Raw genomic sequence first — 57,105 nt, 5'->3', positions numbered from 1 at the left:
TCGCGCCGCGAGTGATGCAGGTCAAGATTAGCTGAGCGACCAGTCGACGGGGGCAGCACCCTGCTCCACCAGCAGCTCATTGGCCCGGCTGAACGGGCGGGACCCGAAGAACCCGCGCCGCGCAGACAGCGGGCTGGGATGCGCGGATTCGATGATCGGCGTATCGCCGAGAAGTGGCCGCAACGCCTGGGCGTCCTTACCCCACAGGATCGCCACCAGCGGCGCATCGCGTGCCACCAGTGAGCGGATGGCGTGGTCGGTGATGGCCTCCCAGCCGCGACGTCGGTGCGAGCCTGCGCTCCCGCTCTCCACGGTCAGCACTCGGTTCAGCAGCATCACGCCGTGGCCGGTCCATGGCGTCAGGTCGCCGTTGGCAGGCGTTGGGATCCCGAGGTCGTCACGGAGTTCGGTGTAGATGTTGCCGAGGCTCCGTGGCAGGGGCCGCACAGCGGGGTCGGCTGCAAACGACAACCCAATCGGATGCCCCGGTGTCGGGTATGGGTCCTGCCCGACGATGAGAACGCGCACCTGCTCCAGCGGCGCGCGAAATGCCCGCAGCACGGCATCCGGTGCTGGGAGCCACGGCCGGCCGGCGGTGGTCTCTTCCTGCAGGAACTCGGTGACGGATGCCAGTTGGCCGGCAACGGGCGCGAGGGCAGCGGCCCAGCCAGGGTCGATGCTGCTGAGATTCAGGTCGACGATAGTGCGGTCAACGCGTGCCGGGTCAACGGCTGCCGGGTCAACGGCTGCCGGACCAACCGATGCTGCCCCAACGAGAGCCGGGTCACCGGTGATTCCAGCGGGTGGTGCTGCGGACACTAGGCGCCAAACGTGCTGACGAGAACGCCGGCGTCTGCCTGGGTGACGCGCCACACGCTTCCTGCCCCGGTCACGCGCAGTGCGTTGTTGCCCACGATGAGGGTTGTGCTCTCGTCGATGGCCAGGCCACCGTCGATCACGCCGGCTTCGGTCACCGCGATGAGTCTCGACAACGTGCCCCACTGCGCCGCGTGCACGTCGATGCTCACGTCGATGAGTCCGATGCCCGGTTCGATGGTGACCTCATCAAGGTCTTCGGAGGCATCTTCAGGGCAAACCTCGACCCCGCCGATGCGCCAGCCGCCGAGAAGGGCGCGTTCCGCCGCGATGGCTGCCCCAGCAGAGAAGCCCAGATAGGGCGTCCCGTCTGTGACCAGCTGTCGGATCTCAGCCGCGATCGGCCTGACGGCGTTGAGGTATGCCGGGGTGAGACCTCCACCGATCAGGATGCCGTCGACACCGCTGATCGCCCCTGCAGTTGCACTGTCGGTGAGCGCCAGGCTGGTCACAATCGGTTCGAAGACACCGCCGACGCCGCCGGCACCGCCTGCGCCCAGCGCCGCGGCAAGCTTGGCTGCGTGCTCGTCGCCATCGCCATCCCGCACCACGATGATCGCGATACGCGGGCCGAAGTTGCGGCCTGCCGCCACCGCGTGCTCCGTCGCTTCCGCCAGGAAGGGTCCGAAGACGCTCTCGTCATGTTCGGGGGTCCAGCCCCCGCCAACCAAATGCACGCTCATACATCGAGCCTAAGCGGAATAGTCAGGCTCTGGTTGGTGGGTCTCCTGCACCCCGGCATCCGCTGTCATCTCGAACCACCGCTCGATGCGCAGCCGGCCGAGGAACTCAAAGTCGTGGCTCACGATCATGAGCGCCCCGTGCCAGGCGCTGAGGGCTTCGACCAGCTGGTCGATGCTGGTGAGGTCGAGATTGTTCGTCGGCTCGTCGAGCAGCAACAACTGGGGTGGGTCGTCAGCCAGCAGCAGGCTCGCAAGCGCCACCCGGAATCGTTCACCGCCAGAGAGTTGGGAGACGGGCTGGTCGACGGCGTCAGCACGAATCAGGAAGCGCGCCAGTTGGCTCCTGATCTCATTCGGGCTGCGCAGGGGTGCCGCACGCCGAATGTTCTCGATGACGCTCGCGTCGTCGATCAGGATGTCCAGCCGCTGGGGCAGGTAGCGCACAGCATCAATGCGAAAGGCCACACGCGAGGGCGAAGCGGATGCCTGATACCCGGCGATCTCCTCGAGGAGCGTGGTCTTGCCAGATCCGTTCGGGCCGATGAGCGCGATGCGTTCTGGCCCGCGGATCACGAGCGGCCGAGGCTCCGAGTCAAGCTCGAGAACGGTGCGCCCCTCTGGAACGGCGCTCCCCGGCACGTCGATTCGGATGTGCCTGGACTTCCGCAGCCGCGCTTCGGCGTCCTGCAGCGAACTACCAGCGGCGTCGACGCGCTGCGACGCCATCTCCCGATACTTGCCCGCCGACACCTGGGCGTTGGATTTTCGCTGGTTCATGATGATCTTCGGCATCCGCTTGTTCTCGTAGTCGGTCTGGGCGTACCGCGCACGTTTGGCCAGCTTCGACTCGGCTTCGATGCGCTGTCGCTTCTCGACCTGTAGCTCATGCGTCGCGGCGGCGACGAGCCGTTCAGCGTTCTCCTGCTCAGCGGTGATCTGCTCGCGGTACGCCGAATAGCCGCCCCCGAAGAGGCGAAGCTCGCCGTCGTGGAGTTCCGCCGTCTCGTCCATCAGGTCGAGCAGTTCGCGGTCGTGGCTCACCACGATCAAGGTTCCACTCCAGTTACGCACCGCTGTGTAGAGCAGCGAGCGCGCGCGCCGGTCGAGGTTGTTGGTCGGTTCGTCAAGCAAGGTGATCGGGGTGCCGGCCAGTCGCAGCCGTGCCAGTCCGGCGAGCACGACCTCGCCTCCTGAGAGCGTGTCGACCCGCCGGTCGAGCACGTTGTCCCCGACGGCAAAGCCCATCTCCGAGAGCACCGCGAGCGTGCGCTCTTCGATATCCCAGTTGTCGCCGAGGGTCTCGAAGTTCTCCGCGGAGGCGTCGCCACCGAGGATGGCGTGCAGCGCCGACCTCACCTCGCCGATGCCGAGCACTCCGGCGATGGAGTCGCCGACACCCAGCGTGATGTCTTGTGGAAGCACGCCGACATCGGCGTTCAGCTGCACGCCCCCGGTGGTCGGGCTGAGGTCGCCGGCGATCAGCTTGAGCAGGGTGGACTTGCCGGAACCGTTGGTTCCGATCAGGCCCGTGCGACCACGGCCGAAGCTGGCGGTGATGCCGTGAAGCGCGTAAGTGCCGTCAGGCCACGTGAGGCCCAGATCGGTCAGGACAACAGCAGGGTTGGATGAAAAAGCCACAAGGGTCTCCGAAAACGTCAGTGGTGCACTGACGCGAGACCCCGAACGGGGCGTCGGTCAGCGCAGGAACAGGGGCGCGGAACCGATGTAGATCTTCACTGTCTCAACTTTTCACTAGGGAACAGGACGTGTAATTGTCTCAGGCGATCGAGAACCCCGCAAGCATGCAGATTCCAGAAATTCTGCGACCTGACTCTTGACGCGTTATCCTGACCGATATATCGTTGACGTATCGCAGAAGTTCTGCGGTGTATCAATATTTCAACAAACACGAAAGGAGTGATGCGATCATGAAGCGCATTTCTCACTCACAACACATGGGGTTCGACCCCGAATTCAGCCGCTCTCGTCGTGACTCCTTCGAGCACGAATCAGAAGGACGTGGCCACGGACATGGCCGCGGACGGGGATTCGGTCCTGGCGGACCCGGTTTTGGCCCCGGCTTCGGCTCAGGCTTTGGCCCAGGCTTTGGCCCAGGCGGTGGCCCACGGGGCTCCAGGCGCGCCAGCAGGGGCGACGTTCGTTCAGCCATCCTCTCCCTCCTCGCCGACGGCCCTTCCAACGGATACGGGCTCATCCGCGCGATCGAAGAGAAGACCGGCGGCGCTTGGCGACCCAGTCCTGGATCGGTATACCCGACCCTTCAGCAGCTCGTCGATGAGGAACTCATCGCGGCAACGGGTGACGGTCGGCGCACCGACTACCAGTTGACGGATGCTGGCACCGCGTACCTGGCCGAGCATGAAGACGACCTGAAGAAGGCGTGGGAGGCGACGCCAGGACAGTCAGACGCTGATGTCGCCTTCCACGAGAGCCTCGGCAAGCTGGTGGGCGTGGTTCATCAGTTCCGCAAGTCGGCCACCGATACCCAACGCATCGCTGCAGCCGAGAAGCTCGATGAAGCCAGGCGCGCCCTGTACCTCATCCTCGCCGACTAATCACCGTCCAACTCAGGCTCGGTCGTGCAGCGTGATCTGGTACCCGTCGGGGTCGGCGAAGGTGAACGTCGCCCCAAAGGGGCCATCGCTGAGAGCCGCCGTGATCTCGACGCCATCGGCAGCGAGCGCGTCGTGAATCCCTGATGCGTTCTCGGCATGCAGCCACACACCAATTCCCATGCCGAGCTGATGAACCGACTCAAGGTCAACCCCCGGAAGCGCCGCGCGTACCGCGAACGCCGCCGGCGCGGTGGCGAACACCACGGCCTGCGGCGGTCCGGCCTGTCGAGTGAACCCCAGGTAGTGCTCATAGAACGCTGCGGAACGCGCGATATCGCGCACCTGCAGGGAGATGAAGCCGGGTCCGGAAACTGTCATGATGATCCTCCTCGTTAGTGTCAGTAAGTTGACATGAAACGAGTATGTCAGAATATTGACATGGTTCGTACCGGAGAGGGAAGCATGGACGACGATGTGTTGAGCAACGACAGCGCTGCACGCAACAGTGCTGCACGCAACAGTGCTGCCGGCAAGGATGCTGCCGGCATCCACTTGGAGACTTCGCTTGGCTACCTGCTCAAGGAGGCGGCCAGTGCGTTGCGCTCGTCAATGGAAGCCGTGCTCCGACCGCTGGGGATGAACATCACCCACTACTCCTGCCTCGAGCTGCTCGCGCAACGGCCAGGGCTGTCCAACTCCGAACTCGCGCGCGGTGCGTTTGTGTCGCGGCAGTCGATGAACGTGCTGCTGCAATCCCTCGAGCGAGACGGGTTCGTGTCGCGCGCTGAGAGCGCGGCAGAGGGGCGGGCCATCCCCACCCAGCTGACCGAGCTGGGCCGGAGTCGGCTGAAGGTCGCCAGTGCCGCGGTGAAGGGCGTCGAGCAGCAGATGCTCACGGGCCTTGAATCAACCGACGTCAAACATCTGCGGCTGCTCCTCGGCCGGTGCATCACATCGCTGACCGGGCCGGCTACCGACGACTGAACTCCGACTGAGCGGAAGACCTTCTACTGAGCAAAAGTACCCGCGCCGGTGAGCACCCGTGAGACCGGGGCGTTAGAGCGCTGCCGCCACCGAAACGGGCAGTTCCACCGACACCGGCGGCTTTGCCGACCACGGGAAGACAATCCACCCTGCGGTCTCGCGCCAGGTGAAGTCGGGCACCAGCACGGTGCGGGGCTTCGTATACAGCGTGGCGGAGCGCACCTCATCCGCTGTCTCTTCCAGCAGCCCGACGACCATCGCGAGGGTGTGGCCGGAGTCTGAGACGTCGTCGACGACCAGGACCTTCTTGCCAGCGAGGGCCGGGGCGTCGAGCATTGGGGCAGACAGCACCGGCTTCGGCAGGCGCTGGTCGATGCCGGTGTAGAACTCCACGTTGATGCTGCCGCAGTTCTTGGTGCCGAGGGCGTACGAGATGGCGCCGGCCAGCAGCAGTCCCCCGCGGGCAATGGCGATGACGACATCGGGGTCGAAGCCGCTCTCACGAACGCGCGTAGCGAGGAGCCGGGAGGCATCCTCGAAGTCAGACCACTGAAGGATCTCTCGCTCGATATCGGGGGTTCCAAGTGCTGCGTCGTCTGCGTCAAAGGCCATTCACCAATGTTAGTTCGGTGAATTCACCACGCCGTGCACAGCGGCGCCCCGAATATCCCCGTTTTCACGCAGCCTGCGCACTAGCATCCCTGCATGATGTCATTCCCCCAGGCGCCCAACGCGCTCAGAGGCTCAGCCGTTGGTGTGACCGCCAGCCTGGTCGGCTTCCTCTTTCTCGTAGAGATCACCAGCGGAATCCTGCAGGGCTTCTACGTGCCGCTGATCCCCGATCTCGTGCGCCACCTCGGCATCCATGACGCTGACTTCAACTGGTTCGAGGCAGCACAGTTGCTGTTGTCGGCCCTGGTAGTCCCGTTCCTCGCCAAGCTCGGCGATATGCACGGGCACAAGCGCATCCTGCTCATTTCCACCGTGCTGACGGCAGGAGCAACCTGGTGGCTGGCTTTCGCCGGCGACTTCTGGAGCTTCCTCGCGGCCTGGGCGCTGCAGGGCTTTTACGTCGTGTGGCTGCCGCTCGAGGTTGCCCTCATCTTCGATCGTGGCCGCCGCACGAACACGGGAGCGTCGCAGACCAGGCGTGCGGCCGGGCTGCTCGTCGTCGCCCTAGAGGCCGGTGCCATCATCGGCGCGCTGAGTGCCGGACGCCTGTTCGTTGCGCTCGGCGAGAACGTCACCGCCGCGATGATGGTGCCGGCCATCGCTGTCACGCTGGTCTTCTTCGCCATCCTCTTCGGGGTACCGGAGTCCGAGCCGGTCGCCGGCCGGTCACTCGACGGCCGCGGCTTCATGCTGCTGGCCCTCGGCTTGCTGCTCATCACCTCCGGGCTCACCTTCCTGCGCCTGAACGGGCCAGGAACCTGGTGGGTGTGGGCGCTCATCCTCGTCGGCGTTGCCTCGTTCGTGCCGTTCGGTCGATTCGAGCTGAAGCAGAAGGACCCGGCGATCGACCTGCGGGTGCTTCGCCAGCCCACCATGTGGCCGGTGATGCTGACGGCCGGCCTCGTGGGAATCAGCCTGCTCGGCGCGCAGGCGCCGCTGGCGACATTCGCGGGTACAGACCCGGTGAACGGATACGGACTCGGTCTCGACGCCACCGACATCTCGACGCTCATCGGCGCGTACCTGATCTCGATGATCGTCGGCGCGCTGCTGTTCCCGCTGGTGTCGAAGTGGACGAGTCCGCGCATCGCGCTCATCATCGCCACCTTCGTGGTCGCGGTCGGCTACCTCTCGTTCCTGCCCTTTCACCAGGAAACCTGGCAGGTCTTCACGAACATGGCCATTGCGGGCATCGGCTCTGGTGCACTCGTTGGCGCGCTGCCTGCTGCCGCAGCCGCTGCAGCGCCCCGCGGCCAGACCGGCATCGCCGCGGCACTGACCAACACAACGAAGACCATCGGCGGGTCATTCGCCTCTGCCGTCTTCGGCGTGGTGTTGCTGGCCGGTGCAGCGTCGACGGTCACCGCGACAGCGGCGAGCCTGTTCGGCTACATGCTGGTGTGGACCATCTGCGGCGCCGGCGCGCTCGTTGCGGGCGTGCTGCTGTTCTTCGTTCCGAAACTCGCCTTTGCAGATGTCGCGGCAGAGCCCGAAGCCATCGGCGACGTGGAGCTGGCACCCGCCGAGTAGCCGAACAGCTAACGCCGAGAATCGCCGTTACGACCGAGTGTCGCCTTTGCAACGGCGACACTCGGCACAAACGGCGACACTCGAGGACACAAGGCCGAGCCCAGTACCGCGGGGCGACAGGGCTCGCTAGCTGCGCGGCTTCAGCTCTCCGCGTGCCACGCGGGTCGGGGCGGCCTGGGCGACCGGCTTGATGGTCACCAGGTCGAGGTTGACGTGCGCCGGAAGCTCAACGCTCGACACGATCGCGGTGGCAATGTCCTCAGCCGACAGCGGATGCGGGACGCCCGTGTAGGCAGCGGCGGCCTTCTCCGCGTCGCCGTCGAAGCGCACCAGGCCGAATTCCTCGGTCTTGACCATTCCCGGAGCGATCTCGATCACGCGGATCGGCTCACCGTTCAGCTCCAGGCGCAGCACCTCGGTCATGGCGTGGGCGGCGAATTTGGCGGCGTTGTACCCACCGCCACCGAGGTAGGTGACGTGGCCGGCGATCGACGTGATGTTCACGATGTCGGCCGACACGGCATCCGCTGAACCATCACCAGACGATTCAAGGCCTGCCCGAAGCAGCGGCAGCACGGCGCTGATGACCCGCTTCACCGCGAGCACGTTGATCTCGAACATCCAGGCCCAGTCGTCGACATCTGCGTCTTCGACGAAGTCCATGCCGCCCTTTGCCCCGCCCGCGTTGTTGACAAGGGCATGCACGGCGCCCGTCGACGCCAGGTAGTCGCGAAGCGCGTCGACGTCGGCCTGCACCGTGAGGTCAGCCGTGAACACGTCTGCGCCAGTCTCTTCGGCGAGCGCTGCAAGTCGGTCGGCACGTCGAGCGACACCCACAACATCCCAGCCTCGAAGCCGGAACAAGCGCACTGTGGCCGCCCCAATTCCCGAGCTAGCACCGGTCACCACAACTCTTTTTGCACTCATGTCACCATTCTGGCGGGAGAATGGAGGTAATGATTGCTCCTCCTACCCGCATGTCCACCCCCCAGAAGCAACGTGTTCCTTACTGGGACAATGCACGCTGGATTGCGATCGTGCTCGTCGTCATCGGCCACGCAATCCTCAAACTCATCGGTGAATCCGACCCGGCGTATGAGCTCTACCTCTTCATCTACGCATTCCACGTTCCGCTCTTCGTCGCGGTCAGCGGATACTTCGCCAAGGCATCCCCGCCAGGCACACGGCAGATGAAACGGCTGCTCACCGACGTCGTGTTCCCGTACCTCATCTTCGAGACCGTGTGGACGACGATTCGCTGGCTGTTGGGAGGCACGTTCAAGCTCGACTACGCCACGGCCTCGTGGACCTTGTGGTTCCTGATCGCCCTGGCAATCTGGCGCATCACACTCCCCTACCTGGCGCTGCTGCGCTATCCATTGCTCATCAGCATCGCGATCTCGGTTTTCGTCGGCTACCTCAGCAGCATCGACAGCACCTTCGCCATGTCACGCACCCTCGCCCTGTTGCCCTTCTTCGTCTTCGGATGGAAGGTGCGCCAGTCGCGCGTCACCGCCAGGTGGCTGGCCCTCCCGCCGTCATCGATGTGGCGCTGGCGCGCGGGGTCCCTGGCGCTGTTCACCGCCCTTGCGGTGTTCATCGTGCTGAACATCGAGTGGCTGCGCGAGATCAAGATCCGGCGGTTCCTGCTCTACGACGAGTCGTACGCGTCGTTCGGGTACGACGAAATCTGGGCTGGCGGCATCCGTCTCGCGCTGATTTTGTTCACCGTGCTGCTCGTTGTGGCATTCCTGATGCTGGTGCCGCGCGGCCGCACCTGGTTCACCGATTTCGGCGCCGCCACCATGTACATCTATTTGCTGCACACCTTCCTGCTGTATCCGTTCAGGGAGTCCGGCATTCTCGACGGCCCGCAGCCGTGGTGGGTGCTGCCGGCGATGGTGTTGCTCAGCTTCGGGATCGCCGTGCTGCTGTCGCTCGCATTCGTGCAGCGATGGTTCCGACCGGTCGTGCAACCGAAGGGCACGTTGGCGCTCCGAAAATGACGCCGTGTTGCACGGACCATTGATCGAGGTTGGCCCCCTGCTTAGGCTCGCTGCAGAGCGCTGGATGGTCCACGCTCGTCGAGGCAAAGGAAGACATCCTCATGAGCGCAAACGCTGAAAACTGGAAGTTCGAAACCAAGCAGGTCCACACCGGCGCCCAGCCGGACCCGACCACCAATGCTCGGGCGACGCCGATCTACCAGACCACCTCGTACGTCTTCAATAGCGCCGACCACGCGCAGAACCTGTTCGCGCTGGCCGAGTTCGGCAACATCTACACGCGCATCCAGAACCCGACGCAGGCCGTCGTCGAAGAACGTGTCGCAGCCCTCGAAGGCGGAACCGCCGCGCTGCTCGTCGCCTCCGGCCAGTCGGCATCGACGTTCGCCGTGCTGAACATCGCCCAGGCCGGCGACCACATCGTGTCATCGAGCTCGATCTACGGCGGCACGTACAACCTGTTCAAGTACACGCTCGCCAAGCTCGGCATCGAGACCACCTTCGTGGAGAACCAGGACGACCCCGCAGAGTGGAAGCGCGCCGTGCGCCCGAACACCAAGCTGTTCTTCGCTGAGACCATCGGCAACCCGAAGATCAACGTGCTCGACATCAGGGCCGTAGCGGATGTCGCCCACGAGTCCGGTATTCCGCTCATCGTTGACAACACCATCGCCACCCCGTACCTGATTCGTCCGTTCGAGCATGGCGCGGACATCATCGTGCACTCCGCCACCAAGTTCCTCGGCGGACACGGCACCGTCATCGGCGGCATCATCGTCGACGGCGGCACGTTCGAGTGGTCGAAGAATGTCGAGAAATTCCCCGGCCTCACCGAGCCAGACCCGTCGTACCACGGCGCCAGCTACACGACAGCTGTCGGCGATGGCATCGCGTACATCATCAAGGCCCGCGTGCAGCTGCTGCGCGACCTGGGTTCCGCCATCGCGCCGGCCAGCGCCTGGCAGCTCATCCAGGGCATCGAAACCCTGAGCCTGCGCATCGAGCGCCACGTGCAGAATGCCCAGGAGATCGCGGAGTGGCTGGAGAACCACCCCGACATCGCCACGGTGAACTACTCCGGCCTGCCGTCAAGCCCCTGGTACGCCGCCGCAAACACGTACGCCCCGAAGGGTGTCGGTGCGGTGCTCTCCTTCGAGCTCAAGGGCGGAGTGGAAGCCGGGCGTGCCCTGGTCGACAGCGTCGAGCTGTTCAGCCACCTGGCCAACATCGGTGACGTTCGCTCGCTCATCATCCACCCGGCTTCGACCACTCACGCCCAGCTCACCCCTGAGCAGCAGTTGACCGCCGGCGTCACGCCAGGCCTGGTGCGCCTCTCCGTCGGCATCGAGAACATCGCCGACCTGAAGGCAGACCTGGAGAAAGGCCTCGCCGCGGCGCGAGCCATCGTGGAGGCCTCACGCGCCAACGCCTAGCCCTCGTTCTCACCATCCCCGCAGGCCCGTCCTGCCGGGCGAATCCCCCGCCGTAACAATCGGCGGGGGTTTCTCGTTCACGGGCAGAATAGAGCTGATATGGAATGGCAGACTTCGGCAGACACGGTCCCGTCCAGCTTCATCACTGAAGCTCAGGCGCGGTCGGTCATCGGTAAGCCTCCGGCGACCGGCGCCTGGCGAGAGGGCGATCCCGTCGGTGACCGTCGATTCGTCGACGTCGGGCCGCTGTCATTCGAGGCCGGTGGGTTCCTCCCCCACGTTCGGATCGCCTACGAGAGCTGGGGAGAGCTGTCGCCGAGCCGCGACAACGCGATCCTCGTGCTGCACGCCCTGACGGGTGACAGTCACGTCATCGGCGACCCAGGCAACGGTCACGCCACCGGCGGCTGGTGGGACGGCATGATCGGGCCAGGCCTCACCATCGACACCGATCGCTGGTTCGTGATCGCCCCGAACATGTTGGGCGGATGCCAGGGCAGCACCGGTCCCTCTTCTGTCGCTCCCAATGGGGTCGAGTGGGGCACCCGTTTTCCCTACCTCACCATTCGCGACCAGGTGTCGGCGCAGATCGCGGTGGCCGACCACATCGGCATCGACAGCTTCGCGATGGTCATCGGCGGATCGATGGGCGGAATGCATGCCCTGGAGTGGGCGATCGAGGTGCCGGAGAGAGTGGAACGGCTGGTCATACTGGCTGCGCCCCCCGTCACCACGGCAGACCAGGTCGCCGTCAACTCGATCCAGATTGAAGCGATCCGCACAGATCCACTCTTCCAGGCAGGCGACTACTACGACGCGATAGACGGGGAGGGCCCATCAAACGGGCTCGCGCTGGCGCGGCGCATGGCGCTCCTCAACTACCGCAGCCCAGCCGAACTCAATGCTCGCTTTGAACGCACCTGGCAAAGCACACTCAGTCCGCTGGGTTCAGGGGGGCGCTTCGCGGTGGAGTCATACCTCGATTTCCACGGCAACAAGTTCACCAGGCGCTTCGATGCCAACAGTTACATCACCCTGGTCGAGGCGATGAATTCACACGATGTCGGCCGGGGCAGGGGCGGCGTTGAAGCCGCGCTCGGACGGATCACGGCAGAAACCCTGATCGTTGGATTCGACAGTGACCGGCTCTTTCCCGTCGACGGTCAGCGGGAGATCGCCCGGTACCTCCCGCGCAACATCGATGGTCGATCCGCGGTCGTCCTCGAATCCGCGTTCGGCCACGATGGGTTCCTCATCGAGATCGATTCAGTCGGTGCCCAATTGCAACGGCTACTGCCCCGGTGAACCAGTTGCCGATAAGGTTCTGAATACATCCGTCGGCAGAAATCAGGTCGACTGGCCTGAACCCGTCTGACAGGAACGACGCTAGCCCCATGCAACGCATCTTCAAAGAGCGCGATCGCCTCCTCCGCAAGGCGGCGAGAGCCGATGGACTCGCCTGGACGGTGGCGGCCCTTCTCTGCATGCTCGTCCCCAACGGCATCGGCTCTGAGGCGCTGTTCTGGTCCGTTCCCCTGATCTTCCTGCTGGCCGTGTCGCAGTACATGCTGGGTCGCACCGGCGGCATCCGCTGGGTACTGCTCATCGCGTTCAGCGGCATCGGCATCGTCGTGCTTGTCGGCCTCTTCAGCCACGTCGGCCTGCAGCTGAACATCGTCGAGCAAAGTGTCATTGCTCTCATTGCCGCAGGGGCGATGAGTTGTGTCGCTCCCGTACTCGTGGTGACCATGCCCCGACTGATCATCCTGGCCGGCATGCTCGGCGTCACAGCCGCACTGGTGCTGGGAATCACGCTCACCTATGGCGACTCATTCATGCCGTTCACTTTCACCCTCAGCGTGTGGCTGATCACCGCAATCGGCGGCTGGTGGCTGAGCCTGAGCATCCCACGCGCCATGCAGCGCATCGCGGCGATTGGCCGCGCCCACCGGGCAGAGCGCCACGCCAGTGAGCTCGAGGCCAAGCGGCGCCAGGACGCCAGGCTGCTGCACGACACCGTGCTCGCAACACTTACGCTGCTGGCCCACTCCGGCGTCGGTGTCTCCCCAGCCGCTCTCCAGCACCAGGCCGGTGACGACGCCAGGCTGCTGCGCCAGCTGCGACTGGGTGGCCTCCCCATGCCCCGCTCCTCCGGCGTTTACACCCTGGAGCCGGCGACGGAATTCACCCTCGGCAACACACTGGAGTCAGTGAAACAGCGTTTCGGTCGGATCGGGCTCGATGTCGATTGGCACGGCAGCGGACAGGTGCTGTTGCCGAGCGATGTACTCGACTCCTTCCTGCTCGCGCTGGGCGAATGCCTCGAGAACGTGCGCCGGCACTCCGGCGTGACGCGTGCCGACGTCACCATCACCGATGACGACAAAACAGTGCGCGCCATGGTGACGGATGCCGGCATCGGCTTTGACCTCGGCGAGGTTCCCGCAGAGCGCTTGGGATTCGCGGAGTCTGTCGTCGCTCGCCTGCATGACGTCGGGGGCAATGCCCGGTTATTCTCCTCGCCAGGTTCTGGCACGACTGTAGTTCTCGAGGTGCCCAAGTGAGTAAATCGACGATCGAGGAGAACACTCTCGGAATCGCCGTGGGGCGCGAGGGAATACAGGGTCGCGCGAGGCGGCGTGCCGATGCCGCAGACAGCCAGCCATTCCGCCGGGCTGAGCGAACCATCCGCACGACCAGGGCCAACCAGAGCGGTCTCGGCGGCCGTCATCTGAACACCGGCATCCTCCTCGCGGCTGGATTCAGCGTCATCTTCCTGATCATGGTCTCCATCGTCCAGTGGCCAGGCTATGAGAACCACCTTCCGCTCGTGCTTGCCTGGCTGGCACTCACGATCTCCGGGTCACTCGCGCTGGCGATCAGCAGCCGGCACCCCTCGCGGATGCCGGTCTGGGTCTTCCCCGTGATGGCCGCGGTCTCCGTCGTGATCGTTGCCCTCGACATGGTCGCCAGCTGGGGAGGCAACACCAGCGGGGTCTACCTGACCGCAGCCCCTGCCGTTGGCGCACTGTTGCTTGGGCTCGTCACCGTGTATGAGACGCGGCCCATCCTGGTGGGTGCAGTGGCGCTGGGCGTTGCCGTCGCCACCTACGGCGTCGTCAGGCACAGGGACGACCCGCTCACGTTGACCATCGACATCGCCACCGTGGCCCTTGCGGTCATCCCACCGTGCCTCGGCGTCTATGTGGTTCGGACATTCCGCCGCATGGTGCAGCTCGAACTCGACCTGGTGCTGGTTCAGAGCACAGTGTCGCAGCCTCGTTTGTCAGTGGGCATGCTCGCCTCTGAAGAACTCGCGCGCCTCGACCTCGGCGCGGAACAGTTGCTCGACGATGTGGCAGAGGGCAGGGCCACATTGCCGTTGCCTCCAGACCTCGCCGGCACCGCATCGTCCATCGCCACGCAGTTGCGCTTTCACCTCATCGAGGGGCGCAAGGAGACCTGGCTGCATCACGCCATCACGGAGTCTGAGTTCCTCGGCCCGTCGGTGACACTGCATGATCCGAACGGGCTGGCCGGGTTGATGGCGCCGAGGCAGCGCGATGCCCTGTTGCTCACGATTTGGATGCTGATCAGCGATGCTGCACGGCCGACGGCGAGCGTTTCGCTGACATTGGGTCCGATTTTGCCCTCACATGGCACCGCGCACCGACAAAAGATTCATTTTCCTATCGAATTGAGCACGTCCGGTGTGCCACGTCGGAGGGTAGACCCCGAGACGTGGCAAGCTATCCGTGTGGTGGGCCCGCATGTCGACTCCATTCGAGACGGCAGTTTGCAGGTTGACATCGAATGCAGTGTCGATAATCCCGCGGACGCACAAGCGCAACGGAACGTTCCGTAGCGTGAATGCACAGGAGGCAGTAGTGACAAATCCGAATAGCAGCATCCGATTGGCTCTGGTCGACGACCACCGGATGCTACTAGGCGCGCTCACAGAGTGGATCCGCAGCGCCGCGGAGGACATCAACATGGTTGCCGCGGTAACCACGTGGCCAGAGCTGTTGACGCACCCCGAGTTTCCCGTTGATGTCGTATTGCTCGACCTCGACCTCAAAGACAACATCCCGATCTCGCTGAAGATTTCGACGTTGAAGACCACCGGAGTGAAGACCGTGCTCATGAGCACGTACTCAGAGCCGGCGGTTGTCAGGGAGGCACTCGCGGCCGGAGCCCTCGGTTATCTCGTCAAGAGCGAGGAAGCCAGCATGATCGTCGAGGCGATCCGTGCCGCTGCACAGGGCCAGTCCTATATTTCTGCAGAGCTCGACGTAGCCCTCAACGCGGGTGCCGATGGTGGCTCTCCTCGCCTGAGCGCCCAGGAACGTCGCGTCATGGCACTTTATGGCGCCGGCGAACCGGTCAAGGCCGTCGCGTACCAGTTGGGCATCTCAGAGGAGACGGCCAAGTCGTACCTGAAGCGGATTCGCGAGAAGTACCGCCTGGCCGGGTATGACGTCGGAACCAAGGTGGCGCTGCGAAAGCGCGCCATCCACGACGGCATCCTGCTGCAGACCGACTAGCGCCCGCTCACCGTCCGGATCCCCTGCGTGCCATACGGCACGTGAACGCCGTTCTGGCGACGCGACCGGTCGAGCATGAACGATGCGGTCGCCAGGATGATGCCGAGGATGCTGAGGCCCAGTCCCACCCAGATTGGTGCGACATAGCCGAAGCCCGCCGAGATGACGACGCCGCCGAGGAACGCACCGACGGCATTGCCAATATTGAGTGCTGAGTGGTTGAGCGCTGCAGCGATCGACTGGCTGTCGTGGGCGACATCCATCAGCCTGGTCTGGATCGTGGGCGACAGGGCGGATGCCGCCCCGCCGATCAGGAACACGCTCACCACGAGCCCGACCACGGTCTGGGCGGTGAAGCCGAGCAGCACGAGGGCCAGGATCAGTACCGCGAAGAAGCTGTACATGCTGCGGCGAACGCTGCGATCCGCTGTCCATCCCCCGACGAAGTTACCGACGGTCATGCCGAGTCCGATGACGATCAGTACGAGCGGCACTGCGCTGGCCGTCAGCCCGGTGACCTCGGTCACCATGGGCGAGATGTAGGCGTAGACGGCGAAGAGGCCACCGAAGCCGATCGCTCCGATCGACAGCGCGAACCAGACCTGGGCGCGGCCGAACGCGCGCAGTTCATTGCGCATGGATGCCGCAGGGTTGCCAGCCTGGAACGGAACGGCCAGCGCGACGGCGAGGAACGTGAGCGCGAAGATCAGCGCAACCGCCAGGTAGGCGATGCGCCATCCGGCGACCTGGCCGAGCCAGGTGATCGCCGGCACGCCGATGACGTTGGAGATCGTCAGCCCCGACAACACGAAGGCGACGCCGCGTGCACGCTTGCCTGGCCCCATGAGGTCGGCTGCGACGAGCGAGGCGATCCCGAAGTACGCGCCGTGCGGCAGCGCGCTGACGAATCGTGCAGCCATGATGAGCCCGAAGCTTGGCAGGAGAGCTGAAGCTATTGTTCCGATGGTGAATGCGGTGAGGAGCACCAGCAACAGTTGCTTGCGCGGCCAGCGCGCGGCAGCTGCTGCGATCGTCGGTGCGCCGACAACGACGCCGAGCGCGTACGCCGAAATGAGCCAGCCGGCCTGGGCGGTGGCCTCCTCAGGGTTCGACTGGTAGAAGCCTGGCAGCAGGTCGCCGGCGAGGTTCGGCAGCAGTCCCATCGCCACGAACTCGGTCGCACCGATGGCAAAGCCACCGAGAGCGAGTGCGAGCAGGGCAAGACGAATGCGGGCCGGCGACAACCGCGTCGGCCCGGTGGTGGTGGAGGGCATCGTCCCAGCCTAAGCGCTTTGCGAATTTCGCCCACGTTTCGGCCACAGGGGCGTTGGATGGGAATGACGACCAGCAGCGTCGTGCGAACCCGGCATGGCATCCGTGTGAAAAGATCGTGAGATGGTCACGACACGCGCGCTGCTCCCGCGAACCTGGCGTTCGTGGCAGAGCTGGCCAGCCTGGGCCACGGTTCTGGGCTTGTATGCCCTGTCCCGCCTCTTCACGACCACGCTGCTGGCGACCATGTACGGCGTCGCCACCAGCAGGGGATGGATGTTCGCCAGCCACCGCGACGAATCGTCGTTCTTCACGTTCTCCGGTTCCTGGGATACCTGGTTCTACCGGCAGATCGGCCTGCACGGCTACCCCACAGAATTACCGACGGATGCCGACGGGAACGTCGTTCCCAACGCCTGGGCATTCCTGCCCGTCTTCCCCGCCGTCACCCGCGGACTGATGAACGTGACCGGCCTCAACTTCTACGTTGCCGGCGTGATCGTCGCGACGGTCCTCGGCGCTGCGGCCGCCTACGTTCTCTACCGGCTTGTCGAGTCACGCGTTGGGGCGAAGCCTGCGTTGTGGGCGGTTGCGCTGTTCAGCTTCGGGCCGCTCGCCTTCGTTCTCCAGGTGGCATACGCCGAGAGCATGTTCCTGTTCCTGTTGTTCTGCAGCCTCTGGGCGATGGTGAAGCAGCGATACCTCCTGATGATCCCATTCGCCGTCGTTGCGGCGTTCACGCGCCCTGGCGGGCTCGCCGTCGCACTGGCGCTCGGCATTGTGTTCGTGGTGCGCTGGGTCAATTGGCGCCGCACGCAGGAGCCGTTCCCGTGGGCGACGCGCATTCGGATGATCGTGGCTGCGGCCGTGATCTCGGTGGCCGGTCTTGCGTGGCCGGTGATCGCATCCGCTGTGACGGGGTACGACGGCGCCTATGTCGAGACGGAACTGTCGTGGTGGACAGGCTTCGTCGGTCGCCAGGAGTTCATTCCGCTCACCCCGTGGTTCCTGCTCACGAGCAAATATCTCGGCGTGATCGGCGTGCTACTGGTGTTCGTCGTGATCGGGGGCTTCGTCTGGTGGCTCACCCGGAGAGGGCCGCGTCGACTCGGCGTCGAGTTGCTGGCATACAGCGCCAGCTACGGGCTGTACCTGCTGGCTGTCTTCTTGCCGCAGCAGAGCCTGTTCAGGCTGCTGATGCCGCTGGCACCGCTACTGGGCGACCCCACGATCTCCAGCTCGCCGCGCATCAGGCGCACGCTGCTCATCTGCGGCATGGCGCTCCAACCCGTGGCGATCGTGCTGCTGTGGTTCCTCGGCTACCCGTGATGCGAGAGCGCTAGTCCTGCTCGAGCACCGCTTCCAGCCGCTGGACCTTGCCCGTCATCTCACCGGTATAGCCGGGGCGGATGTCGGCCTTCAGTACCAGCGAAACCCGCGATCCATAGGCGCCAACGGCATCCGTTGCGGCTTTGATGACGGCGAAGACCTCGTCCCACTCCCCCTCGATTGTCGTGAACATCGAATCAGTGTGGTTCGGCAGGCCGGAGTCGCGCACGATGCGAACGGCAGCAGCGACGGCATCGTGCACGGAGCCATCCACTGAGCCAGTGCCGGACGGTGCGACTGAGAATGCAACCAACATAATTACTCCTTCAGGGGTGGTACGGAACGACGCACAGTCCAGATCTGCCAAATCGCCCAGCCAAGCACGACGAACTCGAGCACATTGCGCGCGGTGAGTACGAAGACGAGCACGGGGTCAGCGGCCAGCAGGAATGAGTAGAGATAGGGATAAACGAACTGGGTGAGCGCGGCCAGTACCGCGACGAGAATCGCCGGCGTTCGCCATGACCTGCTGCGAAGGACCAGACCGAGGATGACGGGAGCGGCGAGCCAACTGATGAATTGCGGGGAGCCCACCTTGTTGAAGGCGATCAGGGTCACCACGAGCGCCAGCACGAGCGGAGGGAAGAGTTCGTCCTGCCGTGCGCCACGCCGCATGGCCAGCCAGCCGAGCACGAGCACTGCGGCGGCTGCGAGCGCCAGCACCGGAGTCATCAGCGCGCTGGCCACCTCGGTTCCGGCGCCCGTCACCTGGTAGGTCAGAATCTCGCGGTCGTAGTAGATCGAGCTGCCAGGAATGCCAAGGACCGCCTGCCACATCCACCAGAAACCGATTGGCGACTCGATCTGGATGCCCCGATTGGTCTGCTGCGACACGAAGCTGAAGACGTTTCCGCCGCTGCCGAGCAGCAGGGCGAGTGCGACGATCACTGCGCTCGTTCCGATTGCTGTGAGCAGTACACGCCAGCGGTCACGCGCAACCACGAACAGCGCGGCAAGCACGGCGGCCGGCCATACCTTGACCCAGGTCGCCACGGTCAGGAGCACGGCGCCCCAGAACGGCTCGGTGCGGAGCCACAGCAGCGCCATCACGACGAGCGGCACCGTGATGGAGTCGATGCGGGTGAGCCCGATGGGACCAAGCAGCAGCAGGAATCCGAGCCACCACCATGCCGCACCCACGTGCGAGGGCTTCCGCCAGCTGCCGAGCAGCCAGGCGAACGCGGCGGCGTTGACGAGGGAGACGAGCACCAGCCAGGTCAGCGCATAGTTCTCAGGGCCGAACGCGAGCGAGGCGAAAATCGGCACGAATGCGAGGATCGGGTAGACGAACTCTGTCGTGATACCCACCAGGTAGGCGCCAGATGCTGCGGCGTCTGCCCAGCCGAAATACACCCGTTCCACGTCGCCGAGCGGCCAGCCAGGGGCTATGAACGTGATCCAGCTGATCAGCACGTGCACGAACACGAACGCCGCCCAGAGACTGGTCGAGTACTCGAACCAGCGTCGCCTGCTCCGCGCTGGCTGGGGCGTGTGGCGGGCTTCCTGTCCCGATTGCTCGTCTACGTGCACACCCTCACTTTCCCACACCTCGAGGCAAAGGTTCGTTCCACCAGCGGATCAAGGGACGAGCAGGTCTGCGACCACCGTCTGCACTGCCTCCGCCACGTCGAGTGCGGCGATCGGACCGCCGCTGGATGCCCAGAGCGCCGCCTGGGCATGCACCAGCGCTGCGGTTGCCGCCACGAACGCCAGGGTGTCTGGGTCGGCCGCCACCCGTTCGGCATGTGTTGCGACGAGTGCGCCGAGAATTCCGCCCAACACATCGCCCGTTCCCGCCGTCGACAGCCACGGAGTGCCGGTCGACATCGTCAGCCGCTGGCCGCTCGGAGACGCGATGTATGTCGTCCCGCCTTTCAGCAGCACCGTCACATTCAACACAGCGGATGCCCGCACAGCCCAGTTCCCCGGATCGGCCGCAATCTCCGCCGCCGCCACCTCGATGTGGTGGCGACCGAGCAGGCCGGCCAGCTCCCGGTAGTGCGGCGTGACGACAAGCGCAGTCGCTGCCGGAACCCGCGGCACGAGGTCGAGCGCACCGGCATCGACCACGCATGGCACGCCCTCTGCCAGCGCAGCTCGCAGCGCGTCCGTCGTGGCGTCGTCGCGGTGCGCGGCGTCCATCCCAGACCCCAGCAGCCAGGCCTGGACGCGACCGGCCACCGTCACTGTCTCCGGACGCCTCGCCAGGACGAGGTCTGCGGCCCGGGCGGGCCCCACATACCGCACCATGCCGACGCCGACGCGGGCCGCTGCCTCAACGCCGAGCACGGCAGCGCCCGGATACAGGGTTGAACCGGTGTTGACCCCGAGCACTCCCCTGGTGTACTTGTCGTCGACGCTGGTCGGAACGCGGATCCACGCTGCCGCATCCGCTCTGGTCCACTCTCGCCACTCCACGGTGTGGTCGTCTGCGGCCGGTTCATCGGGGTTCACCATGCACCCACGATAAGTTGTTCGGAGCACACGATCCAGCAGCAAAGGAATTCCATGGCCCCCTCGGTTCTCTTCGCACCGCTCACCATCCGCAACGTGACCTTTCGCAACCGAATCTGGGTCGCACCCATGTGCCAGTACTCGGTCATGGAGAAAGACGGTGTGCCCCGCGCGTGGCATCTTGTGCACCTGGGATCGATGGCCGCCGGCGGAACGGGCCTTGTCATCGCAGAAGCGACAGCGGTGAGCCCAGACGGCCGCATCACCGACCAGGACACCGGGCTGTGGAACACCGAACAGGCAGAAGCCTGGGCGCCGATCGTCGACTTCATCCACTCGCAGGGCACGCTCGCCGGGGTGCAGCTCGCGCACGCTGGCCGAAAGGCATCCGCCTGGCCGGCCTGGGGCACAGACAACCGCGGCAGCCAGCCAAAAGAGGACGGCGGCTGGCAGACGGTGTCAGCCTCAGCCGTGCCGTTCCCCGGCATGGACGACCCCACCGCGCTTGATGCCGCAGGCATCAACCTCGTCGTCGACAACTTCGAGGCCGCCGCTCTCCGCGCTGTCGATGCCGGGTTCGACATCATCGAAATCCATGCCGCGCACGGGTACCTGCTGCACCAGTTCCTCTCCCCGCTCAGCAACATGCGCACCGACGAATACGGCGGCGACCTGGCCGGCCGTGCCCGCCTCGTTCTCCGCATTGTCGAACGTGTACGGAGCGCCATCGGCGATGAGATGCCGCTGTTCGTGCGGTTCTCGGCGACCGACTATGCACCGGACGGCTGGGACGAGCAGCAGACCGCCACCGTGGCCGGCTGGGCACGCGAGGCTGGAGCCGACTTCTTCGACATCTCAAGCGGTGGCAATATCGCCGGCGTGACGATCCCCCTCAGCCCCGGTTACCAGGTGCCCCTCGCCACGTTCGTCAAGGAGACGGCCGGCGTGCCGGTGAGCGCCGTCGGCCTCATCCTCACCTCGGCGCAGGCGGAGCAGATTGTGGCCTCAGGTCAAGCGGATGCCGTCATGCTCGGCCGCGAGATGCTGCGCGACCCGCATTTCCCCCTGCGCGCCGCGCATGAGCTCGGTGTCGACATCAACTACTGGCCTGGCCAGTATGTTCGGGCACGCTGGCCGGAGGACTAAGCTCCCGTCGGTCGAGGAGGCCGTTCACGGCTGTCTCGAGACCAGAGTTCGGCCTGGGTGATTTCGAGACACTCGCTGGCGCTCGCTCCTCAATCAACGGGAGAAATCAGCTCAGACGCGCTCCCCCATGCAGAGCACATTGCCCTCTGTGTCGTTGAACCACGCGGTTCGCTCCGTGTCGTCAGCGGCGACACCGTTCTCGGTCTTCAGCCCCGGGAAATCAAAATCGGCGAAGACCACGCCGCGCGAGCGCAATTCGGCCATGTCACGGTCGAGGTCGTCGGTCATCAAACACAATTGCGTGTTCTTCGCTGTGCCGGCGTTCGGGGTTTCGTAGAGCATGAAACCCGTTCCTCCCTTCATACGAAACAACATCCCAGCGTCACTCTTCTCCACTGGCTCGAAGCCGAACGTGTCCTTGTAGAAGCCAAGCGCCCGGTTCATGTCAGCCGCCGGAAGCACAGCAATTACCTCCAGGTTCTCAAACATGAGAGTCCTCCTTCTTTGGATTCCACGCTACGCGGCACGGTGAATGCACGACATGGGGTGACACAGAAAACGGGCGGGAACATTGGTTCCGAAGAACGTGTTCCCGCCCGTTATCGACGATTGCCGGCTGGACCAGCGCCAGTCTGACCACAGCCGTCTGGCTACAGCCGTCTGGTGGCGTCCTGAACTTCACCGACGAGTTCCTCGATGATGTCCTCGAGGAAGAGCACACCGGTGGTCTCGCCTTCCTCGTTGAATGCCCGAGCCAGGTGGGCACCCGACTGCCGCATGGTGGCCAGGGCGTCCTCGAGGTCGGTGCCTTCGAACATCGACCCCAACTGACGGATGCGCTTGGCAGGCACTGGCGCGAGATATGCGCGGCCTGCGTCTGTCGGACCGGCGAGATCGAGGTCGATGACGTCCTTCAGGTGCAGGTATCCGCTCGGCTCCCCCGCGGGTGTTTCGATGACGTACCGGGAGAAACCGTACTTGGTGACGGCCCTCTCGACGTCAGCGGGGGTTGCGCCCTCGGGCAGGCTGATGAGGGCGTCGAGACGCACGGCGATGTCCTCCACCTTGCGGTTGGTGAATTCGAATGCCGCGTTCAGTGCGCCAGAGTTGTCCTGGAGCACACCCTCCTTGGTGGATTGCGACACGATGGTCGCCACCTCGTCAAGCGTGTACGTGCTCGTGGCCTCAGATTTCGGCTGCACCCCGAACAGGCGCAGGATGCCGTTGGCCGTCGAGTTCAGTGCAACGATCACGGGCTTGAAGACGCGACCGAAGAACACCAGCGGGGTCGCGAGGATGAGCACGGCCTTGTCTGGGACGGAGAACGACAGGTTCTTCGGCACCATTTCACCGAAGACGACGTGCAGGTACGACACGATGAGCAGCGCCATCAGGAACGAAATCGTCCCGATGACCTCTTCTGACCAGCCGGTGAGTGCCAGCGGCATTTCCAGCAGGTGGTGAATCGCCGGTTCGGAGACGTTCAGGATGAGCAGCGAGCAGATGGTGATACCCAGCTGGCTCGTTGCCAGCATCAGCGTCGCGTGTTCCATCGCCCACAGCGCGGTCTTGGCGCTGCGTTTGCCCGCTTCAGCGAGCGGCTCGATCTGCGAGCGCCGAGCAGAGATCACAGCGAACTCCGCTGCGACGAAGAAGGCGTTGCCGAGCAGCAGCACCACCAGCCAGGCAAGTCCGGCCCAGTCACTCATCGGTCACTCACCTCGCTCCCTGTCTGTTCTGCTTTGGCACGGCGTGATGCACTTTTGGCTTCCCTGGCTTCTCGCGCTGAACCGCGCGGTTCGTCGACGGGCAGCGATTCGGCCTCTGGTTCAGGGTCTGGCGTATAACGCAGCCTGTCGATCCGTCGGCCGTCAAGCCGCTCCACCTTCAGTTCACCGGTGGCGACGCGCACGGTGTCGCCGACGACGGGAAGCCGTCCGAGAACGCTCATGACGTAGCCGGCCACGGTTTCATAGGGGCCGTCCTCTGGCACCACGATTCCGGTGCGTTCAAGGAGCTCGTCAGGGCGCAGCATTCCGGGGAAGGCGAGCGATCCCGTCGACACGACGACACCGGCCTTGGCGCGGTCGTGCTCGTCCGCCACCTCGCCGACCAGTTCTTCAACGAGGTCCTCAAGGGTGGCGACGCCGGCTGTTCCGCCGTACTCATCGACCACGACGGCCATTTGGTAGCCGCGGGCGCGGAGTTCGCCGAGCAGGCCGTCGAGCTTCATGGTCTCAGGCACGCGAATGGCGTCAGACTGCAGTGCCGACACGGGGACATCCGCTCGACGCTCGCGGGGAACCGCGACAGCCTGCTTGATGTGCACGATGCCAGACACGTCGTCGATGCCGTCATCGACGACGGGGAAGCGCGAGTAGCCGGTCTGTTGCGCCAGTTCGATGACAGCCTGCGCTGAGTCGTTGCGCGAGATGCTCGCGACACGGGTGCGCGGGGTCATCACGTCGGATGCCGTGTGCTCGGAGAATCGCAGGGTGCGGTGCAGCAGGGTGGCGGTGTCCTTCTCCAGGACGCCGGCACTCGCGGAGCGGCGCACCAGGGAGGAGAGCTCCTCTGCGGTGCGGGCGCCGGAGAGTTCTTCCTTCGGCTCGATGCCGAACGACCGCAGTATTCCATTCGCGCTGCCGTTCAGCACCACGATCGCCGGCTTGAAGACCGTGGTGAACACCGTCTGGAACGGGATCACCAGTTTGGCCGTCTGAATCGGCAGGGCCAGCGCAAAGTTCTTCGGCACCAGTTCACCGATGATCATCGAGACGAGCGTGGCGACCACGATGGCCACTGTTGTGGCGATCGGTGCCACCGTGCCTTCCGGCAGCCCGAGCGAGGTCAGCGGACCGGCGAGCAGCGAACTGATCGCCGGCTCCATGGTGTAACCGGTGAGCAGCGTCGTCAGCGTGATGCCGAGCTGGGCGCTCGAGAGGTGCGTCGACGTGATCCGCAGGGCTGCGATCGTCATGCCGAGTCGGGTTTCCCCGCGGCTTTGACGCGCTTCCAGATCGGAGCGATCGAGGTTGACCAGCGCAAACTCGCTGGCAACGAATAAGCCCGTGCCAATGGTCAGGAGGAGACCAACGCCGAGCATGATCAACTCATACAAGGCACTCACCCCAACGGTTCACGGGCGAGGGTCTATGACCGGGGGCGGATGATGATGAAGATGCAGGAGGGGGGTCGTCCATTGTGGGTACGACTATACCGGCACGGCCGCCCGGTTTACTGGGAAGGCGATGTAGTTCGTCCCGGCTCGGCGCACCCGTCATCTGTGCAGCTACCAGGAGACGGGAAGCGCCTTGCCCTCGTCGTAACCGGCCGCCGATTGGAGCCCGACGCGTGCCGTGCGCTGGAAATCCGCGATGTCGGTGGCGCCCGCATACGTGAACGAACTGCGCACCCCGGTCGTGATCATGTCGAGCAGGTCTTCGACAGACGGGCGCAGCGGATCAAGGTAGATCTTCGAGCTGGAGATGCCCTCGGCGAAGAGCGTCTTGCGCGCCAGCTCGTAGGCGTCGAGTCGGTCGAAGCGCTCCTGCACGGCCTTGGTCGATGCCATGCCCCAGCTCTCCTTGTAGAGCCGACCGTCGTCATCCGCTCTGAGCGTGCCTGGTGCCTCGACGGTGCCGGCGAACCACGAACCGATCATGACGGATGCCGCGCCGGCGGCCAGTGCGAGCGCCACGTCCCTCGGGTAGCGCACTCCCCCGTCTGCCCACACGTGTGCGCCGAGTTCGCGAGCAGCCGCCGCCGTCTCGAGCACGGCGGAGAACTGCGGGCGACCGACGGCCGTCATCATGCGTGTCGTGCACATGGCACCGGGGCCGACGCCGACCTTGACGATGGTGGCGCCCGCGTCGACGAGGTCGCCGACGGCATCCGCTGTGACCACGTTCCCAGCCACGATCGGGATCCCGAGCCCGAGGTCTGCCACGATCTGCAGCGCCCTCAGCATGCCGATCTGGTGCCCGTGGGCTGTGTCGACGACGAGCACGTCGACTCCGGCAGCGACGAGTGCGCGTGCCTTGGCGGCGACGTCGCCATTGATGCCGATGGCTGCGGCCACCAACAGCCGACCAGAGCTGTCGACAGCAGGGGTGTACAGGGTGGAACGCAGTGCACTCGTGCGGCTGAGCGTTCCGGCGATCCCGCCGTGGTGCAGCACGGGAGCGAAGTCAATGTCGGCCTCTGTCATCAGGTCGAATGCACGCCGCGGGGTCTCAATGTCATCGGCGTCAAGCGCCGTCATCGAGCCGTGCAGCAGGTCGCCGAGCACTGCATCCAGTGGGGCGCTGGCCAGCCGCGAGGCCACGATGCAGCCGAGATAGGCGCCAGCAGCGTCCCGAACGACAATGCCCTGGCCATCGATCGGTGGCACGAGGGTGAGCGCGTCGGCGACAGTGGCGTCCGGAGCAAGGAAGAGCGGAGTGTCGAACCTGACCGATTGGTCTTTCACCCAGCGGATCGCGGCATCCAAATCCTGCAGATGCATGTCCTGCGGCAACACGCCGAGCCCGCCTCGCCTGGCCAGCGTTGCGGCCAGCCGGGGGCCGGTGACGGAGTTCATGTTCGCGGAGACGACTGGAATAGTCGCGCCGGTACCGTCGTGGGGGGCCAGGGACACGTCGAGCCTGCTCGTGACCGCTGAATGGTTCGGCACCAGAAACACGTCTGAGTAGGTCAGGTCAAAACTCGGTTGCTCTCCATAGAACTCCATGGGAATAAAGCTAGCCGCCCGGAGAGTTGGCCGCAGCCTTCTCCCAATGGGATTAGGCTTGATCAGCAGACTGACCATAGCGATTTCGTGATCGCGTGAGACTTCCTGAATCAACGGAGAGAGTGGGCGATCGGCTGTGTCAAGCCAGTTGACCGGTGGAACATCTGATGAAACAACGTCAGGTGAATTCGGAGCAAATGAATGGCTCGTTGACGAGATGTACGAACGGTACCTCGTCGACAAGAACTCGGTAGACCAGTCATGGTGGCCGACTCTTGAGAGCTACCATCAGAGCGCAACGGGGGTTCCCACAGCGGATGCTGCCGCAGCGCCGCCCCCTCAGGGCGACACTGCTGCGTCCCCTGAGCCCGCGGCTCCTGCCGCTGCTCCTGCTGCCGCTGCAGCTCCTGCTGCACCCGCGACGGCTCCCATCGCCGTGATCGGTGCGCAGCCGACGGCGCGTACCACCTCGGTTGCTCCGAAGCCGGAGCCCGTCCCCGCCGACGCGCCTGTCACGAGTCCGCAGTCGGTCATCCCGGCTGACGACGCCGAAGTGAAGCAGGACGTCACCACTCCCCTCCGCGGCATGGCGAAGTCGCTTGCCGCAAACATGGCGGTCAGCCTCACCGTTCCGACGGCGACCAGCGTGCGCACGATCCCGGCAAAGCTGCTGATCGACAACCGCATCGTCATCAACAACCACATGCAGCGCGCACGTGGTGGCAAGGTGTCGTTCACCCACCTCATCGGCTGGGCGCTGATTCGCGCTCTCAAGATGTTCCCGAGCCAGAACGTGTACTACGACGAGGTCGATGGCAAGCCGTCCGTCATCGCACCGGCACACGTCGGCCTTGGCATCGCCATCGACATCCCGAAGCCGGACGGCAGCCGCGCGCTGCTCGTTCCAGCCATCAAGCGCGCAGACACGATGAGCTTCGGTGAGTACCTCACCGCATATGAAGACATCGTCGCCCGCGCCCGCAAGAACAAGCTCACCGCAGACGATTTCTCCGGCGCATCCGTCTCGCTCACCAACCCGGGTGGCATCGGAACGGTTCACTCCGTTCCGCGCCTCATGAAGGGCCAGGGCTGCATCATCGGCGCCGGCGCCCTCGACTACCCGGCAGAGTTCCAGGGCGCGAGCATCAAGACGCTCACGAACCTCGCTATCTCGAAGACCATCACGCTCACCAGCACCTACGACCACAGGGTCATCCAGGGCGCAGGGTCCGGCGAGTTCCTGAAGATCGTGCACGAGCTGCTGATCGGCAAGCACAACTTCTACGAAGACATCTTCGCTGCGATCCGCATCCCGTACGACCCGATCCACTGGGCACCGGACATCAGCGTCGACCTGGCCGCCGCCATCGACAAGACGGCCCGCGTGCAGGAACTCATCAACGCCTACCGCGTTCGTGGCCACCTGATGGCAGACATCGACCCGTTGGAGTACGCGCAGCGCACGCACCCCGACCTCGAGATCTCCACGCACGGCCTGACCTTCTGGGACCTCGACCGTGAGTTCATCACTGGTGGGTTCGGTGAAGTTCGCCAGATGCAGCTGCGCGACATCCTCGGTGTGCTGCGCGACACGTACTGCCGCACCATCGGCATCGAGTACATGCACATCCAGGATCCAGCCCAGCGCAAGTGGATGCAGGAACGCATCGAGAAGAAGTACGTCAAGCCCACCCACGATGAGCAGATGCGCATCCTGGGCAAGCTCAACGAGGCAGAGGCGTTCGAAACCTTCCTGCAGACCAAGTACGTCGGCCAGAAGCGCTTCAGCCTCGAAGGTGGCGAGTCGACCATCGCATTGCTCGACGCAATCCTTCAGGGCGCAGCAGAGACCGGTCTCGACGGAGTCGTCATCGGCATGGCCCACCGTGGCCGCCTGAACGTGCTCACCAACATCGCGGGCAAGACTTACGGTCAGATCTTCCGTGAGTTCGAAGGCACCCAGGACCCCCGCAGCGTGCAGGGTTCCGGTGACGTCAAGTACCACCTCGGCACAGAGGGTTCCTTCCGCGGCGCCAACGGCGAAGAGATCCAGGTCTCCATCGCAGCGAACCCGTCACACCTCGAAGCCGCTGACGGCGTCGTCGAGGGCATCGTGCGCGCCAAGCAGGACCGCAAGCCCATCGGTACGTACAGCACCCTGCCGCTCCTCGTCCACGGTGACGCGGCGATGGCAGGCCAGGGCGTTGTTGTTGAGACCATGCAGATGTCCCAGCTGCGCGGCTACCGCGTCGGCGGCACCATCCACATCGTCATCAACAACCAGGTCGGCTTCACCACGCCTGCTGGCGAGGCTCGCACGTCGATTTACTCAACGGATGTCGCCAAGACGATCCAGGCACCGGTGTTCCACGTGAACGGCGATGACCCAGAGGCTGTCGTGCGCGTTGCGGAACTCGCCTTCGCCTACCGTCAGGAATTCAAGCGCGACGTCGTCATCGACCTCGTCTGCTACCGCAGGCGCGGCCACAACGAGGGCGACGACCCCTCGATGACGCAGCCGCTCATGTACAACCTCATCGAAGCCAAGCGCTCCGTACGAAAGCTGTACACCGAAGCGCTTGTCGGCCGTGGCGATATCACCCAGGAAGAATACGAAGCCGCACACCACGACTTCCAGGACCGCCTGGAGCGCGCGTTCATGGAGACGCACGCCGCCCAGACCGGCTCAATGAGCATCGTCGGCGGCGGCATCGGCGCCAACGGCGACCACGTTGCGGACGCCGTCGGCGAGCCGGAGACGACCGGAGTGCAAGAGGCCGTCATCCAGCTCATCGGTGACGCGTTCAACAACAAGCCCGCTGGCTTCACGGTGCACACCAAGCTGCAGCAGCTGTTGCAGAAGCGCCTCGACATGAGCCGCAACGGCAACATCGACTGGAGTTTCGGCGAGTTGCTGGCGCTCGGCTCTGTGCTGCTCGAGGGCACCCCGGTGCGTTTCGCCGGGCAGGATGCCCGCCGCGGCACGTTCGTACAGCGCCACGCGGTGTTGCACGACCGGGTCAACGGTCAGGAATGGCTGCCGCTGTCCAACCTCAGCGACAACCAGGCCCGCTTCTGGATCTACGACACGCTGCTCAGCGAATATGCGGCCATGGGCTTCGAGTATGGCTATTCGGTTGAGCGGGCAGATGCGCTCGTGCTCTGGGAAGCCCAGTTCGGCGACTTCGCCAACGGCGCCCAGACGATCATCGACGAGTTCATCTCATCCGCAGAGCAGAAGTGGGGACAGCGGTCATCCGTCGTCCTGCTGCTGCCGCACGGCTACGAGGGTCAGGGCCCCGACCACTCCTCAGCCCGCATCGAGCGTTTCCTGCAGATGTGTGCAGAGAACAACATGACAGTGGCTCGCCCGTCGACACCTGCGTCGTACTTCCACCTGCTGCGCCGTCAGGCGTACCAGCGTCCGCGGCGTCCGCTCGTCGTCTTCACGCCGAAGGCGATGCTGCGACTGCGCGGTGCGACGAGTGCCGTGTCCGACTTCACCAATGGCAAGTTCGAGCCGATCATCGATGATGCCCGCATCACTGACAAGGCCGCTGTCAAGCGTGTGCTGTTCATGTCCGGCAAGCTCTACTACGACCTGGCCAATGAACTGGACAAGAACCCGAACCCGGCCATCGCGCTGGTGCGCATGGAGCAGTTCTACCCGCTCCCCGCCACCGAGTTGAAGGCCGTGGCCGACACGTACCCGAACGCCGAACTCGCCTGGGTGCAGGACGAGCCGGAGAACCAGGGTGCCTGGCCGTTCTTCTACGTGGAGACCAACAAGCTTGGCCCGCGTAGCGTTCGTGTCTTCTCCCGTCCGGCCTCGGCCTCACCGGCCGCCGGATCGGCGAAGCGCCACGCCATCGAACAGGCAGAGCTCATCAGCAGGGCACTCACGCTCGACTGAGACCGGCTCGACTGAGTCCGGCTCGACTGGGTCCGGCTCGACTGGGTCACGCTTCACGAAGGGGTCGCACCATTTGGTGCGGCCCCTTCGTCGTTGCCCCATGCTTTCTCTGGTGCTCCGGACCAGACTGGCGACGTGGACTATGCACTTCTCGGACTTGCCGCCATCCTGATCATCGTTGCCGTCTCGACGTTTGCATCCAGGTTGGGCGTCGCTGCGCCCCTTGTGCTGGTTGTCGTCGGAATCGCGTGCAGCTTCATTCCCGGCGTGCCGACTCCGCAGTTTCCGCCGGAACTCATCCTCGCCCTGGTGCTGCCGCCCATCCTCTACGCGTCGGCGGTCAATGTTCCCCTGGTTGATTTTCGGCGCAACCTGAAGGCGATAACGAGCCTGTCCGTGGTGCTGGTGATCGTGTCGGCGCTCGTGAGTGGATTCCTGCTCTACACGCTGCTGCCTGACCTCAGCCTTGCCGCCGGGATTGCCCTCGGCGCGGTAATCAGCCCACCGGATGCCGTGGCCGCAACTGCCATAGCAAAGAGACTCGGTCTCCCCCCACGTCTGGTCACGATTCTGGAGGGTGAGGGTCTCGTCAATGACGCATCCGCTCTGGTGTTGCTGCGCTCCGCCATCGCCGCGACAGCAGGCGCGGTCTCAGCCTGGCAGGTTGCGGGTGACTTCCTCTATGCGGTCGCTGCGGCGATCGCCGTCGGCATCATCATCGGCTACGTGACGGTCTGGGTGCGTTCAAAGCTCGGCAGCCCGGTGCTGAACACCACGATCTCCTTTGCCGTGCCGTTCCTGGCCTACATTCCAGCTGAGGAGCTCAATGGCTCCGGCGTGCTCGCCGTGGTCGTGGCCGGTCTCATCACCGGTCACCGCAGTGCCAGTTACTTCAGCGCGCAGGATCGCATCACTGAGCGCATCAATTGGCGCACCATCCAGTTCATCCTGGAGAACGGCGTCTTCCTGCTGATGGGCTTCGAGCTGCGAGGACTCATCATCCAGGCCAGGGGCCAAGAGCTTGGAGTCAGGCAAGCTGTGGCGCTTGGCATTCTCATCACCGTGGTGCTGATTCTGGTGAGGGTGGCATTCGTGGCGCCATTGATCGTCGTTCTGCGGCGGGATCAACGACGCGCCGCCGCACAAGGTCCCTATGTGGCGCATGCGATTGATCGGCTCGAGGCGAGTCCGGTGCGCGATGAAAAGTCCGCGCAAAAGAAGAGCAAGTTGAGACGCTTTTTGAACAGGAAACAGGCTGACCTGGATTCGCTGGCCAAGGAGGGTCTCGGCTGGCGGGGCGGGGCGGTACTTGCGTGGTCTGGCATGCGCGGTGTGGTCACGCTGGCTGCCGCCCAGTCGCTCCCGCTCACGATTCCGTACCGACCGCAGCTCATCCTCATCGCGTTCACGGTGGCCGTCGTCACGCTGCTTGCCCAGGGCGGCACGCTGCCATGGCTGATCAAGAAGCTCGGCATCGTCGGCACGGACGAGGACACGGAACGCGCCGAATTCGCATCACTCGTTCAGGAGATCGGCGAGGTCGGTTCAGCGATGCTCGACAATCCGGAGCTCGCCCAGGACAACGGCGAACCGTTCGACCCCGGCGTCGTGGAGCGTGTGCGTGCCGACAGCCTGAGGATCCGGGATGCCGTCACCGAGACCAGGGAAGAGGGGCGTATCGGCCCGCATGCGCAACAGCGCGCACTACGCCTGCGCGTGCTCGACGAGGAGCGTGCCGCGCTTCTGGAGGCCAGGACGGTGGGCTGGTACAGCTCGCGCGTACTGGATCGTGCGCAGCAGTTGCTGGATCTCGAGGAGTCCCGGCTGCAGCATCTCGAAGACAACGACACCGAGCACTGAGCACTGAGCACTGAGCACTGAGCACCGAGCACTCCGCCCCCTGAGCCCTGGCCCTCTGTGCCTCGGTGCCCGGCCCCTGTGCCCCCGGCACCTACAGCCGAGCGACGAGCGCCCGTGCCGAGTGCATAACTCCTGCAGATTCGGCGAGATGAGCTGGAACTGGCGCTTCACCGCGAGATCCGGGCAGAGTGCAGGAGTTATGCACAAAGTGGTCTCGACGCCCGCTGTCAGGTTGGCGCGCAAACCGCCCGGCGCGCGAGAGTCGCGAGCCGGGCGGATGTGCGCCAGGGTTCTGCTGCGGAGGGTTAGCGGCGGGCCAGCTTCGACGGCCACCAGATCTTCGGTCCGATGTCGTAGGCCAGAGCTGGCACCAGCAGCGATCTAACCAGGAAGGTGTCGAGCAGCACACCGAAGGCCACGATGAACGCGATCTGGGCGAGGAACAGGATCGGCAGCACACCAAGCGCTGCGAACGTCGCCGCGAGCACGACACCGGCAGAGGTGATCACACCACCGGTCGCCACGAGCCCCCGCAGGATTCCCTCACGGGTGCCGTGGATGATGGACTCTTCTCGCACTCGACTCATCAGGAAGATGTTGTAGTCAATTCCGAGGGCCACTAGGAACACGAACCCGAACAGCGGAACGACGGGGTCTGCGCCGGGGAAGCCCAGCACGCCGTTGAACACCCACGCCGAGACACCGAGAGCTGCGGCGAACGACAGCACGACGGTTGCGATGAGCAGGATTGGGGCCAGAATCGACCGCAGCAGCAGCATGAGGATCAGCAGGATGACGCCGAGGATGATCGGGATGATCAGGTTGCGGTCGTGGATCGACGTGTCGTTGGTGTCAATGGCGATGGCGGTCGTGCCGCCGACCAGGATGCTGTCGTCAACGGCCGAGAGGTCGGTGCGCAATTCCCTCACCGTGTCTTCAGCGGCAACAGAGTCGCCGGCATCCGTCAGTGTGGCCTGAATCATCACCGTGCCGTCGACAACCGTGGGCTCGGCAACCGGGGTGCCAGGGCGCCCAACGGCCTGCAAACCGTCGGTTGTGATGGGCGTTGTGCCGCTCACCGAGTCCTGGGCGATCACCGCGACAGAGTCGACGCCGTCGTTGGCGAGCAGGACGTCCGCCATCTCCTGCAGCTCGCCCTCAGGACCGATGACGATCGCCGGGGTGCCGGATCCGCCGGGGAAGTGCTCGCCGAGTGCCGCCTGGCCATCGCGGGCTTCAGACGTGCCGAGCACGAAGTCGCTCTGAGACACGCCGTCAGCCTTGAACTGGAATGCACCGATGGCCAACACGGCGAGCAGCACGGTGGAGGCGATCCAGATCAGGCGTGCGCGCTTGGAGATGAGGCGAGCCAGCTTCGGCCAGACACCACGCGCTCCTTCGCCGGTGAGGTCTGGGTGCACTGAACCGAACTTCGGGCGGACCGGCCAGAAGGCTGTGCGTCCAGCCCAGAGCAGCAGGGCCGGCAACAGGGTCAGGGCGGCAACGATCGCGAACGCGATGCCGATCGCAGCTACAGGGCCGAGCGACTTGTTCGAGTTCAGGTCGCTGAAGAGCAGGCAGAGGAGCGCGACGATGACGGTGCCGCCCGATGCCACGATCGGCTCGAATGCGCCACGCAGCGCCACCCAGGTCGCGTCCCACTTGCGTTCGTTGTCGCGCAGGGCTTCCCTGAACCGTGACACGTACAGCAGCGAGTAGTCGGTCGCAGCACCGATGACGAGAATGAACAGGATGCCCTGGGTCTGGCCGGTGAGCGTCAGAACTTCCGCACGCGCCAGCGACACCACGACGAGAACGGATGCGCAGAGCGCGGCAAGACTGGTGCCGAGCACGATCAGCGGCAGCAGCGGTGAGCGGTACACGATGATCAGGATGATGAAGACGGCGATCAGCGCGGTGAGCAACAGGATGCCGTCGATGCCGGCGAATGCACCGGTGAGGTCGGCGATCAGACCGGCGGGGCCGGTGATGAACGTGGTCACCCCTTCAATGGGGTTGGCCTCAAGGTAGTCCCTGATCTCGGCGACCGTCTCCGCCGGTTTGACGTCTTCCGTCGCCAGCGGCAAGAAGACCTCTGCCGCCTCGCCGTCTTCTGAGACGATTGCCGGCGACACCGAATCGGTGACGACGCCGTCCATGGTGGAGAGGGTCGTGACCGTCTCGTCTATGGCCGCGATATCGGCATCCGTCAGTCCACCGTCACGCTGGAAGAGCAGGATGCCTGGCAGTGTGTCGCTGCCACGGAACTCTGACTCAAGCGCCTGCACCTGCGTTGCGTCGGCGCTGGCCGGCAGTTGGGTGGCTGCGTCGTTGGTCGACACTTCGCTGATCTTGCCGAACGAGGCGCCGCCCGCCCCGAACATCACGAACCAGACCACGATCAGGACTGTCGGAATCAGGACGCGCAGCCAGGTCGGTACCCGGGAGGCTTGGGGGGTGCGGGGCGTAGTCATCACGTCATCCAGACTATCGCTAACCTGGTTAGGTGTACGTCAAACGAAAGTTTGATTCTTCCGATATGTGATGATCAGCCCGCGACAGCCAGCGGGTGACCATCAGCGCCAGAGAACCAGGAGCGGCCGACCGTCGAGGGTCAGTGCGTCGAGGGCCAGTGCGTCAAAGGTCAGTGCGTCGACTGAACGGCGCGCAACTTCTGCAGAACCAGGTCGCGCAGGTCTTCTGGCGCGGTCTCCTTGCAGGCGCGCTGCATCACCTCGGTGAGCGTGACGCCCACGTGGTGTTCGCTGCTGCAATCGGGGCACGTTTCGAGGTGCTCGCGAATATCAGCAGCGTCCTCTTTGCACAACTCATTGTGCAAGTACTCTTCGAGTTCGGCTTTCGCTTTCTCGCATCCGCAATCGGTCATGATCAGTTGCTCCCAGAGTTCTTCTGGCCGGCTGACTGGCCACCGCCGAGCCCGCGCTCAGCTGCATAGCCTGCCAACATCTCGCGAAGAAGGCGCCTGCCACGGTGCAGACGGCTCATCACGGTGCCAATCGGTGTTTTCATTATTTCGGCGATCTCCTGATAGGAGAAGCCTTCGACATCAGCGAAATAGACAGCAAGCCGGAAATCCTCGGGAATAGCCTGCAGTGCATCTTTCACCGCGCTGTCTGGCAGGTGATCGATGGCCTCGGCCTCAGCCGACCGGCTGGAGGTGGCTGTCGTCGACTCTGCGCCGCCCAGCTGCCAGTCCTCAAGGTCATCAATCGTGCCCTGGTACGGTTCACGCTGTTTCTTGCGATACGTGTTGATGAAGGTATTTGTCAGGATGCGATAGAGCCACGCTTTGAGGTTCGTGCCCTGCTGGAACTGCGCGAAAGCGGCAAACGCCTTCACGAAGGTTTCTTGCACCAAGTCTTGCGCGTCAGACGGATTGCGCGTCATACGCATGGCTGCAGCGTAAAGCTGGTCAATGAACGGCATCGCCTGTTCTTCGAACAGATCGCGCACGTCAGGAGTTTCTGAAGTCATCAACGGCAATCCTAGGCCGTCTACGGCACCCATGACTGGCCGCTCCAAGACTGCTGAGCTTGTCAAGCGAACCTCCCTCTTCTTCACATCACCGACTATTCTGATAACCGATGCTGATCTCGAGATATTCCAAGCCTGAATTCAATCCGTACGGTGATTCCGCTCCAGACGAGCGGGCCGTGCTGTGGCAGGCGCCCGTTTCTACCGCGCCGCTGGACGCCGTTCTCGCGCTCCCCGGATCAAAATCCCTGACCAACCGCGAACTCGCGCTGTCGGCACTCGCCGACTCCCCGTCGCTGCTTCGCTCGCCGTTGCACTCGCGGGACAGCGACCTGATGGTCGCGGCTCTTCGCCAACTCGGCACCACCATCGAGAAGGTGCCTGGCGACAGCCAGTACGGCGACGACCTGCTCGTCACCCCCGGAGAGTTGTTGGGCTCCACCACCATCGACTGCGGCCTCGCAGGAACGGTGATGCGGTTCCTGCCGCCGATCGCCGCACTTGCCCTCGGCCCGACGACGTTCGACGGCGATGAGGGTGCCCGCCGCCGCCCCATGGCGACGACCATCACCTCCCTTCGCGCGCTCGGCGCCGACATCAACGATGACGGCCGCCTTGCGCTGCCCTTCACGGTGCACGGCACCGGATCCGTCGCCGGCGGCGAGATCACCATCGACGCCTCAACGTCGAGCCAGTTCGTCTCCGGCCTGCTGCTTGCCGCGGCACGCTTCGACGACGGCTTGCACCTCCGCCACAACGGCGAACGCCTGCCGAGCATGCCCCACATTGAGATGACGATCGACACGCTGGCCGCTCGCGGCGTCGTCGTCGAGACGCCAGCCGTCGGCGAGTGGATCGTGCGCCCAGGCGCCATCGCCGGCCGCGAGGTCGACATTGAACCAGACCTCTCGAACGCCGCACCGTTCCTGGCTGCCGCACTCGTTGCGGGCGGCAGCGTCACCATCTCGGGCTGGCCCGATACGACGACCCAGGTCGGCGCCGGACTCATCGACCTGCTCCCGCTGTTCGGTGCCACGGTCACGCGCGACGGCGACCGGGTCACGGTGACGGCGGGTGAGAGCATCCGCGGTGTTGAACTCGACCTGTCGACCAGCGGAGAGCTCGTACCGAACCTCGTCGCACTCGCGGCGCTGGCCGACTCCCCGAGCACCATCACGGGGATTGGCCACATCCGCCACCACGAAACCGACCGCCTCGCTGCCCTTGTGGCCGAGATCAACGGCCTCGGCGGCGCAGTGACAGAGCTCGAAGACGGCCTGCACATCGAGCCCCGTCCGCTGCACGGCGGTACCTGGCGCAGCTACGACGACCACCGGATGGCGACAACGGGCGCGATCATCGGGCTCGCTGTTCCCGGCGTGGATATCGAGAACATCGGCACAACCTCGAAGACGCTCCCCCAGTTCCCCGAATTGTGGCATTCACTCTTTGCGGGAGTTGCGCTCTAGATGTTGGTTCAGTCCTGATGTCCTGGTGGTCGAACGATGACGACGACGACGAGCCGGAGTACGACGAATCGAGCGTGCGAGTTCGCCCCAATCGCAAGGGCAACAAGCCACGCACGAAGACTCGCCCAGATCACGAAGATGCGCTGACCGGACGCATCATCGCCGTTGACCGTGGTCGCTACACGGTCATGCTCGACGAGAACACGCCTGACGAACGCCAGGTCACCGCAGCGCGCGCCAGCGAACTCCGCAAGCACGCGGTCGTCACGGGCGACCGCGTCGACATCGTCGGCGACACCACGGGAGCCGAGGGCAGCCTGTCCCGCATCGTGCGCATCGTGCCGCGGAAGACGCTGCTGCGTCGGAGCGCCGATGACACGGATGCCGTGGAGCGCGTCATCGTCGCCAACGCCGACCAGATGCTCATCGTGGTGGCAGCGGCGAATCCTGAGCCGCGCATCCGTCTCGTTGATCGCTATCTCGTTGCCGCGTTCGATGCTGGGATTACACCGATCCTCTGCATCACGAAGACCGACCTGGCCGACCCGGCAGAGTTCCTGAGCAACTTCGCCGGGCTCGACCTCAGGGTCTTCACGAGCCGCGAAGACGAGCTTCCCGTCGAGGAGATCTCACGCGCGCTCATCGGGCATGACACGGTCTTCGTCGGACACTCAGGCGTCGGCAAGTCGACGCTCGTCAACGCGCTCGTGCCTGCAGCCAAGCGAGCTGTCGGCGTGGTGAACACCGTCACGGGTCGTGGCCGTCACACGTCGTCATCGACGGTGTCGCTGCGGCTGGAGACGCCGGAGGGACGCGGCTGGGTGATCGATACGCCAGGCGTTCGCTCGTTCGGGCTCGGTCACATTAACACCGACAACATCCTCAAGGCGTTCACCGACCTGGCGGCCATTGCGGAGAAGTGCCCGCGCGGCTGCACGCACCTGCCCGATGCGCCGGACTGCGCCATCAACGAGGCCGTAGCTGCCGGCGAACTCGGCGAGACAGGTGCGGTGCGCCTCGACTCGTTGCAGCGCCTGCTGCTGACCTTCGCCAAGACCCCGTCGACGCACTGAGCGTGCAGTCTCGGCTGGGCCCTGCCCGAATTGCATAACTCCTGCAGAATCATCCGTTCCTCGCACCCAGCCCCGGAAATTCGGGCAATTACCCGCGGGCGACACCACGTTGCAGGAGTTATGCACGGGCACACCCCATGCCCGCAGCGACCCGCCAGGTCCGTGTCTCGCAGGACTACACACGACACCGCTCGGGTAGCGTTGAGGCATGACGGATTCCACACGCCTCTCGGCAGGCGACCCTGCACCGCAGTTCACGCTCACTGACCAGGACGGCGCAGAGGTTTCGCTCGCCGACTTCGCCGGCCAGAAGGTTGTCGTGTACTTCTACCCGGCCGCCATGACGCCCGGCTGCACCACGCAGGCCTGCGACTTCCGCGACAACCTCTCGTCGCTGAAGGCTGCCGGATACCAGGTGCTCGGCATCTCGAAGGATGCCCCCGCCAAGCTCAAGAATTTCCAGGAGCGCGACGGCGTGAACTTCCCGCTGCTCAGCGACGAAGACCTCGCCGTGCACAACGCCTACGGCGCCTGGGGCGAGAAGAACCTCTACGGCAAGCTCGTCACCGGCGTGCTGCGCTCGACGTTCGTGATCGACGAGACCGGCACCATCCAGCTCGCCCTCTACAACGTGAAGGCGACCGGCCACGTGGCCAGCCTGCGCAAGAAGCTCGGCATCGACAGCTAGCTCGCAGCACATGTGTGTAATTCACTCGCAAGAAATCGACCTAACCGACGAGTTTTAGGTCGATTTCTTGCGAGCGGATGCCGTCAGCCCAGCAGATAGGCGGGTTGTGCGGGAGGGTTGGCTCGCTGGATTTCGAGACACTCGCTGGCGCTCGTTACTCACTCAACGAGGCAGGCGCGGCACCGCCGCCAGCAGTCGCTTCGTGTAGTCCTCACGCGGGGCACCGAGCACCTGCGCGGTCTCGCCCTGCTCGACGACGCGCCCGTTCTGCAGCACGATCGTCTGGGCGCACAGCGATGCGACGACGCCCAGGTCGTGCGACACCATCAGCACCGTCAGGTTGCGCTTCTGGCCGAGTTCGACGAGCAGGTCCATGATCTGGATGCGCGTCGTCACGTCGAGTGCGCTCAGCGGCTCGTCCGCCAGGATCAGCCGAGGGCCAGGCACGATGGCCCTCGCGATAGCAATGCGCTGGCGCTGCCCGCCGGAGAATTCGTGTGGGTAGCGGCTGGCGGCATCCGCTGGCAGACCAACAGACTCGAGCGCCTCTGCGACCAGCGCATCCGCTGCGGCACCCCGCGCGATCCCGAGCGAGGTCAACGGCTCAGAGACGATGCGGCCCACCCGCTGCCGGGGGTCGAGCGACGAGTACGGGTCCTGGAAGACCGTCTGCACACTGCGGCGGAATTGGCGCATCTGGGCGCGGTCAGTGGGTACCAGCGGCGCTCCGTCGAACAGCACCTGGCCGCTCGACGGCGACGCGAGGCCGAGCAACAGCCGCACGAGAGTGGTCTTGCCGGCGCCAGACTCCCCCACGAGCCCAACGCTGGTTCCGGCCTCAACTGCGAATGACACTCCGGTCAGCGCATCTGCACCGCCGCGGTAGGCAAAACCCGCGCCCCGAAGCTCCAGGATGGCCGTCATGAGGTCTCCAGTGCCGCGTCGAGGATTCGTGCGCTCCGCACGAGTTCTGCCGTGTACGGATGCTGTGGCGCCGTCAGGATGGTGGCCAGCGGCCCCGACTCCACGGCTTCACCGTTCTGCAGCACGATCACGCGGTCGGTCATCCGCGCCACAACGGCCAGGTCGTGGCTGATGAACAGCAGCGACATGCCGCGCTCTGCGATCACCCGGTCGAGCAGGTCGAGCACGTCGGCCTGCACCGTTACGTCGAGGGCCGTCGTCGGTTCGTCTGCGATCAAGAGTTCTGGGCGGCAGGCCAGCGCCATGGCGATGGCCACGCGCTGCCGCTGGCCGCCGGAGACCTCGAACGGGTATGAGCGGGCGATGCGCTCCGGGTCTGGCAGGCTCACCTCAGCGAAGGCGGCGAGCACGGCCTCGTTCAGCGCCGCGCCACGCAATCCCTGGTGCCTGCGCAGCGGTTCTGCCAGCTGCTTGCCGAGGCGCATCAGCGGATCGAGGGAGCTGAGCGGCTCCTGGAAGACGATCGCGGCACGGCTCCCGCGGATGGGCATCAGCGTGCGCTCGCTCGCGCCGATCACGTGCGTGCCGGCCAGCGTCACGCTGCCCGTCGCATGCAGGCCGGGCGCCAGCAGGCCGGTGATGGCCAGCGAAGTCAGCGACTTGCCCGAGCCGGATTCGCCAATCAGGCCAAGGCGTGCGCCCCTGTTCAGCTCAAACGAGAGCGATCGAACCAACGTGCGGCCGTCATCCGTTGCAACTGACAGACCATGCACGCTCAGCACGGCGGCCTGGTCAGGCGTGGTGGTGGTGTTCACCGGCGTCATCGTGACTTCCTCCTGATCGGATCTGCAACGTCCCGCAGGCCATCGGCCACCAGGTTGACGCCGATCACGAGTGCGACGAGGGCAAGCCCGGGAGCGATGGCACCGATCGGCGCTGTCGCCACCGTGCTCTGCGCCTCCTGCAGCATCCGTCCCCATGACGCGTTGGGCGGCGGCGCCCCGAGCCCCAGGTACGACAGGCTGGCCTCTGCCAGCACGGCGATGCCGAACTGCAGTGCCAGGTTGACCGACAGCGTCGGCCAGATATTGGGCATCACGTGTGCGCGGATGATCGCGAGCCAGCCGGTACCCGACGTGCGGGCGGCAGTGATGTACTGCTCTGCGAGCACGCGTTTGGCCAGCACCCTGGTCAGCCGGGCGACGATCGCCGACATCGCGAGGCCGATGGCGAGCACCGCCGACCAGAGCGACGCCCCCTGCGCGGCCACGATCAGCATCGCGAGCAGCAGGGTGGGGAACGCGATCAGAATATCGAGCAGCGCCGACAACGTGTCATCGAGCCAGCTCGTCGCGAAGGCGGCAAGCAGGCCGAGCAGAATCCCGATCACGGCGGCAATGGCAACGGATGCCGCCCCAACGATGAGCGCGATCCTCGCGCCGATCATCAGCTGGGTCATCAGGTCGCGGCCGAGCTTGTCTGTGCCGAGCCAGTGTTCTGCGCTCGGCCCTTCGAGCCGGGTGCCAGAGGTGTCCGCCGGCGGATACGGCAGCCAGACGAGGGAGACGAGCGCCATCAGCACGATGATGCCAACGAGCACCAGGCCGATGGTCAGTGTCACAGAGCGCGAGGTACGGCGGCGCACGAGGGCCGAGGCGGCACCCGTCGGGGCCTCGGGTGACGCCTCTATGGGCGTGACAGCACTCATCAGCGGTTCACCGCCACGCTCGTGCGGAGGCGCGGGTCGACCAGGCGCTGGATGATGTCGGTGACGAAGCCGATCAGCAGCACGGCGACCGTGCTGACGAGCAGGATGCCCTGGATATTCGGGTAGTCATGCTGGGCGATGGCCTTCAGCAGCATGCTGCCAAGACCAGGCAAGGTGAAGACACTTTCAATGACGACGGCGCCGAGGAAGGTGGTGGCCAGTTCGATGCCCAGGATCGAGATGACGGGCACGGAGCCGTTCCGCAGCCCGTGGCGCCACATTGCGCTCCGAAACGGCGAACCGAGCGCCCGAGCATTCCGGATGTAGTCGCTGCCGAGCACATCGAGCGTGGCGGAGCGCACGTAGCGCGAGATGGAGGCGGTCATCACGATGGTGATGGTGATCACCGGCAGCGCGAGCGAGTGCAGCGCGTCGGCGGGGTCTGCCCAGTCGTCACGCGGGAACCCGCCGGACGGGAACAGGCGCAGGTTCACCGAGAACACGCTCACCAGCAGGATGCCGACCCAGAACGCCGGAACGGCAACGCCCAGTTGTGAGATGGCGGAGAGGGCTGACCCGTACCAGGTGCGTGCCTTCCATGCCGCGATGAAGCCGACGAAGAGTGACAGCACCAGGGCGAGGCTGAAGGAGATGAGCGTCAGCGGAATCGTCACAGCCAGCCGCGACATGATCTCGGGGCCGACGGGCAGCGATGAGACGAACGAATTGCCGAGGTTCAGCGTGACGATCTCGCCGAACCAGGTGGTGAACTGCTGCCAGAGCGGCAGGTTCGACCCGACCTGCTCCTGCGCGGCGGCGATTTGCTCAGGGGTGGCATTCACCGAGAGCAGCGCGTTCGCGGGGTCGCCTGGCAGCAGTCGCAGCAGCACAAAGAGTACGACCATGGCGAGCACCAGCGAGAGCACCAGGAAGGCGAAGCGGCGCAGCAGATAAGTGGTCATTACAGTTTCAGGCTACTTCAGTCATGTGTATCGATGGTTCAGGTGTGCCAAGACGAATGGTGCATAACTCCTGCAATACAGCCCACGCGGTTCCGGCTGCCGCGGAATTCCGCGGCAGCCGACGCGCGATGCGTCGCAATTGCAGGAGTTATGCACCGAGCACCGAGCACCGAGCAGCAAGCAGCGAGCACAGGCTCGCCTGTGGTTACTTCGCTTCGATGTCGTATACGTAGAACTGCGAGTTGAGCCCGTTGACCGGGTACCCGGTCAGGTCACTCGCGGCCACCACGATCTGGGGGTACAGGTACAGCCAGACGCTGGCGGCATCCGCTGCAATCTGCTCGTTGACGAGCTTCAGCTTGTCGGTCTGCTCTTCAACGGATGACGCCTGCTCGGCCTCAGAGACCCACTGGGTCACGTCTGGGTTGTTGTAGCCCCAGTAGAAGTCGGGGTTGCCGTACCAGACCACGTCGCGGTCGTTCACGTGCTCCTGCAGCGTCGCCTCGAAGTTCTGCTCCTTGAACACCTTGGTGTACCACTCGTCTGAGGTGATCGGGTTGATGTTCACCGTGACGCCGACCTTGGCGAGCTCGCTCTTCACGAACTCGGCAACGGCGGGGTGCGGGTCATACGTCGGGGTGTCGAGGGTGAACTCGAAACCGTCGGCGTAGCCGGCCTTGGCGAGCAACGACTGTGCGAGGTCAACGTCGTACGGGTTCACGTCGCTCAAGTCTTCGTACCAGGGGTCGGTCGGCGGAACCATCGAACCGATCAGGGTGCCGTAGTCGCCCCAGATGGAGTTCAGCAGCTTCTCGCGGTCGATGGCTGAGTAGAGCGCCTTGCGCACGTCCACGTTGTCGAACGGGGCGACGCGGTCGTTGAACGCGAGGATTTCCTTGGTGGTGGAGTTGCCGTCGTTCACGGTGTAGTCAGCGTTGTCTTCGAACTGCGCGAGCGAGTCGGGGCTCTGCACGCTCGTGACGATGTCGACCTGGTTGGTGAGGAGTGCGTTTCCGAGCGCTGTGGCATCCGTGAAGTAGTTGAAGACGACCTCGTCGCTCTTCGCCTTGTCTCCCCAGTACGAGTCGGAGGCCTCAAGGCTGAGCGAGCTGCCACGCTTCCAGTCGCCGAGTGTGTACGGGCCTGTGCCGTCTTCGGAGGTCTGCAGGTCGGTGGCGTCACTGTTGATGATCCACACGTAGCTGAGCAGGTACGGCAGGGAGATCGACTTGCTCGAGAGGCTGATGACAACGGTCTGGTCATCGGGCGTCTGGATGTCGGCAATGGGCTTCAGGCTCGACTTGCGTGCCGACTGGGAGTCCTCTGCGGTGACCTTCTCGATGCTCGACTTGACGTCGGCACTGGTGAGCGCCTTGCCGGAGTGGAACGTGACGCCATCCTGCAGCGTGAACGTGTAGCTCAGGCCGTCGTCGCTCAGCGTGTAGTCGGTGGCCAGCAGCGGTTCGACGGCGCCGTCATCCGTCAGCTTGAACAGACCCTCGTACACGTTGCCGTTGAAGGCCTCCGTGATGCCCTGCCCGCCGCCAGCGGTGTTGTCGAGGTTCTGTGGCTCGTAGAGCGACCCGATTTCAATGGTGCTGGCCGATGACGAAGAGCCAGAGGACGCCGGTGCGCAGCCAGCAAGTGCAAGCGTTGCAATTACTGTGGCGGCAAGCGCGGCTGTCATGGTTTTTTTCACAGAGTTCTCCTGAACCGTGGGGTTGGCGGACGGTGTTGCTGAGCGACGATCGTTCTCACCGAACGAGGCGACGCAGCGAGACTGGCATGGCGGCACGAACGGTGAACGTCAGTGAGCCAGAGGTAATGCGGGGTAGCTATGGGGTGTACAGACAGCCGAAACTTCAGTACAGGGAGTAGCCACCGCTGAAGACAACAACCTTCTCCCCTGCCTCAACAGCGAAAGCGAAGCGATTGTTCCGCGGCGGCAGTGGACAGTTGTAGTGAATCGAAAAACCGCACGGCGGCACGAAGGCCTGGTTGAAGTCGAGGATGACGGTGCTGCTGCCGCTGGTGTTGGACTCATCAGTGTTGGACTCATCGGTGTTGGACTCACCGGTGTTGGAGTCACCGGAGCGGCGCACGAAGAGGAAACGGCCGGCCTCGTAGCTGCCGTTGTCGCCTGCAGCGCCGTTCGTGGCATCGCCGAAGACGAGCAGGAGGGTGCCGCCATCGTCGAAGGCGCTGAAGCTGTAGTCGACGCCATCCCTCGTGAAGGTGATGTCGCCTGGCACGACGAGGTCGCGCGTTCCGCCGTTGTCCCTGATGTGCTCGAAGGGAACGGTGCGGCCGGAGTCGACGGGGGTGAAGGTCGCCTCAATCACCCAGCTCGGGTCGAAGTCGAAGCCCGTGATCGTCTCGAAGTTGCGAATGGAGTCAGAGGCCGCATCCCACAAGCGGATGCCGTGCTCCGGCTCCCCCGTGGCGATGTTCACGCGGGTGAGTTCCGTGACCGTCGTCGTAGCGGCCTGTTCGGTTGGCAGCGCTGCCAGCACGGCTTCAGCGCTTGGCACGGCTGCGGCATCCGTTTCGCTGTCGAACCAGCGGGTCTCCACGAGTGAGAGGTTGCCGGTTGCGGCGACGACGCTGCTGAGGCGGTGCGCCCTCCAGGCGGCCCAGCTCTCGCGGGCAGCGTCGACCACGGCGGGTGACGCGTGCAGGGTACCGGCGGAAGACGTATCGGTGGAAGAAAGAGTCATGATCCCTCAATAGTGCGCGGCTAGACGCTCGATTACCAATCAGGTTGCGAGATATGACAACCGATGCTTGTGCAACACGCTCTCTGCACCGGGTATTCCGCACCGTCGCGTTCGGTCGCAGCCGTGCGCTGGTCGCGCTGGTCTCGCTGGTCTCGCTGGTCTCGCTAGTCGCGGTGCTGGTCGCGCTCTGCACCCGTTGCGGCCATCACGCTCGGCACGAAGAGCAACACGATCACGACGATGGAGGGAAGCAGCAGTGCCCAGCCGATGTCCGGCCTGGCGTACATCCCCTGGAAGGCCCCGAGGGCCACGGCAATCTGCACGAGCTGCCAGGTGACGGCCGCTCCCCTGATCCAGGATCGGTGCCGCAACACGTTCAGCGCGATGGCGCTCACCCAGATCGCCGCAATGAGCAGGAGCACCAGAATGGCGATGGCGCTCGGCATGGAGGCCGGCGTGTCGGTCAACAGCTCGATGATCTGCCAGATCGTGACAGCCCACAGCAGCAGCGCCTCTGCGCTCACGAGAACGAAAAGGAGCTTCAGCGCGAGTGGTCGAGGGCGGTCGGCGGGGGCCGGATCGGTCGAGGAGAAGTCTTCAGACGATTTTTTCACAGGGATATCCCATACAAAACTATTGATTTGATTCAACCATTATGGGACCATATTTGAGGCGCAGTTGACGCTCACAGGGACGTGGGCAGATCTCAATACGTAGATCCGAAATATTCCTGCAGCTGCCATCCCCCGCATTTAGGCCATTTCGGCCACGCACCCACGCAACAAAGGAGCACATCACCATGGATTGGCGCGACAAAGCGGCATGCCTGACAGCTGACCCGGAGCTTTTCTTCCCGGTAGGCAACACTGGCCCGGCTGTAGACCAGATTGAAAAGGCAAAGTCGGTGTGCGCGCGTTGCAACGTCACCGAAGTTTGCCTCCAGTACGCACTTGAGACCGGTCAGGACTCCGGCGTATGGGGTGGACTCAGCGAAGACGAGCGACGAGCACTCAAACGACGTGCCGCTCGCGCACGCCGCGCTTCTTAACCCGAGCTTCTCAAATGCCGGCACCCACTGGGTGCCGGCATTTGTTTGTTAAGCGGTGAGCGCTTAGCGCTCGTGGATGTACCGGAGCGGAATCTCGATCGTCACTTCGGTACCGCTTCCCATGATCGTGTGCCAGTCGATGGTGCCGCTCAGCTCACCCTGGATCAGGGTGCGCACGATCTGCGTGCCGAGGCCTGAACCCACCTTGCCCTCTGGCAGGCCGGTTCCGTTGTCCTTCACGGTGACCGTCAGCATCTCCTCGCTGCGGGTCGCCTCGATGATGACCTCACCCTCGCGCCCGGCCAGACCATGCTCGACGGCGTTGGTGACGAGCTCGGTGAGTGCGAGCGCCAGCGGCGTGGCAAAAGCGCTCGGCAATGTGCCGAAGCTGCCGGTCAGTCGCGGGTGGGCCGTGGTGTTGTGAGCGGATGCGACCTCGGCGACCAAAAGCAGCACCCGGTCGAACACGGCGTCGAAGTCCACGCTCTGGCTGAGGCCTTCAGACAGGGTGTCGTGCACGACGGCGATGGCCGCGACCCGACGCATTGCCTGCGTGAGCGCTTCCCTCGCGGTTTCGGAGTGTGTGCGCCTGGCCTGGATGCGCAGCAGTGATGCGACGGTCTGCAGGTTGTTCTTCACCCGGTGGTGGATCTCGCGGATCGTCGCATCCTTGGTGATGAGCTCGCGTTCCTGGTGGCGGAGCTCTGTGACATCGCGGCACAGCACGATGGCGCCAATCCGCGACCCGCGCTCCCTGATCGGGATGGCGCGGAGCGACACCGTCACTCCCCTGGCCTCAATGTCGGTGCGCCACGGCGCACGGCCGGTGACCACGAGCGGCAACGACTCGTCAACGACGGCTTTGCCGGGAATCAGTCGAGTGGTGACCTCGGCCAGCGACTCGCCCTCGAGTTCGTCAGCGAAGCCCATCCGGTTGAACGCGGAGAGGGCATTCGGGCTGGCGAATGTGGTGGTCCCGTCGACGTCGAGCCTGAGCAGGCCGTCTGAGGCGCGCGGAGCCCCGCGGCGCGGGCCGGTCGGTGCTCCGAGGTCGGGGAAGTCGCCGGAGGCGATCATGGCGAACAGGTCGTTCGCGCAGTCGTTGAAGGTCAGCTCCTGGCGGCTCGGGGTGCGAGCCTCGCTGAGGTTCGTGTGCCTGGTCAACACTGCGATTGGAGCATCGGTGATCTGGGGACCTGCAGGGCTCAGGCGGCGCATGACCGGAATGGCCCGCACGCGCGTCGGAGTCTCCTCATACCAGTCGGGGGCCGTCGTATCGACGATCTTCGCGGTCTCGAAGGCCTCTGTGACCTGCTTCCGCCACTCAGCCTTGATGCTCTGGCCCACAAAGTCGCGGTAGAACAGCGTTGCGGCGCTGGAGGGCCTGGCGTGAGCCACGGCGACGAAGCTGCCTTCGTCCGTGGGAACCCACACGACGATATCGGCGAAAGCAAGATCGGCCAGCAGCTGTCCGTCGGCGACGAGCATATGCAGCCAATCGACGTCTTCCGCGCTGCTGCGGCCCTGGGCAAGTACGAGATCACTAAGCGTCGACACGTTCACAGCCTAGATCAGCCACGGGTGGCTCTGCGCACGCCCCACATCCGTTCAGAGCGCTTTCGCCGTTTCCGGGCGGCGGGAATCGGCGCGATCAGCAGCTCCTCATTCACGAACTGGCGGATGCGCGCACGCGCGGGCGACTTGGGTGAGGCATCCCGCAGGGTGCGGCCGGTCAGCACGGCTGCATCGACACCATTCTGGTCATGTGGAATGAGCACGGCGTGCTCGATGCCACCAAACCGCCGGAGCGTGGCACTGACCTGTGCGCGCGGGTCCATGCCGATGGCGCTGGCCCGCACCTTGTTCATGAAGACACTCACTCGTTCGGTGCTCAGCACATCGGCCAGCTCCACCCAGGAGCGGAGAAAGCGCGCCATCCCAACCGGATCGGCCAGCCCGCATGCCACAACGTGGTCGGCCTGGGCGAGTGCGCTCACCGTTGCCGCGTTGCGTCGCGGGGTGAAGAGGTCGCTCGAGATCTCCTCGTCGGATTCGAGGTTGAAGCCGGTGTCGATGACCACGTAGTCAACCCAGTCGCGCAGGGCCTGGATCGTTTTCGTCACCCGGTCGCCCGACAGCTCTGGCCAGCGCGATGGCCGGCCGATCCCCGTGAGCACCCAGAACGCGCCATGCGGCGAGTTGTATCGCTGCGCTATCCGCTCCAGCTCAGCACGATTGAGGGCGTCTGCACCCGCGAGCCTGCATGCCGCAGCGAAGCCAGGCGCTTCATCGAGCATCCCGAGCGTCGGCGCCACCGATCCGCTGTACGTGTCAACATCGGCCAGCACCACGGTGTGCCCAGCCGCCGCGATCTCCGCCGCGATGGTGATGGCGATCGTCGTGCGGCCAGGAGCGCCGGCCGGACCCCAGACCGCGATCACCGACCCGGCATGCAGCGAGGATGCGCTGCTGCGATCCGCGTTCCCGATCCGTTTCGGCACGTCGATGCCGCCGAGGATGAGCGCCTCGATGTCGGACCACGTCGCCGTTTCATCCACGACCTCGTACAGCCCGAGCGATGCCGCGTGGCGTCGTTCAAGGTCGGAATTCGCGACAGCAACGATGCGCACGCCGTGGTGGTCGCAGCCGGCGATCAGCTCGGCGTTCAGCGTTGCCCGCGCGGCGCCGACCACGATGGCATCCGGTGCGTAAACCGGGAGTGCGGCCAGCATCTCCCTGGCGCTCATCACGCGGGCGAGAATCGTGTGGCCGTGTTCGATCATGTCGGCAAGCAGCCGGTCTTCGGTTCGCCGGTCGAGCGACAGCGCGAGCGCCACCATGGTTAGCCGCCGATCGCCTGGTTGACCGGAACCAGTGCCAAGGAGTCGGCATTCGCCTGCGATTCAAGCACCGCGGCGACCTTGCCCTTCGGAATCAGCACCTCGACGGCCTGCCCTGTGCTGTCTGCGATGAACCCGGTCGACTCGACGATGCGCACAACGGATGCCTCCCCCACGAGAACCGCCGGCGGCCCGAACACGCCGTTTTCCGTTTCCCTGGCGCTCCAGATGTCGACGACGGTGCCTGGGCTGACGCTTTCAGGCAGCTTCCCCGTGATGTCGATGACGATGCTCGTGACGGATGCCCCGGCTTCCGTCCCGACAGCCGACGCCGGGATCAGTTCTCCCGCGGCGATACTGCGCGTGACCACGAGCCCGTCCTGAGGAAGGCTGTCCGGTGTCACGTACAGGCTGACGGCGTCGTCGAATCGCACCTGGGCGAGGACGAAGTCCGACGATTCGACGCGGTCTCCCACCATCAGAGCCTGCCGGGCTGCATACACGGCGGTCGAGCGCTCTGCGCCGGACACCAGGAGCCACACCCCGATGATGGAGGCCACGACGAGCACCAGCCCGATGGCGAATCGAGGGTCGAACCAGATTCGCTTGCGTGTCCCCGCGTCCTGCCCTACCCCCACGGTCCACCTCCGTCGCGTTGGTGTTTCTGCGTGCCGTTCCTGCGTGCCGCTGCGTGCGTGCTGACTGTCTTGCGCCTGTGCATTATTTTTGGGCGCACTCTATGGTCGCTCTCTCCCGCCCAGCCCGTGAAAGTTATCCACAACCCGTTCCCACGCGGTCGGCGCGACGGATAATCAGACATGACAGTTTCCGCCTCCCCCGATGCCCTCGGCCGCTTCCTGACCTTGGCCGACACCGCGGAAGTCCTCAGCATCACGGCCGCTGAGGCGCTTGAGCTGGTGCGCACTGGGGAGTTGCCGGCGATCAGGCTCAACGCTGCAGGCAGCTGGCGCATTGAGCGGGTCGTGCTGGAGTCGTTCATCGAGGCGAAGTACGAAGAGGCCAGGCGCATCTCGCTCTGGGAGCAGTCGGATTACGCCAACATCCCAGAGCTCTCCGGCGGCACGATCATTCGCCCAGAGAGCTGACCAGCTCGCCCCTCCGTGAGTTTCAGTACAAGGTGAGTTTCAGTACAAGCGGGCCTCAGTACACGCGGATCTGTTGCACCTGCGCCAGGGGCACGACCCGGTAGTGCAGCACCTCGCGCGACCGACGCACCGTGCCAGGTGCGTGCACGGCCAGGTCAAGGTGGTCGCGTCCAACGCGATCGATCGTGCCGGTGACGATTCCGTCGGTGGTGTGCAGTTCGACGCTTTTCCTGCGCCGACACAGGTCACGCAGCACGAACGGAAAGCCGATCCGGTCAATGACGCGAGAGGCCGATTCCACCGGCGGGTTCAGCGAAGCATCCACCTGTGACCGGGTGAGAATGACGCCGGAGATCCACGTAAAGGGGATGACGCACTGGGCGCCTCCTGACTCCGCCAGGTCTGCCGCTACCCAGTCCTTGCCGAAGGTCACCGGCCGCACGGTGAGCGTGGTGCCGGAGGCCAGAACCAGCGTGAGCGTCACGGAAGACGGCCCCATCCCGGCGTTCGACAGGCTGATCAGCCGATCGCGCAGCGACAGCCGCCCCAGGCGCAGGCGTTCTTCCTCCGCCCGAAGATCGACCTCTTCGGCGCGCAGCTCCTGCTCCAGCTGACCCTCAAGGTCGTCAAAGAGATTGTCCCAGCGCACAAGCCGAAACTAGTCGGCGCCGCAGCGCTGCGCTGAGATTCTCCACAGGCTTTATAAGCGCTAGACATCGCCATGACTCTACTGGTTGAGTTTCTGCCATGCGTTCGACCCCCATTGGGGGGTCGAATATTCCACTCATCGGAGGAGACATGCCATCACTCCCCGTACGGCCGGGCCAGGACGGATTTCACGACGCGGACTTCTTCGGAGTCCAGCCCAGCAGTCGACGGGAGCTGCCAGATCCCGAACCACTCCTGATCAACCTCACGCGCAGTGTGATCGAGGTTCTGGCTGGCGCGAGGGAGCTGGACCAGTTGGCCAGGTGGGTGAGTGATGACGTCTACAGACACCTTCTGAAGCGAGTAGTGCTCTCGGCGAGGGCTCGGGCCGTCAAAGGCCAGAGTGCGCAGCGCCCGTCGCTGTCCATCGGGAGGATCCTCATCACCGAGCCACGCGACGGGGTCATTGAGGCCGTCGTCATGGTGCACACGAAGGTACGCGCCCGCGCGGTGGCGATCAGGCTCGAAGGACTCGACAATCGCTGGCGGGCCAGCGCCATCAACGTTCTCTGAGCGCTCCTCCGCATAAAGCACACCGCAGAAACCACACTGCAGAAACCACGATGCCCCGGCCGAGTGGGCCGGGGCATCGTCTGGTTGGTGAAGCTACTTCTTCTTCGCGCGGCGCTCTGCGCGGTTCACAGGAGCTGCCGTCGGAGCAGCGCCGGCGGGGCGCTGGCCGAAGCTGCCACGCGGTGCAGGGCCGGCAGCCGCGGCGGGAGCCTCAGCCTCCGGTGCTGCTGCGGTGGTGGCGGCTGCGCGACGAGCGCGGTCCGTTGCGGCCTGCTGGATCTGGCCGCGCTGGTTGCGCACCTCGACTCCGCCCGAATCGCTCGGTGCCGTGTAGCTGAGCTTCGCGTCAGCCTGCTCGGCCGGCGTGAGGCCCTTGGCTTCGACGATCGGTCCCTTGACCTCGCCGGCGCCCTGGGTCACTTCGACGTCTAGGTTGAACAGGAACCCGACGGTCTCCTCGCGGATCTGGCCCATCATCTGCTGGAACATGGCGAAGCCTTCGCGCTGGTACTCGACCAGCGGATCGCGCTGGGCCATCGCACGCAGGCCGATGCCGTCCTTCAGGTAGTCCATTTCGTAGAGGTGGTCGCGCCAGCGACGGTCGATGACCGACAGCACAACACGACGCTCAAGCTCTCGCATGGCGGGAGATCCGAGCGACTCTTCACGGCGCTGGTACGCGACCTTGGCATCGGAGAGAATCTCGCGACGCATGAACGCGCGGTTGATCTTGCCCTTGTTGCCGGCCTCTGAGATGACCTCGTCGATAGTGATGCCTACCGGGTACAGCGTCTTCAGCTCTGTCCAGAGTGCGTCGAAGTCCCAGTCGTCGCCGTTGCCCTCGCCGGTGTGCACCTCGAGCACCTCGTCGATGACATCTTCGAGGAACTTCTGTGTGCGCTCGTGCAGGTCGTCGCCCTCGAGGATGTGACGGCGGTCGCTGTAGATCGCTTCGCGCTGGCGGTTCAGCACGTCGTCGTACTTCAGAACGTTCTTGCGGATCTCGGCGTTGCGGCCTTCCACCTGCGCCTGGGCGCTGCGGATGGCGCGGCTGACGACCTTGGATTCAATCGCCATGTCATCCGGCACACCCTGGCGGCCCATGAGTGCCTCTGCAGCACCCGCGTTGAACATGCGCATCAGGTCGTCGGTGAGCGAGAGGTAGAAGCGGCTCTCTCCAGGGTCACCCTGGCGGCCACTGCGACCACGGAGCTGGTTGTCGATGCGGCGGGATTCGTGACGCTCAGTACCGAGCACGTACAGGCCACCGGCTTCGATGACCTTGTCGGCCTCTTCCTGCACGCCGGCCTTCACGGTTTTGAAGACGTCGTCCCAGGCAGCTTCGTACTCGTTCGGCGTCTCGACGGGGCTGAAGCCCTTGGCGTTCATCTCGGCGACGGCGAGGAACTCGGCGTTGCCACCGAGCATCACGTCGGTTCCACGACCAGCCATGTTGGTGGCGACGGTGACGGATCCGAGGCGCCCGGCCTGGGCGACGATCGCTGCTTCACGAGCGTGGTTCTTGGCGTTCAGCACCTCGTGGCGCACGCCCTTCTTGGCGAGCAGGCGGGAGAGGTATTCGCTCTTCTCGACGCTCGTGGTACCAATCAGAACCGGCTGGCCCTTCTGGTGACGCTCGAGGATGTCTTCGACGACCTGGCCGAACTTCGCCTCTTCGTTCTTGTAGACGAGGTCTGGCTGGTCGATGCGCTGCATGGGCTTGTTGGTCGGGATCGACACCACACCAAGCTTGTAGGTGCTCATGAACTCGGCCGCTTCGGTTTCGGCCGTACCGGTCATGCCGGAGATCTTCGAGTACAGGCGGAAGTAGTTCTGCAGGGTCACGGTGGCCAGGGTCTGGTTCTCGGCCTTGACCGCGACGCCTTCCTTGGCTTCGATCGCCTGGTGGATGCCCTCGTTGTAGCGACGGCCCATCAGGATGCGGCCGGTGTGCTCGTCGACGATCAGCACTTCGCCGTTCATCACGACGTAGTCCTTGTCTTTCTTGAACAGCGCGTTGGCCTTGATGGCGTTGTTGAGGAACGAGATGAGCGGGGTGTTGGCCGACTCATACAGGTTGTCGATGCCGAGGTAGTCCTCGACCTTTTCGATACCGGGTTCGAGTACGCCGACGGTGCGCTTCTTCTCATCGACCTCAAAGTCGACGTCGAGCACGAGGCGCTTGGCCAGGCTGGCGAATTCGTTGAACCAGCGGTTGGCTTCACCGGATGCCGGGCCAGAGATGATCAGCGGGGTCCTGGCCTCATCGATCAGGATCGAGTCGACCTCGTCAACGACGGCGAAGTAGTGACCGCGCTGCACCATGTCCTGTGCCTGCCACGCCATGTTGTCGCGCAGGTAGTCGAAGCCGAACTCGTTGTTCGTGCCGTACGTGATGTCGCAGGCATACTCTTCGCGGCGCTGCGCGGGGGTCTGGCCGGAGATGATGCATCCGGTGGTCATGCCGAGCGCGCGGAACACGCGACCCATGAGCTCGCTCTGGTAGCTGGCCAGGTAGTCGTTCACCGTGATCACGTGCACACCACGGCTGGTGATGGCGTTCAGGTATGCGGCGGTCGTCGCGACGAGGGTCTTGCCCTCACCGGTCTTCATCTCGGCGATGTTTCCGAGGTGCAGCGCCGCGCCACCCATGAGCTGCACGTCGAAGTGACGAAGGCCCAGGGTACGAACGGATGCTTCCCTGACGGCCGCAAAGGCCTCAGGCAGCAGGTCGTCGAGCGATTCACCGTTGGAATAACGCTCGCGAAGCGCGACCGTCTCGTTCTTCAGTTCCTCATCGCTGAGTTCTGTGAAGTCGTCTTCCAAGGCGTTGATCGCTTTGGCGTAGTTCTCAAGGCGACGAAGGGTACGCCCTTCACCAACACGAAGAACTTTTTCAAGAATTGAGGCCACGAATGCACTCCAGTAGTCGTCACGGCGCATGCACACGCCTGTCGTCCTGTCGGACGCCTTTGTTCTGCTGTCGAAACAGCGCGCCGACGTAGGCGGCAACTATAGCAATGCTACTCGGTCGCCGGCTGCGACATGTGGCAGCCGGCGACCGAGCTCATGTCGCCTCGGGGCTGTTAGGCCTCCAGGAGGACTTCAGACTCGGTGGCCAGACCGATGACGCCGTAGTCCCAGCCCTTACGCCGGTAGACCACGCTCGGCCGGTTGGTCTCCGAGTCCTGGAAAAGGTAGAAATCGTGACCGACAAGCTCCATGAAGTAGAGCGCGTCGTCGACGGTCATCGGCGCCGATGCGAACACCTTCTTACGGATGACGATGGGCGAGTACACCTCGTCGGACTCCTGATCCGATTCCTCGCTCGTCACGATGGGAATCGCACCCGTGCGCACTCGTTCAAGTACCTCGGGGGCAGCGGGCGTGATATCCACGTTGCTGAACCCCTGAGTGGATGCTTCGTGCAGTGACGTTGGACGGTGGGCACCACCACGGTGCACCTTCTTGCGGTCCTTTGCGCGGCGAATCCGTTCAAGGAGACGTCCAAGCGCAACGTCGAAGGCAGCGAACTTGTCGGAGCCTTCTGCTTCAGCCCGCACCAGCGGGCCCTTGCCGATGAGTGTGAGTTCCACTCGGTCTGAGCCAGATGAACCGTTCTTCTCCTGGCGACTGACTTTAATCTCGAGGACCAATGCCTTGTCAGCGAGGCTCTCGACCTTGCCGGCTTTTTCCGTGGCGTATTCACGGAATCGATCAGTGATCTCCAGGTTGCGTCCGACGATGTTAGTTTCCATGACGACCTCCAGATCAGGGCCAACCGCCCAGATTCCGGGCGATTGTTTATGCCTTTCCTCCACCGTACTGTGGCCCAAGTCAGATGTCACAGCTTTCGCCGATGAGTATTCTATGAAGCCGATTCTGCCCCGTAACGACGGGGCGTCCCGGCGAGCGCCGACACACCGACAACGACTCCGCCCGCCGCGGTCAGCGCGCGAATTGCTTCTCGAATGCTGGCTCCTGTCGTGACAATGTCGTCAACGATGAGGAATTCGCGGCCGTCAAGCCGCCCGACTGCGCGCATCGACCCGTGCTTGTTCTCGGCTCGCTCGCGTCGTGTCAGGCCCACCTGGTCCACGGTGTCCTCGACGAGCCTCAGCAGGCGCCCTGGCGGCCGAAGTCCGCACCGGGCGACGAGCAGGTTGACCGGGTGGTAGCCGCGGCTTCGCCAGGCGGATGCCGCGGAGGGGATGGTGACCAGCTCAACCCCCGCCGGCGGGCCGTTGGCCTGAGCGCTCGAGCTCACTGCAGCCCGAACTCCAGCCTGCAGGGGTGCCGCGGCCAGCGCCGCCGCGAGCGCCGGACGGAGGGCCGCGGCGAGCGCGCCGGCGGCATCCGTTCGCCCACCGTCTTTGTAGGCCGCGATGACGCTGCGAGCGACGCCCGCGTACTCGAGGGAGATCCACACGACGAAGCCGTCGCGACGTACGAGGTGCACGCTGGGGCGGAGTGCGATGCAGCAGGCGGCGCACAGCGCGGCATCGTCGGCCCCGCAGCCGCTGCACATCGTGGGGAAGAACACCGACAGTGCGTCCCGCACGGCATGGCGAACAGCATCGAGCAGCGTGGGGCCGCCCTCAGCTCGAGGACTGTTCATGAGTCAACGCTGCTCCGTCGGCACACCGCGCTCCCGTGCAGGGTTCGATCGGGGCGTATCCCGCCGCGGCTGCCTGCTGTGGAGGAGGCCGGATCGTCCCCGAGTTCGAGCCCTGGTCTAGCCCGTGTCCTGGCCTAGCCCGTCCCCTGCTGCGTGCCGACCAGCACCACGCTGTCGACGCGCTCCTGCCAACCGGCCCCGCGCCGCACCTGGAGTCCGCCAGTGGACGACAGCGCCTTCACGTCACGGAGCGAGTTGCCGCCCGTGATCGAGACGCTGGTCGGTGCAGCCTCGAGCACCGAGCTCGTGCCGCCGATCCGCTGAGCGATGATGCGCTCTTCGCCGGTGGGCAGCCTCGTGAGGGAGGCGACGGTGAGCTCGTCGATCCAGGTCGCGTCCAATGGCGTTCCTGTGGTCGCTGTCAGGTCGAGCGGGTCGCCGAGACTCACCGGAACCGTGCCCTCGCGCGTGATGCCGACGACAACGAAGCGGGTGTCGTCTGTGCCAGACCCGAGGAGCGCGATGAGGCGGGTGCCGTCCCGCGACACCTGCAGGGTACGGATGCTCGATGCCTCAGGCCACGGGGTCTGCAGCACCACAGAGTCGCCGGAGGTGTTCGTCACGTTGAGCGTTGACGGGCTGGCGCCCTGGGCGGTCCAGACGTAGCCGGAGGTGTCGACGGAGGGCGCGACGAGGCCTGGGCGTCCGTCCAGCAGCACAGGGGCGTCGCCGAGCCGCACCCCGTAGACTCCCCCTGCCGTCAGTGCAGCGGCGACAGTCTGCCTGGCCGACAGGGCAACGGCGGTGGGGTTCAGCGCCGCCACGGAATCTGACAGCCCGGCAATCGGCGTGATCGATTGGCCGGTTGCCGCGAGGAACCCGAATTCGCCATCACGCAGGATGAGGGCGCGTGCGTCAACACGCTGATTGACGATGGGCGGCGACGTGACCAGGTCGCCGATGTCCTGCGGGTTCTGGTTGATGGTGACCGTCACGGAGATCCCAGTCGGCAGGCTCGTCGCCAGCTGGGCCTTCATGCGCTGCAGGGTGATCCGGTCGGCGTTCAGGGCCTCGGCGTTCAGGTCGACCTTGGCGTCGTTCGAGACCACCTGCACGGCATCCGCTGTCAGTTCTGTGCCCTGAGGGAACGCGCTGGTGACGGCGCC

Annotated in this window: 51 protein-coding genes (1 of these 51 cut by a window edge); 19 read left to right on the top strand and 32 right to left on the bottom strand. The window is 64.7% G+C overall.

The features are described 5' to 3' along the window. Window positions 1–27: 27 nt before the first annotated feature. The 3 genes from AC25Z0_RS12685 to AC25Z0_RS12675 form a co-directional block, all read right to left on the bottom strand. Window positions 28–702, bottom strand: a complete 675-nt coding sequence (locus AC25Z0_RS12685; protein ID WP_488133640.1) for a uracil-DNA glycosylase — start codon at window positions 700–702, stop codon at window positions 28–30. A 116-nt stretch (window positions 703–818) separates the two neighbouring features. Continuing rightward, the gene (locus AC25Z0_RS12680; protein WP_488133435.1) at window positions 819–1,559 is read right to left on the bottom strand and encodes a Type 1 glutamine amidotransferase-like domain-containing protein; all 741 of its coding nucleotides are present in this window, start codon (window positions 1,557–1,559) and stop codon (window positions 819–821) included. A gap of 9 nt (window positions 1,560–1,568) precedes the next feature. Then, entirely contained in the window at window positions 1,569–3,197 is a 1,629-nt protein-coding gene (locus AC25Z0_RS12675) for an ABC-F family ATP-binding cassette domain-containing protein (RefSeq protein ID WP_488133434.1), read from the bottom strand. A gap of 290 nt (window positions 3,198–3,487) precedes the next feature. On the opposite strand from AC25Z0_RS12675, the gene AC25Z0_RS12670 reads away from it, so the two are divergent. After that, window positions 3,488–4,135, top strand: a complete 648-nt coding sequence (locus AC25Z0_RS12670) for a PadR family transcriptional regulator (RefSeq protein ID WP_488133433.1) — start codon at window positions 3,488–3,490, stop codon at window positions 4,133–4,135. Between the two features lie 12 nt (window positions 4,136–4,147). Here the strand turns inward: AC25Z0_RS12670 and AC25Z0_RS12665 are convergent, their stop codons facing one another. Then, window positions 4,148–4,513, bottom strand: a complete 366-nt coding sequence (locus tag AC25Z0_RS12665) for a VOC family protein (protein WP_488133432.1) — start codon at window positions 4,511–4,513, stop codon at window positions 4,148–4,150. A gap of 60 nt (window positions 4,514–4,573) precedes the next feature. Here AC25Z0_RS12665 and AC25Z0_RS12660 point away from each other — a divergent pair, with 60 nt between their 5' ends. After that, on the top strand, window positions 4,574–5,119 hold the full coding sequence (locus tag AC25Z0_RS12660) for a MarR family winged helix-turn-helix transcriptional regulator (protein WP_488133431.1): 546 nt from the start codon (window positions 4,574–4,576) through the stop codon (window positions 5,117–5,119). A gap of 72 nt (window positions 5,120–5,191) precedes the next feature. Here AC25Z0_RS12660 and AC25Z0_RS12655 read toward each other — a convergent pair whose 3' ends face one another. Then, window positions 5,192–5,731 (bottom strand): phosphoribosyltransferase, encoded by a 540-nt coding sequence (locus AC25Z0_RS12655; protein WP_488133430.1) that lies wholly within the window; start codon window positions 5,729–5,731, stop codon window positions 5,192–5,194. Between the two features lie 96 nt (window positions 5,732–5,827). Here AC25Z0_RS12655 and AC25Z0_RS12650 point away from each other — a divergent pair, with 96 nt between their 5' ends. After that, window positions 5,828–7,321 (top strand): MFS transporter, encoded by a 1,494-nt coding sequence (locus AC25Z0_RS12650; protein ID WP_488133639.1) that lies wholly within the window; start codon window positions 5,828–5,830, stop codon window positions 7,319–7,321. A gap of 126 nt (window positions 7,322–7,447) precedes the next feature. Here AC25Z0_RS12650 and AC25Z0_RS12645 read toward each other — a convergent pair whose 3' ends face one another. Beyond that, entirely contained in the window at window positions 7,448–8,248 is an 801-nt protein-coding gene (locus AC25Z0_RS12645) for an SDR family oxidoreductase (protein ID WP_488133429.1), read from the bottom strand. A gap of 29 nt (window positions 8,249–8,277) precedes the next feature. Here AC25Z0_RS12645 and AC25Z0_RS12640 point away from each other — a divergent pair, with 29 nt between their 5' ends. From AC25Z0_RS12640 to AC25Z0_RS12615, 6 genes are all read left to right on the top strand, one after another. Next, window positions 8,278–9,327 carry an acyltransferase family protein gene (locus AC25Z0_RS12640; RefSeq protein ID WP_488133428.1) on the top strand — a complete coding sequence of 350 codons (1,050 nt, stop codon included), beginning with the start codon at window positions 8,278–8,280 and terminating at the stop codon, window positions 9,325–9,327. Between the two features lie 101 nt (window positions 9,328–9,428). Next, window positions 9,429–10,760 (top strand): bifunctional o-acetylhomoserine/o-acetylserine sulfhydrylase, encoded by a 1,332-nt coding sequence (locus tag AC25Z0_RS12635; RefSeq protein WP_488120008.1) that lies wholly within the window; start codon window positions 9,429–9,431, stop codon window positions 10,758–10,760. A 99-nt stretch (window positions 10,761–10,859) separates the two neighbouring features. Continuing rightward, window positions 10,860–12,065, top strand: a complete 1,206-nt coding sequence (gene metX / locus AC25Z0_RS12630; RefSeq protein ID WP_488133427.1) for a homoserine O-acetyltransferase MetX — start codon at window positions 10,860–10,862, stop codon at window positions 12,063–12,065. A gap of 89 nt (window positions 12,066–12,154) precedes the next feature. Continuing rightward, window positions 12,155–13,324 (top strand): sensor histidine kinase, encoded by a 1,170-nt coding sequence (locus AC25Z0_RS12625; protein WP_488120006.1) that lies wholly within the window; start codon window positions 12,155–12,157, stop codon window positions 13,322–13,324. Next, window positions 13,321–14,625 (top strand): hypothetical protein, encoded by a 1,305-nt coding sequence (locus tag AC25Z0_RS12620; protein WP_488120005.1) that lies wholly within the window; start codon window positions 13,321–13,323, stop codon window positions 14,623–14,625. Before AC25Z0_RS12625 ends, AC25Z0_RS12620 begins: the two co-directional genes overlap by 4 nt. A gap of 22 nt (window positions 14,626–14,647) precedes the next feature. After that, window positions 14,648–15,304 carry a response regulator gene (locus AC25Z0_RS12615; RefSeq protein ID WP_488120004.1) on the top strand — a complete coding sequence of 219 codons (657 nt, stop codon included), beginning with the start codon at window positions 14,648–14,650 and terminating at the stop codon, window positions 15,302–15,304. Here the strand turns inward: AC25Z0_RS12615 and AC25Z0_RS12610 are convergent. Beyond that, complete coding sequence (locus AC25Z0_RS12610) at window positions 15,301–16,578, bottom strand: MFS transporter (protein ID WP_488133426.1); 1,278 nt, start codon at window positions 16,576–16,578, stop codon at window positions 15,301–15,303. The two genes, AC25Z0_RS12615 and AC25Z0_RS12610, sit on opposite strands and share 4 nt — an antisense overlap. Before the next feature lie 121 nt (window positions 16,579–16,699). On the opposite strand from AC25Z0_RS12610, the gene AC25Z0_RS12605 reads away from it, so the two are divergent. Next, entirely contained in the window at window positions 16,700–17,905 is a 1,206-nt protein-coding gene (locus tag AC25Z0_RS12605) for a hypothetical protein (RefSeq protein ID WP_488133425.1), read from the top strand. Window positions 17,906–17,915: 10 nt separating this feature from the next. Here AC25Z0_RS12605 and AC25Z0_RS12600 read toward each other — a convergent pair whose 3' ends face one another. The 3 genes from AC25Z0_RS12600 to AC25Z0_RS12590 are packed head-to-tail and all read right to left on the bottom strand — an operon-like array spanning window position 17,916 to window position 20,422. Next, on the bottom strand, window positions 17,916–18,221 hold the full coding sequence (locus tag AC25Z0_RS12600; RefSeq protein ID WP_488120001.1) for a thiamine-binding protein: 306 nt from the start codon (window positions 18,219–18,221) through the stop codon (window positions 17,916–17,918). Between the two features lie 2 nt (window positions 18,222–18,223). After that, window positions 18,224–19,495, bottom strand: a complete 1,272-nt coding sequence (locus AC25Z0_RS12595) for a glycosyltransferase 87 family protein (protein ID WP_488133424.1) — start codon at window positions 19,493–19,495, stop codon at window positions 18,224–18,226. Between the two features lie 48 nt (window positions 19,496–19,543). Next, window positions 19,544–20,422 carry an ADP-dependent NAD(P)H-hydrate dehydratase gene (locus AC25Z0_RS12590; protein ID WP_488119999.1) on the bottom strand — a complete coding sequence of 293 codons (879 nt, stop codon included), beginning with the start codon at window positions 20,420–20,422 and terminating at the stop codon, window positions 19,544–19,546. Between the two features lie 51 nt (window positions 20,423–20,473). Here AC25Z0_RS12590 and AC25Z0_RS12585 point away from each other — a divergent pair, with 51 nt between their 5' ends. Continuing rightward, window positions 20,474–21,565: an NADH:flavin oxidoreductase/NADH oxidase gene (locus AC25Z0_RS12585; RefSeq protein ID WP_488133423.1), complete on the top strand. Its 1,092-nt coding sequence runs from the start codon at window positions 20,474–20,476 to the stop codon at window positions 21,563–21,565. Between the two features lie 111 nt (window positions 21,566–21,676). On the opposite strand, the gene AC25Z0_RS12580 is transcribed toward AC25Z0_RS12585, so the two are convergent. The 4 genes from AC25Z0_RS12580 to guaB1 form a co-directional block, all read right to left on the bottom strand. After that, window positions 21,677–22,054: a VOC family protein gene (locus AC25Z0_RS12580; RefSeq protein WP_488133422.1), complete on the bottom strand. Its 378-nt coding sequence runs from the start codon at window positions 22,052–22,054 to the stop codon at window positions 21,677–21,679. A gap of 161 nt (window positions 22,055–22,215) precedes the next feature. Beyond that, window positions 22,216–23,274, bottom strand: coding sequence for a hemolysin family protein (locus AC25Z0_RS12575; RefSeq protein WP_488133421.1), 1,059 nt, complete (start codon window positions 23,272–23,274; stop codon window positions 22,216–22,218). Next, window positions 23,271–24,671, bottom strand: a complete 1,401-nt coding sequence (locus AC25Z0_RS12570) for a hemolysin family protein (protein ID WP_488133638.1) — start codon at window positions 24,669–24,671, stop codon at window positions 23,271–23,273. Before AC25Z0_RS12570 ends, AC25Z0_RS12575 begins: the two co-directional genes overlap by 4 nt. Window positions 24,672–24,857: 186 nt before the next feature. Beyond that, the gene (gene guaB1, locus AC25Z0_RS12565) at window positions 24,858–26,297 is read right to left on the bottom strand and encodes a GMP reductase (RefSeq protein WP_488133420.1); all 1,440 of its coding nucleotides are present in this window, start codon (window positions 26,295–26,297) and stop codon (window positions 24,858–24,860) included. 136 nt (window positions 26,298–26,433) lie between these two features. On the opposite strand from guaB1, the gene AC25Z0_RS12560 reads away from it, so the two are divergent. Both AC25Z0_RS12560 and AC25Z0_RS12555 read left to right on the top strand, forming a co-directional pair. Then, window positions 26,434–30,210, top strand: a complete 3,777-nt coding sequence (locus AC25Z0_RS12560) for a multifunctional oxoglutarate decarboxylase/oxoglutarate dehydrogenase thiamine pyrophosphate-binding subunit/dihydrolipoyllysine-residue succinyltransferase subunit (protein ID WP_488133419.1) — start codon at window positions 26,434–26,436, stop codon at window positions 30,208–30,210. Between the two features lie 135 nt (window positions 30,211–30,345). Next, complete coding sequence (locus AC25Z0_RS12555; protein ID WP_488133418.1) at window positions 30,346–32,070, top strand: cation:proton antiporter; 1,725 nt, start codon at window positions 30,346–30,348, stop codon at window positions 32,068–32,070. Window positions 32,071–32,375: 305 nt separating this feature from the next. On the opposite strand, the gene AC25Z0_RS12550 is transcribed toward AC25Z0_RS12555, so the two are convergent. The 3 genes from AC25Z0_RS12550 to AC25Z0_RS12540 form a co-directional block, all read right to left on the bottom strand. Then, window positions 32,376–34,544 (bottom strand): MMPL family transporter, encoded by a 2,169-nt coding sequence (locus tag AC25Z0_RS12550; protein ID WP_488133637.1) that lies wholly within the window; start codon window positions 34,542–34,544, stop codon window positions 32,376–32,378. A gap of 170 nt (window positions 34,545–34,714) precedes the next feature. Next, entirely contained in the window at window positions 34,715–34,957 is a 243-nt protein-coding gene (locus tag AC25Z0_RS12545) for a zf-HC2 domain-containing protein (protein ID WP_488119992.1), read from the bottom strand. A 2-nt stretch (window positions 34,958–34,959) separates the two neighbouring features. Further along, window positions 34,960–35,598, bottom strand: a complete 639-nt coding sequence (locus AC25Z0_RS12540) for a sigma-70 family RNA polymerase sigma factor (protein ID WP_488119991.1) — start codon at window positions 35,596–35,598, stop codon at window positions 34,960–34,962. A gap of 77 nt (window positions 35,599–35,675) precedes the next feature. Between AC25Z0_RS12540 and aroA the strand changes: the two genes are divergently transcribed. The 3 genes from aroA to bcp all read left to right on the top strand — a co-directional run bounded on the left by aroA (window position 35,676) and on the right by bcp (window position 38,795). Then, window positions 35,676–37,034, top strand: a complete 1,359-nt coding sequence (gene aroA, locus AC25Z0_RS12535; RefSeq protein ID WP_488133417.1) for a 3-phosphoshikimate 1-carboxyvinyltransferase — start codon at window positions 35,676–35,678, stop codon at window positions 37,032–37,034. A gap of 17 nt (window positions 37,035–37,051) precedes the next feature. Continuing rightward, entirely contained in the window at window positions 37,052–38,107 is a 1,056-nt protein-coding gene (gene rsgA, locus AC25Z0_RS12530) for a ribosome small subunit-dependent GTPase A (RefSeq protein WP_488119989.1), read from the top strand. Between the two features lie 208 nt (window positions 38,108–38,315). After that, window positions 38,316–38,795 carry a thioredoxin-dependent thiol peroxidase gene (bcp, locus tag AC25Z0_RS12525; protein WP_488133416.1) on the top strand — a complete coding sequence of 160 codons (480 nt, stop codon included), beginning with the start codon at window positions 38,316–38,318 and terminating at the stop codon, window positions 38,793–38,795. 162 nt (window positions 38,796–38,957) lie between these two features. On the opposite strand, the gene AC25Z0_RS12520 is transcribed toward bcp, so the two are convergent. The 7 genes from AC25Z0_RS12520 to AC25Z0_RS12490 all read right to left on the bottom strand — a co-directional run bounded on the left by AC25Z0_RS12520 (window position 38,958) and on the right by AC25Z0_RS12490 (window position 45,720). Beyond that, window positions 38,958–39,719, bottom strand: coding sequence for an ABC transporter ATP-binding protein (locus AC25Z0_RS12520; protein WP_488119987.1), 762 nt, complete (start codon window positions 39,717–39,719; stop codon window positions 38,958–38,960). Continuing rightward, a complete protein-coding gene (locus tag AC25Z0_RS12515) occupies window positions 39,716–40,543 on the bottom strand; it encodes an ATP-binding cassette domain-containing protein (RefSeq protein WP_488133415.1) in 828 nt (275 codons plus the stop codon). Before AC25Z0_RS12515 ends, AC25Z0_RS12520 begins: the two co-directional genes overlap by 4 nt. Beyond that, window positions 40,540–41,427 (bottom strand): ABC transporter permease, encoded by an 888-nt coding sequence (locus AC25Z0_RS12510; protein ID WP_488133414.1) that lies wholly within the window; start codon window positions 41,425–41,427, stop codon window positions 40,540–40,542. Before AC25Z0_RS12510 ends, AC25Z0_RS12515 begins: the two co-directional genes overlap by 4 nt. Next, window positions 41,427–42,389, bottom strand: a complete 963-nt coding sequence (locus AC25Z0_RS12505) for an ABC transporter permease (RefSeq protein ID WP_488119984.1) — start codon at window positions 42,387–42,389, stop codon at window positions 41,427–41,429. Before AC25Z0_RS12505 ends, AC25Z0_RS12510 begins: the two co-directional genes overlap by 1 nt. Before the next feature lie 205 nt (window positions 42,390–42,594). Continuing rightward, the gene (locus tag AC25Z0_RS12500) at window positions 42,595–44,088 is read right to left on the bottom strand and encodes an ABC transporter substrate-binding protein (protein WP_488133413.1); all 1,494 of its coding nucleotides are present in this window, start codon (window positions 44,086–44,088) and stop codon (window positions 42,595–42,597) included. A gap of 163 nt (window positions 44,089–44,251) precedes the next feature. After that, window positions 44,252–45,106: a DUF1684 domain-containing protein gene (locus AC25Z0_RS12495; RefSeq protein ID WP_488133412.1), complete on the bottom strand. Its 855-nt coding sequence runs from the start codon at window positions 45,104–45,106 to the stop codon at window positions 44,252–44,254. 164 nt (window positions 45,107–45,270) lie between these two features. Further along, entirely contained in the window at window positions 45,271–45,720 is a 450-nt protein-coding gene (locus AC25Z0_RS12490; protein ID WP_488133411.1) for a hypothetical protein, read from the bottom strand. A gap of 185 nt (window positions 45,721–45,905) precedes the next feature. Between AC25Z0_RS12490 and AC25Z0_RS12485 the strand changes: the two genes are divergently transcribed. Further along, window positions 45,906–46,154 (top strand): WhiB family transcriptional regulator, encoded by a 249-nt coding sequence (locus AC25Z0_RS12485; RefSeq protein ID WP_035837005.1) that lies wholly within the window; start codon window positions 45,906–45,908, stop codon window positions 46,152–46,154. A gap of 63 nt (window positions 46,155–46,217) precedes the next feature. Here AC25Z0_RS12485 and AC25Z0_RS12480 read toward each other — a convergent pair whose 3' ends face one another. From AC25Z0_RS12480 to AC25Z0_RS12470, 3 genes are read right to left on the bottom strand one after another with little or no spacing between them, the layout of a single operon-like run. Next, window positions 46,218–47,711 carry a sensor histidine kinase gene (locus tag AC25Z0_RS12480; RefSeq protein ID WP_488119980.1) on the bottom strand — a complete coding sequence of 498 codons (1,494 nt, stop codon included), beginning with the start codon at window positions 47,709–47,711 and terminating at the stop codon, window positions 46,218–46,220. 14 nt (window positions 47,712–47,725) lie between these two features. Beyond that, window positions 47,726–48,994 (bottom strand): CpaE/TadZ family protein, encoded by a 1,269-nt coding sequence (locus tag AC25Z0_RS12475; RefSeq protein ID WP_488133410.1) that lies wholly within the window; start codon window positions 48,992–48,994, stop codon window positions 47,726–47,728. A 2-nt stretch (window positions 48,995–48,996) separates the two neighbouring features. Then, window positions 48,997–49,632: a hypothetical protein gene (locus AC25Z0_RS12470; protein WP_488133409.1), complete on the bottom strand. Its 636-nt coding sequence runs from the start codon at window positions 49,630–49,632 to the stop codon at window positions 48,997–48,999. Between the two features lie 180 nt (window positions 49,633–49,812). On the opposite strand from AC25Z0_RS12470, the gene AC25Z0_RS12465 reads away from it, so the two are divergent. Then, window positions 49,813–50,100, top strand: coding sequence for a helix-turn-helix domain-containing protein (locus AC25Z0_RS12465; protein WP_488119977.1), 288 nt, complete (start codon window positions 49,813–49,815; stop codon window positions 50,098–50,100). 55 nt (window positions 50,101–50,155) lie between these two features. Here the strand turns inward: AC25Z0_RS12465 and AC25Z0_RS12460 are convergent, their stop codons facing one another. Then, window positions 50,156–50,749: a hypothetical protein gene (locus AC25Z0_RS12460; protein WP_488133408.1), complete on the bottom strand. Its 594-nt coding sequence runs from the start codon at window positions 50,747–50,749 to the stop codon at window positions 50,156–50,158. A gap of 149 nt (window positions 50,750–50,898) precedes the next feature. Between AC25Z0_RS12460 and AC25Z0_RS12455 the strand changes: the two genes are divergently transcribed. After that, window positions 50,899–51,321, top strand: a complete 423-nt coding sequence (locus tag AC25Z0_RS12455; RefSeq protein ID WP_488119975.1) for an Rv3235 family protein — start codon at window positions 50,899–50,901, stop codon at window positions 51,319–51,321. A gap of 93 nt (window positions 51,322–51,414) precedes the next feature. Here the strand turns inward: AC25Z0_RS12455 and secA are convergent, their stop codons facing one another. The 4 genes from secA to AC25Z0_RS12435 all read right to left on the bottom strand — a co-directional run. Next, the gene (gene secA / locus AC25Z0_RS12450) at window positions 51,415–54,234 is read right to left on the bottom strand and encodes a preprotein translocase subunit SecA (RefSeq protein ID WP_488133636.1); all 2,820 of its coding nucleotides are present in this window, start codon (window positions 54,232–54,234) and stop codon (window positions 51,415–51,417) included. A gap of 173 nt (window positions 54,235–54,407) precedes the next feature. Then, window positions 54,408–55,079, bottom strand: a complete 672-nt coding sequence (gene hpf, locus AC25Z0_RS12445) for a ribosome hibernation-promoting factor, HPF/YfiA family (protein WP_488119974.1) — start codon at window positions 55,077–55,079, stop codon at window positions 54,408–54,410. 110 nt (window positions 55,080–55,189) lie between these two features. Next, entirely contained in the window at window positions 55,190–55,939 is a 750-nt protein-coding gene (locus AC25Z0_RS12440; RefSeq protein WP_488133407.1) for a ComF family protein, read from the bottom strand. A 134-nt stretch (window positions 55,940–56,073) separates the two neighbouring features. Next, window positions 56,074–57,105, bottom strand: partial view of an LpqB family beta-propeller domain-containing protein gene (locus AC25Z0_RS12435; protein WP_488119972.1) — the 3' portion only. Its footprint extends 657 nt past the window's final position; 1,032 of the gene's 1,689 nt are visible here — the last part of the coding sequence; its start codon lies off the right edge, out of view; its stop codon occupies window positions 56,074–56,076.

The sequence above is a fragment of the Leifsonia sp. Y862 genome (genome assembly GCF_057669585.1).
The sequence above is the reverse complement of the archived record's forward strand: the minus strand, read 5'-3'. Positions and strand labels throughout refer to the sequence as shown.

Coding starts and splice junctions, on each gene's coding strand:
- AC25Z0_RS12680 (WP_488133435.1), bottom strand. CDS start 1,559: ATGAGCGTGCATTTGGTTGGCGGGGGCTGGACCCCCGAACATGACGAG.
- AC25Z0_RS12670 (WP_488133433.1), top strand. CDS start 3,488: ATGAAGCGCATTTCTCACTCACAACACATGGGGTTCGACCCCGAATTC.
- AC25Z0_RS12665 (WP_488133432.1), bottom strand. CDS start 4,513: ATGACAGTTTCCGGACCCGGCTTCATCTCCCTGCAGGTGCGCGATATC.
- AC25Z0_RS12660 (WP_488133431.1), top strand. CDS start 4,574: ATGGTTCGTACCGGAGAGGGAAGCATGGACGACGATGTGTTGAGCAAC.
- AC25Z0_RS12655 (WP_488133430.1), bottom strand. CDS start 5,731: ATGGCCTTTGACGCAGACGACGCAGCACTTGGAACCCCCGATATCGAG.
- AC25Z0_RS12650 (WP_488133639.1), top strand. CDS start 5,828: ATGTCATTCCCCCAGGCGCCCAACGCGCTCAGAGGCTCAGCCGTTGGT.
- AC25Z0_RS12645 (WP_488133429.1), bottom strand. CDS start 8,248: ATGAGTGCAAAAAGAGTTGTGGTGACCGGTGCTAGCTCGGGAATTGGG.
- AC25Z0_RS12640 (WP_488133428.1), top strand. CDS start 8,278: ATGATTGCTCCTCCTACCCGCATGTCCACCCCCCAGAAGCAACGTGTT.
- AC25Z0_RS12635 (WP_488120008.1), top strand. CDS start 9,429: ATGAGCGCAAACGCTGAAAACTGGAAGTTCGAAACCAAGCAGGTCCAC.
- metX (WP_488133427.1), top strand. CDS start 10,860: ATGGAATGGCAGACTTCGGCAGACACGGTCCCGTCCAGCTTCATCACT.
- AC25Z0_RS12625 (WP_488120006.1), top strand. CDS start 12,155: ATGCAACGCATCTTCAAAGAGCGCGATCGCCTCCTCCGCAAGGCGGCG.
- AC25Z0_RS12610 (WP_488133426.1), bottom strand. CDS start 16,578: ATGCCCTCCACCACCACCGGGCCGACGCGGTTGTCGCCGGCCCGCATT.
- AC25Z0_RS12605 (WP_488133425.1), top strand. CDS start 16,700: ATGGTCACGACACGCGCGCTGCTCCCGCGAACCTGGCGTTCGTGGCAG.
- AC25Z0_RS12600 (WP_488120001.1), bottom strand. CDS start 18,221: ATGTTGGTTGCATTCTCAGTCGCACCGTCCGGCACTGGCTCAGTGGAT.
- AC25Z0_RS12590 (WP_488119999.1), bottom strand. CDS start 20,422: ATGGTGAACCCCGATGAACCGGCCGCAGACGACCACACCGTGGAGTGG.
- AC25Z0_RS12585 (WP_488133423.1), top strand. CDS start 20,474: ATGGCCCCCTCGGTTCTCTTCGCACCGCTCACCATCCGCAACGTGACC.
- AC25Z0_RS12580 (WP_488133422.1), bottom strand. CDS start 22,054: ATGTTTGAGAACCTGGAGGTAATTGCTGTGCTTCCGGCGGCTGACATG.
- AC25Z0_RS12575 (WP_488133421.1), bottom strand. CDS start 23,274: ATGAGTGACTGGGCCGGACTTGCCTGGCTGGTGGTGCTGCTGCTCGGC.
- AC25Z0_RS12570 (WP_488133638.1), bottom strand. CDS start 24,671: ATGCTCGGCGTTGGTCTCCTCCTGACCATTGGCACGGGCTTATTCGTT.
- guaB1 (WP_488133420.1), bottom strand. CDS start 26,297: ATGGAGTTCTATGGAGAGCAACCGAGTTTTGACCTGACCTACTCAGAC.
- AC25Z0_RS12550 (WP_488133637.1), bottom strand. CDS start 34,544: ATGACTACGCCCCGCACCCCCCAAGCCTCCCGGGTACCGACCTGGCTG.
- AC25Z0_RS12545 (WP_488119992.1), bottom strand. CDS start 34,957: ATGACCGATTGCGGATGCGAGAAAGCGAAAGCCGAACTCGAAGAGTAC.
- AC25Z0_RS12540 (WP_488119991.1), bottom strand. CDS start 35,598: ATGGGTGCCGTAGACGGCCTAGGATTGCCGTTGATGACTTCAGAAACT.
- aroA (WP_488133417.1), top strand. CDS start 35,676: ATGCTGATCTCGAGATATTCCAAGCCTGAATTCAATCCGTACGGTGAT.
- rsgA (WP_488119989.1), top strand. CDS start 37,052: ATGTCCTGGTGGTCGAACGATGACGACGACGACGAGCCGGAGTACGAC.
- bcp (WP_488133416.1), top strand. CDS start 38,316: ATGACGGATTCCACACGCCTCTCGGCAGGCGACCCTGCACCGCAGTTC.
- AC25Z0_RS12520 (WP_488119987.1), bottom strand. CDS start 39,719: ATGACGGCCATCCTGGAGCTTCGGGGCGCGGGTTTTGCCTACCGCGGC.
- AC25Z0_RS12515 (WP_488133415.1), bottom strand. CDS start 40,543: ATGACGCCGGTGAACACCACCACCACGCCTGACCAGGCCGCCGTGCTG.
- AC25Z0_RS12510 (WP_488133414.1), bottom strand. CDS start 41,427: ATGAGTGCTGTCACGCCCATAGAGGCGTCACCCGAGGCCCCGACGGGT.
- AC25Z0_RS12505 (WP_488119984.1), bottom strand. CDS start 42,389: ATGACCACTTATCTGCTGCGCCGCTTCGCCTTCCTGGTGCTCTCGCTG.
- AC25Z0_RS12495 (WP_488133412.1), bottom strand. CDS start 45,106: ATGACTCTTTCTTCCACCGATACGTCTTCCGCCGGTACCCTGCACGCG.
- AC25Z0_RS12485 (WP_035837005.1), top strand. CDS start 45,906: ATGGATTGGCGCGACAAAGCGGCATGCCTGACAGCTGACCCGGAGCTT.
- AC25Z0_RS12475 (WP_488133410.1), bottom strand. CDS start 48,994: ATGGTGGCGCTCGCGCTGTCGCTCGACCGGCGAACCGAAGACCGGCTG.
- AC25Z0_RS12465 (WP_488119977.1), top strand. CDS start 49,813: ATGACAGTTTCCGCCTCCCCCGATGCCCTCGGCCGCTTCCTGACCTTG.
- AC25Z0_RS12455 (WP_488119975.1), top strand. CDS start 50,899: ATGCCATCACTCCCCGTACGGCCGGGCCAGGACGGATTTCACGACGCG.
- hpf (WP_488119974.1), bottom strand. CDS start 55,079: ATGGAAACTAACATCGTCGGACGCAACCTGGAGATCACTGATCGATTC.
- AC25Z0_RS12440 (WP_488133407.1), bottom strand. CDS start 55,939: ATGAACAGTCCTCGAGCTGAGGGCGGCCCCACGCTGCTCGATGCTGTT.